The 57,671-nt window shown below is 46.3% G+C and carries 60 protein-coding genes and 2 pseudogenes (2 of these 62 running past the window's edge); 32 read left to right on the top strand and 30 right to left on the bottom strand.

The window, feature by feature from the left end; all coding sequences use genetic code 11:
- Positions 1-543: the 3' portion of an SIR2 family protein gene (locus C3432_RS12145; RefSeq protein ID WP_161954521.1), read on the top strand. It extends 2,184 nt beyond the left edge of the window; the window shows 543 of its 2,727 coding nt (coding positions 2,185-2,727); its start codon lies off the left edge, out of view; it ends in the stop codon at positions 541-543.
- A gap of 239 nt (positions 544-782) precedes the next feature.
- On the opposite strand, the gene C3432_RS12135 is transcribed toward C3432_RS12145, so the two are convergent.
- From C3432_RS12135 to C3432_RS12125, 3 genes are read right to left on the bottom strand one after another with little or no spacing between them, the layout of a single operon-like run.
- Complete coding sequence (locus C3432_RS12135; RefSeq protein WP_103776837.1) at positions 783-1,337, bottom strand: phage polarity suppression protein; 555 nt, start codon at positions 1,335-1,337, stop codon at positions 783-785.
- A 14-nt stretch (positions 1,338-1,351) separates the two neighbouring features.
- Positions 1,352-1,570: an ogr/Delta-like zinc finger family protein gene (locus tag C3432_RS12130; protein WP_103776836.1), complete on the bottom strand. Its 219-nt coding sequence runs from the start codon at positions 1,568-1,570 to the stop codon at positions 1,352-1,354.
- Positions 1,571-1,572: 2 nt separating this feature from the next.
- On the bottom strand, positions 1,573-2,316 hold the full coding sequence (locus C3432_RS12125) for a capsid protein (protein WP_103776835.1): 744 nt from the start codon (positions 2,314-2,316) through the stop codon (positions 1,573-1,575).
- A gap of 557 nt (positions 2,317-2,873) precedes the next feature.
- Here C3432_RS12125 and C3432_RS12120 point away from each other — a divergent pair.
- The 7 genes from C3432_RS12120 (at position 2,874) to C3432_RS12090 (ending at position 7,428) form a co-directional block, all read left to right on the top strand.
- Positions 2,874-3,140: a helix-turn-helix transcriptional regulator gene (locus tag C3432_RS12120; protein ID WP_103776834.1), complete on the top strand. Its 267-nt coding sequence runs from the start codon at positions 2,874-2,876 to the stop codon at positions 3,138-3,140.
- Positions 3,137-3,697, top strand: a complete 561-nt coding sequence (locus C3432_RS12115) for a host cell division inhibitor Icd-like protein (protein WP_103776833.1) — start codon at positions 3,137-3,139, stop codon at positions 3,695-3,697. Before C3432_RS12120 ends, C3432_RS12115 begins: the two co-directional genes overlap by 4 nt.
- Complete coding sequence (locus C3432_RS12110) at positions 3,690-3,989, top strand: Derepression protein (protein ID WP_103776832.1); 300 nt, start codon at positions 3,690-3,692, stop codon at positions 3,987-3,989. Before C3432_RS12115 ends, C3432_RS12110 begins: the two co-directional genes overlap by 8 nt.
- Positions 3,982-4,431: a hypothetical protein gene (locus C3432_RS12105; protein WP_103776831.1), complete on the top strand. Its 450-nt coding sequence runs from the start codon at positions 3,982-3,984 to the stop codon at positions 4,429-4,431. The genes C3432_RS12110 and C3432_RS12105 overlap by 8 nt, the downstream gene beginning before the upstream one ends.
- Positions 4,432-4,502: 71 nt before the next feature.
- Positions 4,503-4,763 carry a hypothetical protein gene (locus C3432_RS12100; protein ID WP_103776830.1) on the top strand — a complete coding sequence of 87 codons (261 nt, stop codon included), beginning with the start codon at positions 4,503-4,505 and terminating at the stop codon, positions 4,761-4,763.
- Positions 4,760-5,080 (top strand): DUF5375 domain-containing protein, encoded by a 321-nt coding sequence (locus tag C3432_RS12095; RefSeq protein ID WP_103776829.1) that lies wholly within the window; start codon positions 4,760-4,762, stop codon positions 5,078-5,080. Before C3432_RS12100 ends, C3432_RS12095 begins: the two co-directional genes overlap by 4 nt.
- A 14-nt stretch (positions 5,081-5,094) precedes the next feature.
- Positions 5,095-7,428 (top strand): primase-helicase zinc-binding domain-containing protein, encoded by a 2,334-nt coding sequence (locus C3432_RS12090; RefSeq protein ID WP_103776828.1) that lies wholly within the window; start codon positions 5,095-5,097, stop codon positions 7,426-7,428.
- Positions 7,429-7,817: 389 nt separating this feature from the next.
- Here C3432_RS12090 and C3432_RS12085 read toward each other — a convergent pair.
- A pseudogene (locus C3432_RS12085) lies at positions 7,818-7,967 on the bottom strand (tyrosine-type recombinase/integrase); the annotation flags it as partial.
- Between C3432_RS12085 and C3432_RS27975 the strand changes: the two are divergent.
- The 7 genes and pseudogenes from C3432_RS27975 (at position 7,949) to C3432_RS12055 (ending at position 15,229) form a co-directional block, all read left to right on the top strand.
- Positions 7,949-8,181, top strand: a pseudogene (locus tag C3432_RS27975) (hypothetical protein). The pseudogenes C3432_RS12085 and C3432_RS27975 overlap by 19 nt on opposite strands.
- A 221-nt stretch (positions 8,182-8,402) precedes the next feature.
- Positions 8,403-8,657 (top strand): YdgH/BhsA/McbA family protein, encoded by a 255-nt coding sequence (locus C3432_RS12080; RefSeq protein WP_103776827.1) that lies wholly within the window; start codon positions 8,403-8,405, stop codon positions 8,655-8,657.
- Positions 8,658-8,794: 137 nt separating this feature from the next.
- The gene (locus C3432_RS12075) at positions 8,795-9,388 is read left to right on the top strand and encodes a Slp family lipoprotein (protein ID WP_103776826.1); all 594 of its coding nucleotides are present in this window, start codon (positions 8,795-8,797) and stop codon (positions 9,386-9,388) included.
- Between the two features lie 530 nt (positions 9,389-9,918).
- Complete coding sequence (locus C3432_RS12070) at positions 9,919-10,449, top strand: LuxR family transcriptional regulator (protein ID WP_103776825.1); 531 nt, start codon at positions 9,919-9,921, stop codon at positions 10,447-10,449.
- A gap of 55 nt (positions 10,450-10,504) precedes the next feature.
- Positions 10,505-10,894 carry a fluoride efflux transporter CrcB gene (crcB, locus tag C3432_RS12065; protein WP_103776824.1) on the top strand — a complete coding sequence of 130 codons (390 nt, stop codon included), beginning with the start codon at positions 10,505-10,507 and terminating at the stop codon, positions 10,892-10,894.
- Between the two features lie 36 nt (positions 10,895-10,930).
- Positions 10,931-12,085, top strand: a complete 1,155-nt coding sequence (locus C3432_RS12060) for an efflux RND transporter periplasmic adaptor subunit (protein ID WP_103776823.1) — start codon at positions 10,931-10,933, stop codon at positions 12,083-12,085.
- A 24-nt stretch (positions 12,086-12,109) separates the two neighbouring features.
- Entirely contained in the window at positions 12,110-15,229 is a 3,120-nt protein-coding gene (locus C3432_RS12055; protein WP_103776822.1) for an efflux RND transporter permease subunit, read from the top strand.
- A 211-nt stretch (positions 15,230-15,440) separates the two neighbouring features.
- Here C3432_RS12055 and C3432_RS12050 read toward each other — a convergent pair whose 3' ends face one another.
- Complete coding sequence (locus tag C3432_RS12050; protein WP_103776821.1) at positions 15,441-16,010, bottom strand: HdeD family acid-resistance protein; 570 nt, start codon at positions 16,008-16,010, stop codon at positions 15,441-15,443.
- A 263-nt stretch (positions 16,011-16,273) separates the two neighbouring features.
- Between C3432_RS12050 and hdeA the strand changes: the two genes are divergently transcribed.
- The 12 genes from hdeA to C3432_RS11990 all read left to right on the top strand — a co-directional run bounded on the left by hdeA (position 16,274) and on the right by C3432_RS11990 (position 25,775).
- Positions 16,274-16,588 carry an acid-activated periplasmic chaperone HdeA gene (gene hdeA / locus C3432_RS12045; RefSeq protein ID WP_103776820.1) on the top strand — a complete coding sequence of 105 codons (315 nt, stop codon included), beginning with the start codon at positions 16,274-16,276 and terminating at the stop codon, positions 16,586-16,588.
- A 116-nt stretch (positions 16,589-16,704) separates the two neighbouring features.
- Complete coding sequence (gene hdeB / locus C3432_RS12040) at positions 16,705-16,998, top strand: acid-activated periplasmic chaperone HdeB (RefSeq protein WP_103776819.1); 294 nt, start codon at positions 16,705-16,707, stop codon at positions 16,996-16,998.
- A gap of 89 nt (positions 16,999-17,087) precedes the next feature.
- On the top strand, positions 17,088-18,347 hold the full coding sequence (locus C3432_RS12035; RefSeq protein ID WP_103776818.1) for an ammonium transporter: 1,260 nt from the start codon (positions 17,088-17,090) through the stop codon (positions 18,345-18,347).
- 3 nt (positions 18,348-18,350) lie between these two features.
- The gene (locus C3432_RS12030; protein ID WP_103776817.1) at positions 18,351-18,653 is read left to right on the top strand and encodes an urease subunit gamma; all 303 of its coding nucleotides are present in this window, start codon (positions 18,351-18,353) and stop codon (positions 18,651-18,653) included.
- Positions 18,654-18,671: 18 nt separating this feature from the next.
- Positions 18,672-19,094 carry an urease subunit beta gene (locus C3432_RS12025; protein WP_103776816.1) on the top strand — a complete coding sequence of 141 codons (423 nt, stop codon included), beginning with the start codon at positions 18,672-18,674 and terminating at the stop codon, positions 19,092-19,094.
- A gap of 9 nt (positions 19,095-19,103) precedes the next feature.
- Positions 19,104-20,822 (top strand): urease subunit alpha, encoded by a 1,719-nt coding sequence (locus C3432_RS12020; protein WP_103776815.1) that lies wholly within the window; start codon positions 19,104-19,106, stop codon positions 20,820-20,822.
- A gap of 13 nt (positions 20,823-20,835) precedes the next feature.
- Complete coding sequence (gene ureE, locus C3432_RS12015; RefSeq protein ID WP_103776814.1) at positions 20,836-21,399, top strand: urease accessory protein UreE; 564 nt, start codon at positions 20,836-20,838, stop codon at positions 21,397-21,399.
- On the top strand, positions 21,386-22,105 hold the full coding sequence (locus C3432_RS12010) for an urease accessory protein UreF (protein ID WP_258041610.1): 720 nt from the start codon (positions 21,386-21,388) through the stop codon (positions 22,103-22,105). The genes ureE and C3432_RS12010 overlap by 14 nt, the downstream gene beginning before the upstream one ends.
- A 12-nt stretch (positions 22,106-22,117) precedes the next feature.
- Complete coding sequence (gene ureG, locus C3432_RS12005) at positions 22,118-22,777, top strand: urease accessory protein UreG (protein ID WP_103776812.1); 660 nt, start codon at positions 22,118-22,120, stop codon at positions 22,775-22,777.
- Between the two features lies 1 nt (position 22,778).
- Positions 22,779-23,702, top strand: coding sequence for an urease accessory protein UreD (locus C3432_RS12000; RefSeq protein ID WP_258041605.1), 924 nt, complete (start codon positions 22,779-22,781; stop codon positions 23,700-23,702).
- 35 nt (positions 23,703-23,737) lie between these two features.
- Positions 23,738-24,727, top strand: coding sequence for an urea transporter (gene yut, locus C3432_RS11995; protein WP_103776810.1), 990 nt, complete (start codon positions 23,738-23,740; stop codon positions 24,725-24,727).
- A gap of 22 nt (positions 24,728-24,749) precedes the next feature.
- Entirely contained in the window at positions 24,750-25,775 is a 1,026-nt protein-coding gene (locus C3432_RS11990; protein ID WP_103776809.1) for a HoxN/HupN/NixA family nickel/cobalt transporter, read from the top strand.
- Positions 25,776-26,244: 469 nt separating this feature from the next.
- Here C3432_RS11990 and C3432_RS11985 read toward each other — a convergent pair whose 3' ends face one another.
- Entirely contained in the window at positions 26,245-26,775 is a 531-nt protein-coding gene (locus tag C3432_RS11985) for a helix-turn-helix domain-containing protein (protein ID WP_103776808.1), read from the bottom strand.
- Between the two features lie 112 nt (positions 26,776-26,887).
- On the opposite strand from C3432_RS11985, the gene C3432_RS11980 reads away from it, so the two are divergent.
- From C3432_RS11980 to arsC, 4 genes are all read left to right on the top strand, one after another.
- Positions 26,888-27,778, top strand: coding sequence for a cupin domain-containing protein (locus C3432_RS11980; protein WP_103776807.1), 891 nt, complete (start codon positions 26,888-26,890; stop codon positions 27,776-27,778).
- 823 nt (positions 27,779-28,601) lie between these two features.
- Complete coding sequence (gene arsR / locus C3432_RS11975) at positions 28,602-28,952, top strand: As(III)-sensing metalloregulatory transcriptional repressor ArsR (RefSeq protein WP_103776806.1); 351 nt, start codon at positions 28,602-28,604, stop codon at positions 28,950-28,952.
- A 118-nt stretch (positions 28,953-29,070) separates the two neighbouring features.
- Positions 29,071-30,360, top strand: a complete 1,290-nt coding sequence (gene arsB / locus C3432_RS11970) for an arsenite/antimonite:H(+) antiporter ArsB (protein ID WP_103776805.1) — start codon at positions 29,071-29,073, stop codon at positions 30,358-30,360.
- 12 nt (positions 30,361-30,372) lie between these two features.
- The gene (arsC, locus tag C3432_RS11965) at positions 30,373-30,798 is read left to right on the top strand and encodes a glutaredoxin-dependent arsenate reductase (protein WP_103776804.1); all 426 of its coding nucleotides are present in this window, start codon (positions 30,373-30,375) and stop codon (positions 30,796-30,798) included.
- A gap of 34 nt (positions 30,799-30,832) precedes the next feature.
- Here arsC and C3432_RS11960 read toward each other — a convergent pair whose 3' ends face one another.
- The 24 genes from C3432_RS11960 to C3432_RS11845 form a co-directional block, all read right to left on the bottom strand.
- Positions 30,833-31,369, bottom strand: a complete 537-nt coding sequence (locus C3432_RS11960) for a GNAT family N-acetyltransferase (RefSeq protein ID WP_103776803.1) — start codon at positions 31,367-31,369, stop codon at positions 30,833-30,835.
- A gap of 127 nt (positions 31,370-31,496) precedes the next feature.
- Entirely contained in the window at positions 31,497-32,033 is a 537-nt protein-coding gene (locus tag C3432_RS11955; protein ID WP_103776802.1) for a hypothetical protein, read from the bottom strand.
- Positions 32,034-32,050: 17 nt separating this feature from the next.
- Positions 32,051-34,501, bottom strand: coding sequence for a fimbrial biogenesis usher protein (locus tag C3432_RS11950; protein WP_103776801.1), 2,451 nt, complete (start codon positions 34,499-34,501; stop codon positions 32,051-32,053).
- Positions 34,502-35,248 (bottom strand): fimbria/pilus chaperone family protein, encoded by a 747-nt coding sequence (locus C3432_RS11945; RefSeq protein ID WP_258041603.1) that lies wholly within the window; start codon positions 35,246-35,248, stop codon positions 34,502-34,504.
- 135 nt (positions 35,249-35,383) lie between these two features.
- Positions 35,384-36,091 (bottom strand): DUF1120 domain-containing protein, encoded by a 708-nt coding sequence (locus C3432_RS11940; protein WP_103776800.1) that lies wholly within the window; start codon positions 36,089-36,091, stop codon positions 35,384-35,386.
- A gap of 763 nt (positions 36,092-36,854) precedes the next feature.
- Positions 36,855-37,394, bottom strand: a complete 540-nt coding sequence (locus C3432_RS11935; protein WP_103776799.1) for a hypothetical protein — start codon at positions 37,392-37,394, stop codon at positions 36,855-36,857.
- A gap of 147 nt (positions 37,395-37,541) precedes the next feature.
- Positions 37,542-38,024: a hypothetical protein gene (locus C3432_RS11930; protein ID WP_103776798.1), complete on the bottom strand. Its 483-nt coding sequence runs from the start codon at positions 38,022-38,024 to the stop codon at positions 37,542-37,544.
- 64 nt (positions 38,025-38,088) lie between these two features.
- Complete coding sequence (locus C3432_RS11925; protein WP_103776797.1) at positions 38,089-39,345, bottom strand: fimbrial protein; 1,257 nt, start codon at positions 39,343-39,345, stop codon at positions 38,089-38,091.
- Positions 39,342-40,064, bottom strand: a complete 723-nt coding sequence (locus C3432_RS11920) for a fimbrial biogenesis chaperone (protein WP_103776796.1) — start codon at positions 40,062-40,064, stop codon at positions 39,342-39,344. Before C3432_RS11920 ends, C3432_RS11925 begins: the two co-directional genes overlap by 4 nt.
- Positions 40,065-40,100: 36 nt before the next feature.
- Positions 40,101-42,671 (bottom strand): fimbria/pilus outer membrane usher protein, encoded by a 2,571-nt coding sequence (locus tag C3432_RS11915; RefSeq protein WP_103776795.1) that lies wholly within the window; start codon positions 42,669-42,671, stop codon positions 40,101-40,103.
- A 98-nt stretch (positions 42,672-42,769) separates the two neighbouring features.
- Positions 42,770-43,342 carry a fimbrial protein gene (locus tag C3432_RS11910; protein ID WP_181012907.1) on the bottom strand — a complete coding sequence of 191 codons (573 nt, stop codon included), beginning with the start codon at positions 43,340-43,342 and terminating at the stop codon, positions 42,770-42,772.
- A gap of 623 nt (positions 43,343-43,965) precedes the next feature.
- Positions 43,966-44,514 carry a hypothetical protein gene (locus C3432_RS11905; RefSeq protein ID WP_103776793.1) on the bottom strand — a complete coding sequence of 183 codons (549 nt, stop codon included), beginning with the start codon at positions 44,512-44,514 and terminating at the stop codon, positions 43,966-43,968.
- 192 nt (positions 44,515-44,706) lie between these two features.
- Complete coding sequence (locus C3432_RS11900; RefSeq protein WP_103776792.1) at positions 44,707-45,381, bottom strand: Crp/Fnr family transcriptional regulator; 675 nt, start codon at positions 45,379-45,381, stop codon at positions 44,707-44,709.
- Between the two features lie 24 nt (positions 45,382-45,405).
- Positions 45,406-45,879, bottom strand: a complete 474-nt coding sequence (locus C3432_RS11895) for a hypothetical protein (RefSeq protein ID WP_103776791.1) — start codon at positions 45,877-45,879, stop codon at positions 45,406-45,408.
- A complete protein-coding gene (locus C3432_RS11890; RefSeq protein ID WP_103776790.1) occupies positions 45,876-46,652 on the bottom strand; it encodes a winged helix-turn-helix domain-containing protein in 777 nt (258 codons plus the stop codon). The genes C3432_RS11895 and C3432_RS11890 overlap by 4 nt, the downstream gene beginning before the upstream one ends.
- A 69-nt stretch (positions 46,653-46,721) precedes the next feature.
- Positions 46,722-47,909, bottom strand: coding sequence for an HD-GYP domain-containing protein (locus C3432_RS11885; protein ID WP_103776789.1), 1,188 nt, complete (start codon positions 47,907-47,909; stop codon positions 46,722-46,724).
- Positions 47,910-47,978: 69 nt separating this feature from the next.
- Positions 47,979-49,157 (bottom strand): fimbrial protein, encoded by a 1,179-nt coding sequence (locus C3432_RS11880; RefSeq protein ID WP_103776788.1) that lies wholly within the window; start codon positions 49,155-49,157, stop codon positions 47,979-47,981.
- 29 nt (positions 49,158-49,186) lie between these two features.
- On the bottom strand, positions 49,187-51,691 hold the full coding sequence (locus tag C3432_RS11875; protein WP_103776787.1) for a fimbria/pilus outer membrane usher protein: 2,505 nt from the start codon (positions 51,689-51,691) through the stop codon (positions 49,187-49,189).
- Between the two features lie 33 nt (positions 51,692-51,724).
- The gene (locus C3432_RS11870; protein ID WP_103776786.1) at positions 51,725-52,432 is read right to left on the bottom strand and encodes a fimbrial biogenesis chaperone; all 708 of its coding nucleotides are present in this window, start codon (positions 52,430-52,432) and stop codon (positions 51,725-51,727) included.
- Positions 52,433-52,473: 41 nt separating this feature from the next.
- The gene (locus C3432_RS11865; protein WP_103776785.1) at positions 52,474-53,034 is read right to left on the bottom strand and encodes a fimbrial protein; all 561 of its coding nucleotides are present in this window, start codon (positions 53,032-53,034) and stop codon (positions 52,474-52,476) included.
- A gap of 735 nt (positions 53,035-53,769) precedes the next feature.
- A complete protein-coding gene (locus tag C3432_RS11860) occupies positions 53,770-54,234 on the bottom strand; it encodes a DUF302 domain-containing protein (RefSeq protein WP_103776784.1) in 465 nt (154 codons plus the stop codon).
- 147 nt (positions 54,235-54,381) lie between these two features.
- On the bottom strand, positions 54,382-55,611 hold the full coding sequence (locus C3432_RS11855) for an MFS transporter (RefSeq protein WP_103776783.1): 1,230 nt from the start codon (positions 55,609-55,611) through the stop codon (positions 54,382-54,384).
- A 13-nt stretch (positions 55,612-55,624) separates the two neighbouring features.
- Complete coding sequence (locus C3432_RS11850) at positions 55,625-56,002, bottom strand: RidA family protein (protein ID WP_103776782.1); 378 nt, start codon at positions 56,000-56,002, stop codon at positions 55,625-55,627.
- Between the two features lie 19 nt (positions 56,003-56,021).
- Positions 56,022-56,981: a sugar phosphate isomerase/epimerase family protein gene (locus tag C3432_RS11845; RefSeq protein WP_103776781.1), complete on the bottom strand. Its 960-nt coding sequence runs from the start codon at positions 56,979-56,981 to the stop codon at positions 56,022-56,024.
- Between the two features lie 185 nt (positions 56,982-57,166).
- Here C3432_RS11845 and C3432_RS11840 point away from each other — a divergent pair, with 185 nt between their 5' ends.
- On the top strand, positions 57,167-57,671 hold the 5' portion of the coding sequence (locus C3432_RS11840) for a helix-turn-helix transcriptional regulator (protein WP_103776780.1). 149 nt of this gene lie beyond the right edge of the window; only the first 505 of its 654 coding nucleotides appear in the window; the start codon lies at positions 57,167-57,169; its stop codon lies beyond the right edge, outside the window.

The raw sequence follows: 57,671 nt of genomic DNA, 5'->3' as shown, positions 1-57,671 counted from the left end.
GTAGAAAAAGTGGTTATATTGATAGTTGCTAAATTAGCTGAGGGGAGAATAAATGGCTCCGAAAGAATAGCGTTTATAACAAAAGGAGTTCAAAATATTTTCTTGGTCGCTAAAGAATTAAAAATAACGTATAAAGATAAAGATATGGCAAAAGCATTAGTGATGCAATTATCAAACATGAAAGATGATGATAAAGCTCGCTCTGTGGAAACTATTATATATGAGTTACATTTGATTGCTAACGCTCCAGTAAAAAATATACTTGTTGAATATGTCAAATCAATTCCATTATCAAAACTGAATCCTAATAAAAAATTACGGCTTGGATTATTTTTAATGGCATCTGGGATCGCACCGGCTGATTCATCACTTGCCAAAGATGCTGAAAATTCAATGGGACAATTTAGTAAGTATAAATATTCAACAGAAGCTCTTGCATATGAGGATGTTTTGAGGTTCTTGGTCGAGAAAAAAGGCATGAAAGATTATTTACCTGCTCTTAGTAAAATAGAGAGTATTACTAAGAAATTTGAGATCTCATAACAAGCATTAAAAAGAGAAAATTAAATTCTTTCTTAGTGCTAGCGCGCAATGCTCTCCCCGCCACGCCTGCCCGCTTAAAGGGTCGCTTTTAATGCAGGTGCATGACCCGTCTCAGGGCGCGCCAGTGCTGGCGCTGACGGGGGATTCAGTGCTGGTAAAACACATGCAAAACCACGCACCTTATGATGCATGGCTTTTTTACGGAAAAATGGCGAGATTTTCGGGAATTTTTGAGCGGCCTACTGTGCGGCCAGTTCCGCGCGTTTTCGGACGTAATTCTGGTTTTGTGCAGGCGTGAATTTTTCACGATTATCATCCCGCGAAGCCGCGTCAGGCCTGAATCCGATGGCCGTCAAAATGTCATTATCCTGTGCGGCATAATTAATTTTTTCACCATTGGCCAGCCAGACATTGAGTGCCTCACGCAGATAACCGACCGAGTGCTTCATGGCGCAATCCTGAACGGCGGGGTGTTGCCCGGAATAATTCATCAGCTCGGGTGCAAGGGCGGCGGCCAGCTCCGCGCCGTGTGCCTGCATAAAATCATTCAACCGGTTACGGATGCTGATGCGCTGCACCTCCTCATGCGACCGAATATAGCGACCGGCAGCCTGATTAATTTCCCATTTTTTCACCCCGATAATCTCACGCAGCCTTTGCAGGCTCTGCCCGTCACCGGCAAGCTGTTCGCGGTATGTCTGTTCGACCTGCGTCAGTTCTTCCCTGCGTTGCAGCCAGGTTGAATTGTTTGCCTGGCAGGCCTCAAAGGCTTTCTGTAGCGTCAATGTGGTCACGTTAATTTCTCCTGTTAAGCGCCAGCACGGTTAACGGTGGCTGCCTGTGCAGATTCGGTGGTGACCAGCTCTGTCGGCGGTGAACAGATAATCCCGTCAACAGATTCAAGCGTGCGGAAAGTTGCCGAGCATTCGATATTCACGCACTGGTGATAGCGCTGTTTGACGTTCTCAGACAGATAACGACTGGTGCGGGCGTGCGCGCTGGTTTTGCAGAACGGACAGTGAAACATACTTATACCCCCGCCTTAGTTCCGTCATGTTCAGCCAGCTTTTTGGCGAGCATGTTTCGCTTAAGTGGGCTGCGTAACAGTTCCATATCCACGCCGGTAATTTGCGGCCGCTGCATACCCGTCACGGATAAGACCGGCTCCTGTTTCATATCGAAGTGATACAGACTGCCCTGACGATTGAGGGCATCACGCAGCTCACCGATGGCCACAGATTGCGGTGCGCTTTCCCCGTTCATTTCCAGGGCTCGAATGCGCAGCAGGAAAGCGCGAATGAGCGCGACGGGAACAGCGTTGATAGCCTTAACCCATTCCGCCCCGGCGTAAGCGGTAAATGCTTCGCCATGTGCAGAGCGATATTTATTGCCGGTGGAGCAGGCATTCAGCATGGCACGACTCCGGTCAGTCTCCAGCTCCGCAATCAGGCCGGTGAATTCGTCGGCCAGCTCCCGACTGGCGATACGCTTGCTGTGCTCCGCTTTCATTTCAGGAGTGAGATTACCGCGCAGGGTACGGAAGCGGCTGCGCCAGTCCTGTTCCGCCTCTGCGCTCTCATTGAGAGCGGTCTGTCGCTCCTGCTTACAGCGTTCAATTGATGTATCAATCTCTTTCAGCTTTTCCATGCTGGCTGCATGGGCGTCTCTGGCCGCAGTGAATACGGTCAGTTTAGCGGTGATGTGCTTCTCGCTTTCCGCGTTCTGTTTAGCGGCAACGTTCTGCAGGGCAGAAATGATTGTTTCGGGTTTCATGTTCGGGCTCTCCGTATGTTCAACATGAAATGATTCTGCCCTTCTTCACACAACATCTCGATTCATTGCAGTTGTGGCAGCTCTGGCACAAACAGGACTTTTAAAAGCAGGCTGGCCAGAGAAAGGTCGCAGGAAAATCACTCTCTCTGTTTGTTTTTTTAACTATAACTATTCACTACTGTTCACTGTAAATAAAAATAGATTTAATACAGTAAGTTAAAGGGTGAACAGTTGAAAGTGAAGTGTTCACCGACTGTTCACTACTGTTCACTACCATTTCCCCTCAGTGCACTCGTCAGAAAAAAATCTAACTCTTTTAGTGTTTTATAAATCAAGAATTAACCTTTTTTGCTGGTTAATTTGATTTCATGAATGTCTCAGCGCGTCATGTGACAATTTAATTCTAATTTTTAAACTTGCTGTTGAAATAATGCTCAAAATGCCGCTGAGACAATCTGAGGCACTGTTGCAATGAGTGAAAATATTCACAAAATAGAGAGCTACCCGATTCCGGGCGGATAAGTTCGGATCTCTGTGGATATTAATGAGGTAGCGTTATGCACACGGCTTTACAAGTACCAACTTCCCTCTGTGGCGCACATTTAATGCCAGTTTCAGCCCCTGCTCAGGAGCGTTTTTTACGCCTCCCGGAAGTGATCCATCAGTGCGGCTTATCCCGTTCCACCCTCTACGATTTGATCGCCCGTGAAGCGTTCCCGGCACAGGTTAACCTCGGGGGAAAAAACGTCGCATGGCTCCAGTCCGAAGTGACTGCGTGGATGGTGGAGCGCATCGCCCACCGCAACCGGAAATGCGACGCATGAATCAGAGCCGCTTTCAAATAACCCCTTTTTCTGGCTTGCATGTGTTGTGTGTTTCCTGGTACAGTTTTCCCGCTGTCGCAAAATCGACAGTCGGAATTGGCGTTCCGTATAACTTCAAGGCGACACGACACGCGCCATGCGTGTTTTTTTACGTCGTTGCTCAGGCACAACCATTTCTCGAGCTGTGGTGTTTATACGTACACTATGGTTCCTGTCAGATAATGGTAGTCCGGGCGGGGCAGCCTTCGGGCTGGCCGGTTCCCTTGAAGGCCGGTTACGCCAACCCCGTTCGGGCTACCACCAGTGAAATTGGCGTTTCCGGTGGTAGTTTTTCAGACTACTTCAAGGAGTTTGCCCTTATGGCTACGACCCTCGCCCTGTCTCACCCCAAATTTATCTTTGTGTTTGCCGCCGTTCGTCGCGCAGACCGCAAGCCCCGTATCTGTATGCTCCGCACCGTTGCCGGTGATGAACAGACCGCCCGTCGTTCTCTTGTGCGTGCTTACGTGCTTTCCCTTGCCGCCCGTCTGCCGGTTGCGGAGGTGCGCCATGCATAATCAGTCTGCCCCTCAGACCGTCTCAGCCTGTCGTGACGGCCTCAGCGCCATCAGTGAGCACCTGAGCCTCGAATCGTTCCATAAACTCAATCGCGCCTGTGAAACCCTGCATTATTTCGGCACTGATTTAAGACGTCATGAAATTAACGGACTCAGCCAGCTTTATACCCCTCAAATCCTGAGTTACGTGCACGAAGATATCAGTCACGTTCTGGAAGAACTCAAGGCCAAAGGCCTGTGTCGGGATTTCGTTGCACCGGCCACGATAAGCGGAGGTGAGCACCATGTTTGACTTCCCTCAGCCGGGTGAAAAATACCGCTGTTCAGGCTTTCCTGACGTGGTGGTGTCGGGCGTGCTGGCCGACGGTATTCCGTGGGATATGCCGTACCGCTGTCCGGGGCAGGTCTGGAATCCCTACCGGCGCACCTACACCATCCTCATTCGTATTATCGCTAATGGTGGCATGGCAGAAATTCCGCTCAGTCGTTTTTTGCGGGACTTTACCTGTGAGCGGCCGGACGTATTTAAGCGCGACCCTGAAAACCGTCACGCTGTCTTACGTGAAATTGCCGCCGACCCGGAATTACAGCAATACCGGGCGCGAAATCTCGATATTTATCGAGGCGATATTACCCCGGTCAGACGTCCCGCGCCGGTGGTGAGAAAATGGCGGAATCATTTCGCAGCGGAAACAGAAATTAAACCGGATAACAGCTACCGCCATTATCTGTAATTAAAAACGACACCAAAAAATAAAATGTGCGTATCTGCGCAGGGATACGCACGTGCTCAGGAGACGGAATCATGCCTGTTAATAACCCGGCTTTAATACAAAATCAGCGCCTTGCCGCGTTCAGTCAGAGTGACCTCGAATGTCTGGAACACCTTCGGAATGTCGGCCAGTTTGTCGGCGATATGATGCAGGAACAGGAGAGTACGACCCTGTCTCGTGACCGGATGCACCAGACTCAGCTCGCCTCGGTCATTTACCTCATGACCGCACAGCTTGACGGTGTGGTCGACCGCTGCGGTCAGCGCTGGCTTACCCGGGAGGCTAAGGCATGAAACAGCCGCTCACACCCGTTCTTCGCGCCGCCCTGTATCGCCGGGCGGTCGCCTGTGCCTGGCTGAATTTGTGCGCCCGTCAGCACCGCTATCCGCAGCTCACCCTCGATGCGCTGGAAAATGCCATGGCCGCCGAGCTGGAGGGCTTTTATCTGCGCCAGCACGGCGAGGAAAAAGGCCGTCAGATTGCCTGTGCGCTGCTGGAGGATTTAATGGAAGCTGGTCCACTGAAAGCCGCGCCGTCACTGTCCTTTCTCGGGCTTGCCGTAATGGATGAACTTTGCGCCCGTCATATCGATACGCCGGTTGTGCACTGAGGGAGAAAATAACGATGAAAATGAACGTAACCGAAACCATAAAACAGGCGTGCGGCCACTGGCCGCGCATTCTCCCGGCGCTGGGCGTACCGGTCATCAAAAACCGGCATCAGGCGTGTCCGGTATGTGGCGGATCTGACCGCTTTCGTTTTGACGATAAAGAGGGGCGCGGGACGTGGTTTTGTAACCAGTGCGGCGCAGGTGACGGGCTTAAGCTGGTCGAAAAGGTGTTCGGCGTGTCGCCCTCCGAGGCCGCCGGGAAGGTGAACGCTCTGACCGGCAGCCTGCCGCCGGTTGCTGAGGACATTATTGCCGCCGCTGAGGCCGAAACTGATGCCAGCCGCAAAGCCGCTGCGGCGCTTGCCGTAAAGCTTCTAGAGAAAACCCGCCCGGCCACCGGCAACGCCTACCTGACCCGCAAGGGCTTTCCGGCGCTCGAATGCCTGACGCTGACTACCACACACAAGAGCGGCGGCGTGACGTACCGCGCCGGTGATTTAATCGTGCCGCTGCAGGACGATACCGGCGCGATGGTTAACGTTCAGCTCATTAATGCTGACGGCCTCAAACGCACCCTGAAAGGCGGAGCGGTAAAAAGGGCATGGCACCTTATCAACGGGAAAAAAGAGACCGGTAAACGCCTATGGATAGCGGAGGGCTATGCGACCGCACTCACCGTGCATCACCTGACAGGCGAAACCGTTATGGTGGCGCTCTCGTCCGTGAACCTCCTTTCTCTGGCGAGCCTTGCCCGTCAGAAACACCCGGCCTGTCAGATTGTCCTCGCTGCCGACCGCGACCTCAGCGGGAACGGCCAGACCAAAGCCGCAGCGGCGGCACAGGCCTGTGAGGGAGTGGTTGCCCTCCCGCCGGTATTCGGTGACTGGAATGATGCGTTTATCCAGCAGGGGGAAGACGCCACACGTAAGGCTATTTACAGTGCCATACGGCCACCCGCACAAAGCCCATTCGAAACCATGAGCGAGGCGGAATTTACCGCCATGAGTACCAGCGAAAAGGCGATGCGGGTGCATGAGCATTACGGCGAAGCGCTGGCCGTCGATGCGAATGGCCAGCTCCTGTCACGCTATGACGCCGGGACATGGAAAATCATCCCGCCGTCGGATTTTGCGCGCGACGTGGCCGGGCTGTTCCAGCGACTGCGCGCCCCGTTCTCGTCGGGAAGAATTGCCTCGGTGGTCGATACCCTGAAACTCATTATTCCCCAGCAGGCCGCCCCGGCGCGTCGTCTGATTGGTTTTCGCAACGGCGTACTCGATACCCTCACCGGCGTATTCAGTCCACACAGCAAATCGCACTGGCTGCGCACCCTGTGCGACGTGGACTTTACCCCGCCGGTGGAGGGAGAAACGCTGGAAACCCACGCGCCGAATTTCTGGCGCTGGCTCGACCGTGCGGCCAGTGGTAATTCGGCTAAACGTGACGTGATACTCGCTGCCCTGTTTATGGTGCTGGCGAACCGCTACGACTGGCAGCTCTTTCTCGAAGTCACCGGACCCGGTGGGAGCGGAAAAAGTATTCTGGCCGAAATCGCGACCCTGCTCGCCGGGGAAGATAACGCGACGTCAGCGACCATCGAAACGCTGGAATCACCCCGTGAGCGCGCGGCGCTGATTGGCTTCTCGCTGATACGCCTGCCTGACCAGGAGAAATGGAGCGGTGACGGCGCAGGGCTTAAGGCCATCACCGGCGGCGATGCCGTGTCAGTTGACCCGAAATACCGCGACGCCTATTCAGCCTATATCCCGGCGGTGATTCTGGCCGTGAACAATAACCCGATGCGCTTCACCGACCGCAGCGGCGGCGTGTCCCGTCGCCGTGTCATTATTCACTTCCCGGAGCAAATCGCCCCGGAGGAACGCGACCCGCAGCTAAGGGATAAAATCACACGCGAGCTGGCCGTCATTGTGCGCCAGCTCATGCAGCAGTTCAGCGACCCGATGACGGCGCGCACGTTGCTCCAGTCACAGCAGAACTCTGATGAAGCACTCAGCATCAAGCGCGATGCCGACCCGACGTTTGATTTTTGCGGCTATCTGGAGGCGCTGCCCGAGCCTGACGGGATGTATATGGGGAATGCGAATATTGTTCCGCGACAGCCGCGCCTGTATCTGTATCACGCCTATCTGGTCTATATGGAGGCGCATGGCTACAAAAACACGCTTAGCCTCACCATGTTCGGCAAAGGGCTTTCATCGATGCTGAAAGAGTACGGCCTGAATTACGGCAAAAGGCGAACGAATCAGGGTATGCAAACGAATCTCGCACTCAGGGACGAAAGCAACGCCGACTGGCTGCCTCGGTGCGACGAAACCCCAGCGATATAACCTACCCGGACCGGCATCAGCCGGTCTTTTTTTACCTGAAATCCCGGAAAGTGAACAGTAAAGTGTTCACTGTTCACTGACTATTCACCTTTTATCACATTGAAAATAAACACAAATAATGGCGAGTGAACAGTGTGAACAGTTTTCCGTAAAAAAAGTTTTTTTCGTTGTTTTTGCTTGTGCGAAAAATGAACGCTACCGCCAATGTGTATAGTGATGTGTATAGTTTAATTCTTCGATATTAAATTTTCTTTTAAAATCATCGTTATGAGTCTGTTTATTGGTTCCTATTATCGCACCATTAACCACGCGGGTTCACGCGATATTCATCAGCTCAGCAAAAGCGCCTTGTGCCATATTTGTGCCATTCCCCGCCAGGGATGAGTCGATTGCATGGCATGCCAGGTCAGATGATTCGGTGCCAGGTGCGCATATCTGCGAACCATTTCAATAGACTCCCATCCTCCCATTTCCTGCAATACAGAAATTGGTACTCCAGCCTGAACTAACCAATTTTCCCATCTATGCCTCAGGTTATGGCCCCCTGTTAACCTTCACGGGCAAGATGTCACGACGTCACCAGAGTTGGTTAACGGCGTTCTGCCGCTGGCGACCGAAACGGGGGAGTGGCTGAATTTCGCTCCTGCTGGTGTGAAACGTGTGCCTGAGAAGAAAAATGCAAGAGTCGGACGGCGGGTCGATACAAAAGCCGCTGGCCAATCGAAGAGTAGGTTAGTTCGTTGCAGTATTTAAACGTACAGTAGAATGAATATTCTGAGTCTATGCTAATTATTTACAATTCAACATTAAGATTATTATATTAAAATATAAACCGTAGAAAATAACATATAAATCAATAATCTAGCTTTCACATTAATCCTTCCTGATATAATTCATGTGTTTTCATATTGAATTAATTAATAAGTTATCTAACATGCTTAGTGTTCACCATCACTATATGAGAGAAGATGTTTATGAAAAAAATTGCTATTGCCGTATTGTTAGGTTCAGTATTCGGATTTTCAGCATATGCCTCAGAGCAAATCACGCCAGAGCAGGCCAGTAAATATTCAAAAATTGGAGAGATTAGTGTTACCGAAGATGGATTCACGATGACTGATGACGGGCTCAGCAAAAAAGTGGACGAAAAGGGTGGCAAGTATTATGTCATTACATCCGTTGAAGGACATTCTGAACATAAAACGATTAATGCTGACATTTATAATTAGATGTTATTGACAGCCGTCAATTCTAATTATTTTAAATCACCATAACTCCCTGATTCTCCCGAATAAAGAGAATTAAGTGATTTTATCATATCCAATGCATCAATAACCTCAGGTTTTAAGCATATTCAGGAGGTAACATGTCGAAGGTTTCTGCCTCTGACAGGACAAAGCTCATCGCTTTCATAGCGGTTACATTATTACTGTCAGGCTGCACAACAATCCCTCCATCAATTAAGGGGAACGGTCAGCCTGACTTACAAAAAGACTTTCTAAAAATTCAAAAGACCCCCAGTCTTTACGTAGGGCAGCAGGCCCGGCTTGGTGGCCTGGTTATTAATGTCATTAACCAGCCTAATGAAACTTTGCTGGAAATAGCCGTACTGCCACTTAATATTAACGCTCGGCCAGAAATTAGTGCCCAATACCAGGGGCGTTTACTGGCTAAAAGCTTAACATTTCTCGATCCGGTTAACTTCCGAAATCACTATGTCACATTACTTGGTAACCTGACAGGTAGTCGTTCTGGCCGGGTCGGCAATTCTGCTTACCCATTTATTACAATGAATGTTAGTGGCTATCAGGTATGGCAGGAAGAAACCCAAATCATGCCAGCACCTGGATTTGATTATGGCATTGGACCGGTTTGGCCCGCCGACTGGAATGGTATGATGTATCCCGGCTGGGGATGGTACGATCCACCTCTGCAAGTGGAAAAAACACTCTATCCTTAATCCCTCCAATAATATACCCCCGACACATACTCCTCTACTCAATGCCTGGATAATCTCCCTGTCCAGGCAGCGCATACTCTATTTTCCGGACATCTCATTGAACACAAAAAAAAGCTGGCGAGTCCGTCGCCAGCAAAAGTCTGAAATAGGAGTCTCGAATTTGTCACCGATTCAAGTGACATCCTTATACTAGTAACCAGGCAGATATTCTACAAGTTGACTTTATATAAAATAATCCTGGGTAATATAAAACAAAAACATCAGATTAATACTTAAATATCATATACTAAATCGGGATTCATCTTATACTAAAAAGAGAAGGTCTCGCGATTTTATGATATTGGGATTTTTACTTAGGATTATTATATAGCTTTACCTCTGGATAAATTATAAAAATAGATTATGTTTATGTCATTGGAAAAACTTATATGGAATAGCCGATCGCTGCATTTACCAGGAACCTCTCAACAATAAACTTGTATTAATTTAAAAATACTATAAATAGATATATTTACCAAAGGAGCATTGTTATGATTTTCATCATCACAAAGGATTCTTTCCTTTTCCAGGGGGTTACTCACTTACAGGAAAAGGAAAGCGTCATCAAAATTAATAAACTTTCAGACATTAATTTTAGTGAAATCGATCACGCTATAAAAATTGTTATCGACACGTATCACAACAGCATTATTGATGAAGTGACAGTCAAACTGCTTAACCATATCGATGTGGATCGGATCATTATCCTTGCGCCATTTCACATTAGCAAACTGAAAAGTAAATCGCCTTTGTTTTTCATTAACAGGAAAGAACAGTTCCTTAACTTGCTCTCAATCATTACAGATGAAAAAATTTCATATCAAAAACCTGATGTCGCGCTTTCGCATAACCAACTCAAACTCGTAAAGTCGATCATAAACCAACAAAAAATTAGTGATATAACGCACTCACTGAATATCTCAGAACAAACATTACGCATCCAGAAATTTAACATCATGCTTAAATTAAAACTCCGCAGAATCAGTGATATCGTCACTCTAAAGATATCACCTTATTTCTAATTACGCTGATTAATATAATATTAGTTTTAATCAAGCTTATAATGTGTGAGGTTTTATGCTCGCGTCATTAATTGCCGTTATTATTGGGGGCGGTATTGGCAGTGCTATGCGCTGGGGTATGTCTCAGCGATTCAATACGCTATTCCCTTTATTACCACCGGGTACACTCATCTCAAACATACTCGCTGGACTGATTATTGGTTTTGCCACGGCATTTTTTAATCGGCATTCATCATTTTCTCCTGCCGTAAAGCTGATGGTCACCACCGGGTTATGTGGCGGTTTATCGACTTTCTCCACCTTTTCAGAGGAAGTTTTCTCACACTTGCAAAACGAAGATTATCTTTGGGCCAGCACAGAAATTACCGTGCACGTTATTTTTTCCATACTAGCCGTTTATGTCGGCTTTTTAATTGCGTCGATTGTTACCAATTGGTGCAAATAAACTGCAAATTTTTGTGACGTAAATGAGAGGGATACTATGCAAATAAAAAGAAAATTCGCGGCAATTTTTCTGCTTAATCTTATTTTTACCTCTGGGTGTGATGACAGTAAGAAAGCAATACCCCACACCGCTCAACCTGAAGTTGGTGTGGTCACGCTGAAAGCGGAATCTGTAAATGTCACCAGCAAACTGCCTGGCAGGATTGTCCCGTTCGAAATTGCAGAGATTCGCCCACAGGTCGGCGGAATTATTCTTAGCCGCCTGTTTAAGGAAGGCAGCAAAGTGAATAAAGGTGAGTCACTGTACCTGATCGATCCCACACCTCTGCAAGCCGAACTGGATCGGGCGAAAGCGAATCTCGCGAAGATGCAATCAGCCGCAGACAACGCCCGTTTGATGTTCAACCGTTTTTCATCGCTGCTTAAATCACACTATGTTAGTCGGCAGGACTATGACACTGCCCAGGCCAATGTAAAAGAGGCGGAAGCCAACCTCCTGGTGGCAAAAGCCGCCGTAGAAAGTGCAAAAATCAACCTGAACTATGCCAGCGTCACCTCACCATTCAGTGGATTAAGCGGGAAATCAACGGTCACCCCTGGCGCGCTGGTTGTAGCCAATCAGGAGCAAGCGCTGGTCACGGTTCAACGTCTTGATCCTGTTTATGTTGACGTTACCCAGTCCGCTAATGAGTTTCTCCAGTTAAAAACGGATATGGAACAAGGGCTGATAGAACAAAACCAGGGGCAGGCTACGGCCTGGCTAGAGCTTGATAACGGTAAGCGGTATGCTCACGCAGGAAAATTGCAATTTTCCGACCTCACTGTTGATGAAACAACAGGTTCCGTTACGCTCAGAGCCATTTTCCCCAATCCTGATAACGCCCTGTTACCCGGTATGTATGTTACTGCCGTACTCAATGAAGGCACGCAACATCATGTGTTGTTAGTGCCACAAGAAGCCGTTACCCGCAATGACAGCGGTAAAGCAATAGCATTCATTCTTGATTCAGAAAATATTGCCCGGCAACGCGAAATTAATACCTCAAAAGCAATCGGCGATAAGTGGCTGGTTACATCGGGTTTACAGCCTGGCGACAGGGTGATTGTTTCTGGTCTACAAAAAATCCGGCCGGGTATTAAAGCTCATGCACTGTACACCCCCACCAAATCTTATGCCCCTTTACCTCAGTAAGGTCGGGTAACAGGAGTCTTTCCTATGGCTAATTTTTTCATTGAGCGCCCGGTGTTCGCCTGGGTACTTGCTATTATCATGATGATAAGCGGTGTGATTGCCATTACAAAGTTGCCCATCGCTCAATACCCAAATATTGCGCCACCCGCAATAACCATTACAGCAACATATCCAGGTGCCGATGCAGAGACAGTACAAAACTCGGTGACGCAGATTATTGAGCAGAATATGAACGGGCTGGATGGATTAATGTATATGTCTTCCACCAGCGATGCTTCCGGCAATGCCGTCATGACCCTCACGTTTGAATCGGGAACCAATCCGGATATTGCCCAGGTACAAGTTCAAAATAAGTTACAGCTGGCAATACCGTCATTGCCGCAGCAGGTACAACAGCAAGGTATAAGCGTCGATAAATCAAGCAGTAATATCTTACTTGTCGCTGCATTTATTTCTGAAGATAGTTCGCTTAGCCAGTACGATATTGCAGATTATGTCGCGTCAAACCTCAAGGACGCTCTTAGCCGAATCGAGGGGGTGGGTAGCGTTCAGCTCTTTGGGTCGCAGCATGCTATGCGTATTTGGCTTAACCCCGCAAAGCTCAACCAATTCCAGTTGGGACCTCAGGATGTCATTCAGAAAATAAAAATACAGAATAACCAGATTTCGGGAGGGCAATTAGGGGGAGCGCCGCAGGCTGAAAATCAGCAGCTTAACGCCTCTATTATCGTACAGACGCGACTGCAAAATACGCAGGAGTTCGGCAATATTCTGCTAAAAGTACAACAGGACGGGTCACAGGTTAGGTTGAAAGATGTTGCCCGCATTGAGCTGGGTGCGGAAAGTTACGGTACCGTCGCGAAATACAATGGGAAACCCGCAGCAGGGATTGCGATTAAGTTAGCAACCGGTGCTAATGCGCTGGAAACTGCAAAATTAGTCAAAGAAGAAATATCCCGGCTTTCCTCCTGGTTTCCTTCAGGTCTCAAAGCCGTCTACCCCTATGACACAACCCCCTTTATTCAGATATCTATACAAGAAGTGGTTAAAACACTGGTCGAAGCCATTGTTTTAGTTTTCATCGTTATGTATCTGTTCTTACAAAACTTTCGCGCAACACTCATTCCGACAATTGCGGTCCCGGTTGTAATATTAGGGACATTTGCCGTTCTTGCCATCGCCGGTTTTACCATCAACACGCTGACCATGTTTGGCCTTGTTCTCGCCATTGGTCTGCTTGTGGATGATGCCATTGTGGTTGTCGAAAACGTTGAGCGTGTGATTGCGCAAGAACACCTCTCCCCCAAAGAGGCGACGCATAAATCGATGTCGCAAATACAGGGAGCACTTGTGGGGATTGTATTAGTCCTCTCTGCAGTGTTCATCCCTATGGCATTATTAGGCGGTTCTACAGGAGAGATATACCGGCAATTCTCAGTAACTATCGTTGCGGCCATGGCGCTTTCTTTATTGACAGCATTGTCATTAACTCCCGCACTATGCGCGACCCTGATTAAACCAGTGCATAAAGACAACCCCCACTCGCCATATCGACTTTTGGTGATGTTTAACCGGGTTTTTGATCGCTTTACACAGCACTACAGCGACAGTACACGCAGGATCCTGCGAGTAACGTCGCGATATATGATTTTGTATTTGCTCATAATTATTGCCATGGTAGTGCTTTTTCTGCGGATCCCGACATCGTTTCTACCCGAAGAAGACCAGGGGGTTTTATTGACCATGGCCCAACTGCCACCGGGCGCCACGCTGGTCAAAACGAATGAAGTGCTCGCCGATGTAACTCACTACTATCTGACTCAGGAAAAAAGGAATGTGGAATCGGTCTTTACGGTCAGCGGTTTTGGCTTTAGCGGACAGGGCCAAAATAACGGTCTTGCCTTTGTAAGTCTGAAACCGTGGTCAGAGCGTACGGCGACTGAGGATGGCATTAAAGCCATTATCCAGCGTGCGGCTCAGGCTCTGGGTGCGATTAATCAGGCTATCATCTACCCCTTTAATTTACCCGCGGTGCCTGAACTCGGAACGGCCTCTGGTTTTGATCTGGAACTCATTGATAAAGCAAATCTTGGACATCAAAAGCTGACTCAGGCAAGAAATCAGCTCCTCGGAATGGCGCAACAAAATCCCGATCTGGTCATGGGAGTTCGACCCAATGGGCTGGAGGATACTCCTATGTTCCGGGTACATGTAAACACAGCAAAAGCTGAATCAATGGGGGTTGCCCTCAACGATATAAACCAGACGATCTCCACGGCTTTTGGTAGCAGCTACGTTAACGACTTTCTGGATGGCGGTCGGGTCAAAAAGGTCTTTGTACAGGCGGCAATGCCTTACCGTATGCTTCCGGGAAATATCAATAACTGGTATGTCCGTAATTCCTCAGGAGGCATGGTCCCGTTTAGCGCATTTGCATCAACAGAATGGACATACGGTTCACCGCGTCTCGAACGCTATAACGGTTCACCTTCAATGGAAATTCTCGGTGAACCCGCGCCGGGGAAAAGCACCGGAGATGCGATGACATTTATGGTTTCTCTCATAGAGAAATTGCCTGCCGGTATCGGGTATGACTGGACAGGAATGTCTTACCAGGAACGCTTATCCACCAGTCAGGCCCCCATGCTGTATCTTATTTCAATCATGGTCGTTTTTCTGTGTCTGGCTGCGCTGTATGAAAGCTGGTCAATTCCATTTGCAGTTATGCTGGTTGTTCCATTAGGAATTATCGGCGCATTGTTAGCCACCTGGCTACGGGGTTTGACCAACGATGTCTATTTTCAGGTAGGTCTGCTGACCACTATTGGGCTGTCAGCCAAAAATGCAATTCTGATTGTGGAATTTGCCGTTGAGATCATGCAAAAACAGGGGAAAAGCGATATTGAAGCTACCTCAGAAGCCGCACGGATGCGGCTGAGGCCAATCCTGATGACGTCCCTGGCTTTCATTCTGGGAGTGCTTCCGTTGGTTATGAGTCATGGTGCTGGATCGGGAGCACAAAACGCAGTAGGAACAGGCGTAATGGGGGGAATGATCGCGGCAACGGTTCTGGCGATTTATTTCGTGCCCGTATTCTTTATATTCGTTCATCGTTTGTTTTCTAATTTCTTAATAAGAAAGTAAACGAGGCGGTTTTTGAAATGGGATAAGCAACTGTTGACTATTACATTGATATCAGTTCAGACGGAAAATTTGAGAAAAAATTAGCTATAAATTCACAATGGCACTAACGTCTGTCACTCTTTTTATAACTGCCCGCTCCGCCTGGGCAGTTTTTTTACCTTAATGGCCCCGTTATCGGGGCCTGATGAGAATAACCTCCAGACATGCGGCGTTAAGGTTTACGAAACTGATTGGCAATATATGCGAAACTTATAGCGCTAAGCATAAGCTCAATCCCTGTCACCATGGATACCATATAAATAGATGCTTGGGGGGAAGCCGTGATAAAGCACCACGCAATAAAGAGATCAAGTATGCCGATAACGCCCTGTAACCATGCTTTTTTATCTTTACGAAGCTTAAAAAATGATGTCAGCCTGATAACCCCACCCAGGCAAAAAAGACATGCTAAAAATGTCGCAATGGCAAACACTCCCAGCTCAGGAGCGGTAATGAAAAAATATCCCATCAGGATATATGCGACACTGACGAGAACACCCGCAACGACCGACCAGAAGTTATGAGACCTGTTTTTAAACAGTCCAATCGTGAGGGCAATGCCGCTACACATCAAAATACCGCCAACAAGAATACTCAGTACCCCTCCGGAAACATAGGGAAAAAGAATAAAAAGTACGCCACCAGGAAACATCAGACATGCCAGAAACCTCAGAAACCGCCTCTGTTTTACCACCACATCATCATCAAGCTTAGATAAAATATCTCGTGTCACATTTAACATTAGTCTTCTCCATTTAGATAGAACGCGATTGGCATCATTAATCTATGCTAAATATCAGCAATAAATAACATTACTTTAATAAAATAGTCTGATAATTTCCTCTTAAACCTGGTGTAACCCTTTAAAATTAAAAGAAAATATAATGTATATAAAAAATTCCAATTCATTAAAAATATGACAATTAAGCCATTCCAGTATATATATTTATTGTCGCTATCAGACTTTCCACCTGTCGTTAATAATTGATACAAGAGGTATGTTAGATGAATAAAACATTAAGTATTATCGTTGGCACCCTGCTCATCATTCCAGCCCTGAGCCAGGCGGCAGAAAACCATAAACCCCTCAGCCAATGGACCTGCGAAGATTTTCTTGCCACTGATGCCACATTCCAGCCCACTGCTGTTGGTTTTGCTGAAGCATTAAATAAGAAGGACAAACCGGAGGATGCCGTACTGGATGTGCAGGGTGTTGAAACCGTTACCCCGGCAGTAGTTCAGGCATGCATGCAGGATAAAAAAGCCAATTTCAAGAAGAAAGCCGACAGTGAGTGGGAGAAAATCAAGAAGGATATGTAATTGAACAAAAACTGATAAATATTGCTATTACTAATATCACTGAAGCGAGAACTGTAATCTAACTGTTCTTGCTTCAGTAAATTAATTGTATCCAACCGTTCACGATGAGATTATATATGAAACGTGTTTTTATCACTATGGCAGCTTTACTCTCGCTATTAATGCTGAATACACAAATGGCGCATTCAGCAGATAACAGCCCAGATAAAATGACCTGCCAGGAATTTATCAACCTGAACCCCAAAGCTATGCTCCCCGTAGCATGGTGGATGCTAAATGAAGAAACTGTTTATAAAGGTGGAGACTCTGTCTCTTTGAATGAAACAGACCTTACCAGCATTCCGCAGGTTATTGAATATTGCAAACATAACCCTCAGTTGGAATTATATTCTTTCAGGACCAATAACTAGTTGTAAACATCTGAATTGTGCTTAGCCCTTCGTCTGTAGAAAGCTAAACCACATAATATTGATAACCTTAAGCAAGGGGCTCAGGGTATATGGGAATATTACCTGTACAGTTTCAAATGCTGGATGCGGCTAATACAGCATTTATGTTGTTATGTGCCAGTCTGGTAATGTTAATGACACCAGGACTTGCCTTTTTCTACGGTGGCTTAGTCCAGCGTAAAGGCATACTCACAATCATGTTTCAAAGTTTTGTCTCTATGAGCTGGGTAGCTATATTGTGGTTTTGTGTGGGATATTCTCTGGCCTTCGGCCCCAGCCTGAATGGTATAGTCGGCAATCCCTTTTATTACGCTTTTTTGCATAATATTAATGCGAATACGCTTTTTATCGGAAATCATGCGGGGATACCGGTTTTAGTACATTTTGTTTACCAAATGATGTTCGCCATTATTACCCCGGCTCTAATCACCGGAGCTTTTGTTGGTAGGGTAAATTTTAAGGCCTATCTCATTTTTATTACTCTTTGGACATTATTCGTCTACTGCCCGTTTGCGCACATGATCTGGAGTCCACAAGGTCTGATGGCTAAATGGGGCGTGGTGGATTTTGCCGGCGGTATTGTTGTTCATGCAACTGCGGGGTTTGCCGCGCTAGCTTCCGCATTGTACGTTGGAAGGCGGCTGATTAAACCTGATGGTAGCCATAACATACCCTATATTGCTCTTGGTGCTGGCTTACTTTGGTTTGGGTGGTATGGATTTAACGCTGGCTCTGAATTTCAGGTTAATACGATAACTGTCTCTGCTTTTGTAACGACCGACATCGCTGCGGCTTTTGCCGGTACAACATGGTTGTTAATTGAAAAAGCACATACCGGAAAACCCAAATTTGTTGGTTTCCTGACAGGAGCCATTGCTGGTCTTGCAACGATTACGCCTGCGGCAGGTTATATTTCAATACAATCAGCAGCATTAATTGGCATTATCGCGGGTGTGGTCTGCTATTACTGCGCATTGTTCGTGAAAAAATATGTTGATGATGCACTGGATGTTTTTGGTGTGCATGGGATGGGAGGCATTACCGGCTCTGTTTTGGTGGGCGTTTTTGCATCACAAGCATGGAACTATAAAGGACCTGCAGGTTTGCTCGAAGGTGGCGGGATGTTACCCGTTTTAAAACAACTTGCTGCCGTACTTATTACTAGTTTGTGGTCTTTTATCTTTACCCTTCTTATTTTGTGGATAATAAATAAGTTTACCCAGGTAAGAATTTTAACCAATGATGCTCGCCAGTCACCAGATTATTCAGCATTTGGCGAAAATGCCTATACCCCATCAGGAAGGGAGTGACATATGAAACTGAGTCCCAGAGAAATAGAGAAAATAATGATTTATTCTCTTGCCAGTGTTGCTCAAAGTCGCAAAGAAAAAGGGGTGAAACTGAATTATCCTGAGGCCGTCTCTATTATTGTTTCTACTGCCATGGAGAGCGCCCGGGAGGGAAACGATCTGGAGACCGTAATGAATCAGTCCCGAGATGTTCTTACAAAAGAAGATGTTATGGAAGGCGTCGCGGATCTTATTCCACAAATCCAGGTTGAAGCAGTTTTTACTGATGGTAGCAGACTGATTACCGTACACGACCCGATTCGCTAATGGCAGGAGAAACCGCGTATGTCTCAAGAAAAAACAAACATACCCTACGGTGGTTATGTTTTACAGACGTCTCCAATTTCATTTAATACCGATAAACCGGTAACCAAAGTTCGAGTCAGGAATACAGGCGATCGTCCGATTCAGGTAGGATCGCACTTCCATTTTTTTGAAGTAAATAAAGAACTCGAATTTAACAGAGCAGATGCTTTGGGAAAACGTTTAAATATCACCGCAACAACGGCAATTCGTTTTGAACCAGGTGATGAAATTGAGGTAGAACTTATCCCCTATAGCGGAGATAAAGATATTTTTGGCTTTAATAACCTTGTTGATATGACAGGCCTGCAGCTCGCCGAAGTCATTGAAGATCCAATAAAGCTGAAATCACTCATTGCTAATGCAAAACGTGCCGGTTTCAAAATGTCGAACAATCCTGACTAAGGTTCTTTTATGCCAACAATATCCAGAAGAGAATATGCCAGTCTTTTTGGTCCAACTACCGGTGATAAAATTCGGTTAGGCGAAACCGATTTGTATATTGAGATCGAAAACGATCTTCGCGGTTATGGCGATGAGGCAGTTTATGGTGGCGGTAAATCGTTACGTGATGGCATGGGCGCTAATAATCAGTGTACCCGCGACCAGGGCGTTCTCGATCTGGTCATCACAAATGTCACTATCGTCGATGCAAGACTTGGCGTGATTAAAGCAGATGTTGGAATTAAAGATGGCCGTATCTCTGGGATCGGTAAAAGTGGCAATCCTTCAATTATGTCCGGCATAACGCCAGGGATGACGGTTGGGATTAGCACCGATGCTATTTCAGGGGAACACCTGCTTCTGACAGCGGCAGGTATTGACTCACATATTCACTTAATCTCCCCTCAACAAGCTTATGCTGCATTATCTAACGGAATTACCACCTTCTTCGGTGGCGGCATAGGACCAACCGATGGAACGAATGGTACTACTGTAACCGCGGGTCCTAAAAATATGCGCGCGATGTTACGTGCCTGGGAAGGCATTCCAGTCAATATTGGACTGCTAGGCAAAGGAAATGCCTATGATAAAACGCCACTCGAAGAACAAATCATTGCAGGTGCCGTAGGGCTAAAGGTACATGAAGACTGGGGGGCTACGCCAAATGCGCTCCGACATGCGCTCCGCACCGCAGATGATATGGATATTCAGGTTTCGGTACACACTGACAGTCTTAATGAAGCGGGCTATGTCGAAAATACGATTGCCGCTTTTGAGGGACGAGCAATACATACCTTTCATACAGAAGGTGCAGGCGGTGGTCACGCCCCAGACATTATTAGAGTCGCCGGCCAGCCAAACGTGCTGCCTGGGTCCACGAATCCGACGTTACCTTTTGGTGTCAACAGCCAGGCCGAATTATTCGATATGATTATGGTATGTCATAACTTGAATCCCAACGTTGCCGCTGACGTATCGTTCGCCGAAAGTCGGGTTCGACCTGAAACTATTGCGGCAGAAAATGTTCTGCATGATATGGGCGTCATTTCCATGTTTTCCAGCGATTCTCAGGCAATGGGACGCGCAGGTGAAAACTGGTTGCGCCTGGTACAAACAGCCCATGCAATGAAAGTCGCCCGCGGGAAATTACCGGAAGACAGTCCGGGTAATGATAATTTTCGTGTTCTGCGCTATGTCGCCAAAATTACGATTAACCCTGCAATTACGCAAGGTGTTAGCCATATCCTGGGGTCTGTTGAGGTGGGTAAGATGGCTGACCTCGTGCTCTGGGAACCACAATTCTTTGGGGCCAAACCGAAACTCATTATTAAAGGGGGAATGATTAACTGGTCGCTAATGGGCGATCCTAATGCTTCTTTGCCCACTCCCCAACCGGTGTTTTATCGCCCCATGTTTGGTGCAATGGGCAAAACACTCCAGGATACATGCGTCACTTTCGTTTCTCAGGCGGCCCTTGATGATGATGTCAAAGAGAAGGCAGGGCTTGAGAGGCAGGTCATTGCGGTAAGCAACTGCCGTAACATTGGCAAGCGCGATCTCATCAGAAACAATGCTACACCTCACATTGAGGTGGACCCAGAGACATTCGCTGTGAGAGTCGATGGTGTGCACGCAACCTGTCAGCCAATTAAAACGGCAGTCATGAATCAAAAATATTTCTTTAGTTAAAAGGAAAATAGCGATGTATCTGATTGAAAAAATCCTGGGAAATATTAATTCGCGAACGGGTTTTGATTTTTCTGCTGAAGAACTGAAGCACGATATACTGGTGCTTGAGCAATGGGAAGCGCAAAAAAGTCGTTGCCGTAAAAAAAGCAAATTCGGCTACGATATTGGGCTGTCCCTCGATCGTCACCTCCGTCTTAATGATGGCGATATTCTTTTATATGACAAAAAAAATCGTTACTTACTCACTGTAAAAATCCATCTCCGGCGCGTTATGATTGTCGATCTCGGACTATTTGGTGTGGAAAGGATTACCGATCTTCTCGCCAGATCGTTTGAATTAGGACATGCCTTAGGAAATCAACACTGGAAAGCAGTAATAAAAGGCTACTGTGTTTATGTTCCTGTCGTTGTTGCCGATAAAATGATGTGTTCAGTCATGAAATCACATGGTTACTCTGAAGATGAATATTATTTCACCGAAGGTGAAAAAGTGATTCCACTCTTAACACCATCAGAATCCAGACTACTTTTTGGCGGTGTTGAGGAAGCACATACACATGTCCATGTCGATCGCTAACATGCCAGGAAAGAGTCCATCCATGATATTGAACATCGCACGAATATTACAGTTTGGAGATTCTGTTCTTCCTGTTGGGGCATTTACCTTTTCCTGTGGTGTTGAGTCTGCTATTTCATGTGGTATTGTTTATGATCGGCAGACTCTGAAACAGTATGTCTGTACCGCCTTATTACAGGCGGCAAAATGCGATGCCGTTGCACAAATACAAGCGATGCGTTCCTGTAATAATAATATGCCAGATGAACTTATCTTCATTGATCATGATGTTATCAGTAGAAAACTGACAGCAGAGTCGCGGCTAATGACCCAGAGAATGGGTAAAAAGTTAACAGAGCTTTCCTCTGCGATTTATCATGCTGAGATTTTTGACTGGTGGCTTGAACAGATTCGCCTTAGAAAGGTTGCGGGTACGTATCCTGTTTCTCATGCACTGCTCATGAACTATTTGAAAATCGATGAACAAGAAATGCTGGTTATGCATTTCTATGGTGTTGCTATGACGCTCCTGAGCGCAGCCCAAAGACTTATGCGCATTACTCATCTGGATAGTCAAAAAATATTGGCCGAAGTCAGCACACTATTTCCTGATTATTGTGCAATAGCGCTTAGCACCCGGCCTGAAGAAATGTCTTCTTTTTCACCTGTCATCGACATTCTGGCTGCAATTCATGTCGATGCCCATGTGCGTTTGTTTATGAGTTAACTGAGGTCTGCAATGAAGAAAATTACCCGGATTGGTATTGGTGGTCCCGTAGGTTCAGGGAAAACAGCAATTATTGAAGTTATTACTCCTGTTCTTATTCGCCGTGGATATAAGCCATTAATAGTAACAAATGATATTGTAACAACAGAGGATGCAAAACAGGTTAAAAGAACACTTAAAGGAATACTGGAAGAAGAAAAGATCATTGGTGTTGAAACTGGCGCATGTCCACATACCGCCGTTCGTGAAGATCCCAGTATGAATATTGCTGCGGTTGAGGAGATGGAAGAAAAATTTCCACATAGCGACTTAATTATGATTGAGAGCGGTGGCGACAACCTGACTCTGACATTCAGCCCCGCTCTTGCTGACTTTTATATTTATGTAATTGATGTTGCAGAAGGAGAAAAAATCCCTCGCAAGAACGGCCCGGGCCTGGTTCAGGCTGACATTCTGATCATCAATAAAATTGACCTGGCACCTTACGTAGGAGCCAGCCTGGATGTAATGGAATCTGATACCCGATATGTAAGAAATAATCGCCCATATATTTTAACTAACTGCAAAACAGGTGAGGGTATTGAGCAACTCGTCGACATGATTGAACGCAATTTTTTATTTGGTCATGCTATCCAGGGAAAAAGAGATGACTCACCTTCAGAAGTGGAATGACATGCTGGAAGAGACTCGAATGCTCTGGGATAAACGGATACCTTTGGCATATCGTCAGGAGCCTGAACAAATGCCCAGCGGTGCAGTTGGCAAGGATGGATTTTTACATCTGGGTTTCAGGTATGCCGGCGATAAAAGTATTCTTCATCAAATGGAAAAGCGAATACCTCTTTTTGCTCAAAAGGCGTTATACCATGATGAAGCATTGCCTGGTCTCCCCTGCGTTACCGTGATGTCTACTTCTGGATGCATATTACAAGGGGACAGAATCGCACTGTCAATTAATGTTGGTGAAAATGCTTATGCTTATGTCACTACACAATCAGCAACTAAAGTTCACTCGATGGAGCAGAACTATGGTGCGCAGGTTCAATTTATCACGCTTAATAACAACGCTTATCTCGAATATATGCCGGATCCTTTAATATTACATCGGCAGGCGAGATTCATTAATGATACAGTTATTGGGTATACAAGGAGTTCCACCCTTATTTACTCTGAAATTATTATATCTGGCCGTCGCTACCATCATGAAAATGAGCTTAACGGATTTGACTATTACTCTTCAACGGTATCTGCAAAGGATGAATCTGGACACGTTGTTTTTAAGGAGCAAATTCAACTAAGCCCTCAGGCATATTCTATGGCGGATATTGGCGTTATGGGTAATTATCAGATCCTGGGGACAGTGTTCATATTAACACCTCAAATGAATATTGCATCAATCATGGCAGCCTGCGATTCACATTACTGCGAAGAGTGTTGCTATGGTATATCAACACTGCCCGCTGAATCTGGTCTTATTTTTAAAATACTTGCTAATGATAGTGGGGTTGTTAAAAAACACATTCGTAAAATTTGGGCGCTGACCAGAAAAGTTGCACTGAATGCTGACCTGCCGCCTCCCTTTATCTGGAAGAAATAACACTCACGCTATCTTATTTATTCTGGCGACCGATGATGAACACACAATCCATTTCAGTATTATGGCAGAATTGTACTGATAAATATTACCTATGCAGAATTATTGATATTTCATTACGTGGATGTGCTCAGGTAATGTTTCAAAATAATCCCGTTACTGGGATATTATTTTTTATTGCGATATTTGTTGCAAGCTATAGTAACAATAATCCCTTAGCTGCGTGGGGTTGTGTTGTTGGCACATTACTGGCTTCTGTGACCGGAGGTATAACGCATGATTTAAAGGGGTGGTATGATGGTCTCTATAGCTATAATGGATGTCTGGTTGGTATCGCAATTCCCGTATTTATAACAGCAACACCCATGATGTGGTTATGTCTCGTCATTGGCAGTGTCGTATCTGTAATTGCTACAGTATGTATCGCAGATATATTAAAAACGTGGAAAGTTGCCGCATTAACAGCTCCATTCGTCCTGACGACCTGGATCATTCTGCTTGCCAGCTATGCTTTTCATAATATCTATGGTTCGGGTTTACCACCTCCTGAATTATCGCAACATTATATACCCTCTCCCCATGAGAGTTACACACTAGCTTTTTTCGTCAATGGTACAATGCATGGCATTTCGCAGGTCTTTTTATTTCCCGGATTCATGGCAAGTTTACTTTTTCTTGCTGGCCTCGCGGTGGAATCTGTCGTATGCGCCTGCTACGCCATTGTCGGTTCATTGGTCGCAACGCTAATTGCTTATTATCTGGGCGCTAACGCTCATGATATTGAGTCAGGACTTTATGCTTTCAGTGCCGTGCTGACATCCGTTGCACTGGGGACGGTATTTAATCATCCCTGCTGGCGGGTCTTTGTTTATACCATTTCAGGTGTCATCTTCACTGTTTTCATCCAGGCTGCGATGAATATTGTGTTAATGCCGTTTGGCATACCAACATTAACCATGCCATTTGTTGTTTCCTCATGGTTATTCCTTGTTCCAAATAAAGAATTCATGCCCGAACATCGTCATTAAAAAACTGAATAAGGTGGTTGTTATGAACATAACAAAATTCTTCACTCCGACCCAGACCCTGTTGTTGTGCTTAATTATCATTAATTTGCTTTCATGGTGTTGGGCTTTTATTGCGTTCAAAGATAATACCTTTCTTATGGGAATGGCTATACTGGCTTATAGTTTCGGTCTAAGACACGCGGTTGATGCTGATCATATTGTCGCCATTGACAATGTAACGCGGAAGCTGATGCAGCAAGGACAAAGGCCAATAGCTGTTGGCACTTTTTTTTCCTTAGGGCACTCCACAATCGTGGTGCTGGCATCAGTCGTTATTGCGATAACAGCAATGACTTATTCTGCGTCGCTGGAAAAATTCCGGGAAACTGGTGGGCTCATCGGTACCACGGTATCCACCCTGTTCCTGCTGGTATTTGCGTTTCTGAACTATACAATATTCTTGTCAATTTATAAGAAATTTCGCACCATTCATATTAAAGGTTCATTTTCGCAACGCGAGGTACAAGAGAATGTTAATCAAGGGATTTTATCCCGTTTATTCAGACGACTTTTTACGCTAATAAATAAAAGCCAACAAATGTATTGGGTTGGCCTGCTCTTTGGATTAGGATTTGATACTGCAACAGAGATTGGCGTTTTAAGCATAAGCGCAATTACTGCAACCAATGGTATGAATGTCTGGAGTACACTGGTATTCCCCGTTTTGTTTGCTTCCGCCATGGTTTTGGTAGACACACTTGATAATTATTTGATGACCGGCGTTTACGGTTGGGCGTTTTCAAAGCCACTAAAAAAACTTTATTATAATATGACAATTACCGGTATTTCTGCGTTCATTGCTATTTTTATTGGCAGCGTACAGGCTCTGGGATTACTGGGAGAAAAAATGAATTTATCAGGCTGGCTGTGGAATGGAATAGCAAATCTCAGTGATAATCTTGCTGATATGGGGTTTTGGATTATCGGTGTTTTCATCGTTTGTTGGCTGTGTTCAGTGGGTTATTACTGGTTTATGGGGTATGACAAACTTCCATCGACCGACTCCTGATCGCGGGGGAATCATCATTTCCAGCCAAAAATCTTCATTGCAGCCGGTACAGCACAGACTGTGCTGTACCGGCTGTCAGTAATAACCACATTTTAATAGTGTCTTTTTTGGGGGGGGAATTCACTGATATTCTTCAGATAATGTTCCCCTTTAAAAAAACCGTATAACTAAAGTGGTTTTTGTCCTGAAATTATCATGTTGATTTAGAATCATAAAATAATCAGCCCTGTCAGATTTCAATCTTTGATTTGTAATTAATAAACGTATTATATCGCAAAAAATAGTCACGCAACTTATTATCATTGCCGTTTTTATTTTAAGAATGGGACTAAAAAATATAATAAATAAACACATGTTTTTAAGACTGTGTTATACAATTATATGCACTTTAACAATCTAATCCTAACCCTGAAGAATGAGGAGCTACGCATGTTAATTTACAAACATCCCCAAATATGCAAATCAATATTCATTGCAAATAGCATGATATCTTATGCCGTACTAAGTCACTCATTTTCCTGAGTTTAAGCAGTAACATGATATTATACTTATGACAATAATATGTCTTAAGTGAAATTTTCATTTCCTCAGCAATTAAATTACTCGACTTTTGCTGCAGGATATAGGTTATAATTTGATGCTGCCTGTGAGAAAACGATAGTTCGGGAGCAATAGTATAATTTTCTTTGCAGTTCAGCAGATCAATAAAATTAACCAGCGATATGTTTCGATTAACAAAAATAACAGGGATATCACCAAAGCATCTTTTAATTCTAAACGGAGAAAATATAATGATTTTGGCGGGTTTAATTTTTTCAAGTTGATAAGCTATGCTGGTATGGAGGATATTATTGTTTAGCATATCGATTATCACCTTCGCATTACTCTCCTGTACAGCACTGAGATCTTCAACTCGTTGAATATGAATTATATTATCTTTATTTATAAGATAATGAATAGCCTGCAACAATATACTATCTTTAGTAAATACCAGAAACACTATCCTCTCCTGCAATGATTGCTTTGATTAACAAATCTTATAGTTACTCGGGTAAACTATCTATACAACATCGTTTCAAAATCAGCCATCTACTGACAATATTGGTGAATATATGAATACTTCAGGCTGGCTGCTCAAAGAAGGCGAGGCAAAAACATCCGTCTTCCACCTCGGCAGGTATTGCCACGAATGGAAAGCATCAACGTACTCTTACGGAGAATCAAGCTTCCATATCGTACTGGGAGGAGAATGCTGGTTAGATTTATTTAACCAACACCCACGCATAATGCTGGAGAAAGGAGATATTCTTTTCTTTTTTAATGATTTCCCTTTTTTCCTGACATCCTCGTCTGATACAAGCATTGATGATTTACCCCGCAAACAGATGCTTAAGATTGAAGGTTCATCTGATAATGCCACTGACCTGCTTTGTGGTTTTATAAAACCACAGTCTGTCGCCAGTCAGTTACTCTTTGCATTGCTCCCGGATGTTTTTTTAATTAAAAACAAAGACAGTGCCAGCAATAAAATACTAGCCCTGTTCGAATTACTGAAAATTGAGGTAAACGTATCCTCCGATGAAAATAATCCTATCATCAATCATCTGACTGATGCAATTTTGCATTATGTTGTCAGTGAATCACCCTCCTTATATGAAGTTGATTTTAATTTACTAAATGCAGCTAACGATGAACCTTTGGCAAAATTGATAATTGCTATAGTAGACAATCCCGATCATTCATGGTCACTGGATGATATGGCTCGCTTCACATATATGTCACGTTCGACATTTATTCGCCGGATGCTAAAAGTAACAGGCTACACACCGAATCTGGTATTAAGCAAACTAAGAATATATGTCGCCTTAAACCTGCTCAGTAGAGGTATTAAAACTGAAGATGTTTACAACCGTGTTGGCTATGAATCTATATCAGGATTTTATCACGCCTTTAAACGAGTGACAGGGACAGTTCCTGGTGATTATATGTCATTTTTTAAATAGTCGTTTGCTCATAGCCACGACGTAGAACACCTGTCGTGGCGCACTGAAACTGGCCATCTGAACAGAGGAGATATGTTCACCTCATAGCAACACCGGCGACTTCATGAAAAGAAGGCATTTCAGCGCTGAGTTCAAACGCGGATCCGCCTGGCGGGTTTTCGGTCAAAACGACAGCGCCGCTCAATTAGCGCAAGCCATGGATGTGTGGTTTTACTACAATGCCGTTGTATATAAACACCTTTGAGACAACAGTCCTTGTTACCTCGAATAATATTCAGGTATCCGACCGAACGTATTCTGATACTAATAGCGTAATCGCTCATAATTATATAACGAACTCAATAACTTTCCCCGATCAAATAACAATCGGACCGTTAACTGCAGGCCAGGTCACTCATTCCAATGAACTAATACAATATACTGTGAACAGAAACAATATACCGGTTCGGATAGCAGCGAACAACGTAACACAATCAACGAGCTTATATGTTAATAACCTACCGACAACACAGGTGCAATTGTACACGCTACCTCTCACGTTTGGCTTATATCTGTCTCCAACGGCTCAACCTGGTACCAAATCGGCTACCGTAACCGCCTCCTGGACATGTCCGTAAGCCGTGGCCGCTTAAAATGAAATAACATCCGGGTCCATGAACCCATCCGCCAAAAGGTGACGTCATGGGCCCATCGTCGTTAAGCTCATTTCACGCTGTAAATCTGACAAAGTGGAATTTATAGACATATACGCTTTAACAAATATGTATGTTGAGTTTATTGATTTAAAGAGTATCCTGATGCCAAAAGAACAGGGGGCATCATAATGGCACTCACTACCTTACAACTTTTCAAAAACCTGTCTGATGAAACCCGTCTGGGTATCGTGCTGCTGCTCAGGGAGATGGGAGAACTGTGCGTGTGCGATCTTTGCACCGCGCTGGGACAGTCACAGCCGAAGATCTCCCGTCATCTGGCAATGCTGCGGGAAAATGGTCTGTTGCTGGATCGCAAGCAGGGTAAGTGGGTTCATTACCGTTTATCTCCGCATATTCCTTCGTGGGCTGCTCAGGTGATTGAGCAAGCATGGTTAAGCCAGCAGGACGACGTACAGGCTATCGCCCGTAAGCTGGTATCGGCAAACTGCTCTGGTAACGGCAAGGATGTTTGCATCTGAAAATTTTACCTTAACATATATGATTTAACGAATGTAATGGGTTAAAGATGAACATGTTAGCGCTGGCGATTTAATTTTTTGCATATAAGGCGGCTCATTTGCCCTATCCGGAGGTTTTATGTTACTGGCAGGTGCTATTTTTGTCCTGACCATCGTTTTGGTTATCTGGCAGCCGAAAGGATTAGGGATCGGCTGGAGTGCGACCCTCGGCGCGGTACTGGCGTTGCTTTCTGGCGTTGTACACCCTGGCGATATCCCCGTGGTGTGGAATATCGTCTGGAATGCGACGGCAACGTTTATTGCCGTCATTATTATCAGCCTGCTTCTGGATGAATCCGGGTTTTTCGAATGGGCGGCGCTGCACGTTTCCCGTTGGGGCAACGGTCATGGCCGTTTGCTGTTTACCTGGATCGTTTTGCTCGGTGCCGCGGTAGCGGCGCTGTTCGCCAACGATGGCGCGGCGTTAATTCTGACACCGATAGTCATTGCCATTCTGCTGGCATTAGGTTTCAGCAAAGGCACCACATTAGCATTCGTTATGGCAGCCGGATTTATTGCTGATACGGCCAGCCTGCCGCTTATCGTGTCGAATCTGGTTAACATTGTTTCCGCAGACTTCTTCGGGCTGGGATTCACTGAGTATGCGTCGGTGATGGTGCCGGTCGATATCGCCGCCATTGTTGCCACGCTGGTCATGCTGCACCTGTTTTTTCGCAAAGATATCCCGTCAACTTACGATCTGGCCCTCCTGAAAACACCGACACAAGCGATTAAAGATCCCGCGACGTTCCGTACCGGCTGGATAGTTTTGCTTCTCCTGCTGGTAGGGTTTTTCGTCCTCGAACCTCTCGGTATTCCTGTCAGCGCCATTGCGGCGGTGGGGGCGGCGATCCTGTTTGCGGTCGCTAAGCGCGGTCATGCCATTAACACCGGCAAGGTGCTGCGTGGTGCGCCCTGGCAGATCGTCATCTTCTCGCTGGGGATGTATCTGGTGGTTTATGGTCTGCGCAACGCCGGGCTAACGGAATATCTTTCTGGCGTGCTGAACGTGCTGGCGGATAACGGACTCTGGGCCGCGACGCTGGGTACCGGATTCCTGACCGCATTCCTCTCTTCCATCATGAACAACATGCCAACCGTGCTGGTTGGCGCGCTGTCTATTGATGGCAGCGCCGCGTCAGGCGTTATCAAAGAAGCGATGATTTATGCCAATGTGATTGGCTGCGATCTGGGGCCGAAAATTACACCGATTGGCAGCCTGGCAACGCTGCTCTGGTTGCACGTACTCTCACAAAAGAATATGACGATCGCCTGGGGGGATTACTTCCGCACCGGGATTGTCATGACTCTGCCTGTGCTGTTTGTTACGCTGGCCGCGCTGGCGCTACGTCTCTCTTTCACTTTGTAATGAGATACTGATATGAGCAATATCACCATTTATCACAACCCGGCCTGCGGCACGTCGCGTAACACGCTGGAGATGATCCGCAACAGCGGTATTGAGCCGACCGTAATTCATTATCTTGAAACTCCACCTTCACGCGATGAACTGGTCAAACTCATTGCAGATATGGGGCTCTCAGTCCGGGCTTTACTGCGTAAAAACGTTGAGCCGTATGAAACGTCAGGGCTTGCCGAAGACCGCTTTACTGACGATCGGCTAATCGACTTTATGCTGCAATACCCGATCCTGATCAACCGTCCGATTGTGGTGACACCGCTGGGAACCCGCCTGTGTCGTCCTTCAGAAGTGGTGCTGGATATTCTCCCGGACGCACAAAAAGGCGCGTTCGCTAAAGAAGATGGCGAGAAAGTGGTTGATGATGGCGGTAAGCGACTGAAATAAACATGAAGGGGCAAAATGCCCCCTTATTCCTGCCTCAGAGCACGATATCTGAATCCGGGGGCAGCGTGCTGTTTCCTTCGCCCAGATTTCGTTGCAGCAGTACCGTGTCGAGCCAGCGACCATGCTTGAAGCCAATGTCTTTCAGCGTACCTGTTTTCGTGAATCCGAGTTGCTGATGAACTTTCAGCGAGCCTTGATTATTGCTGTCGCCGACGTTGGCAATCATCTGCCGGTAGCCGTGAGTGATAGCCCATGCAATGACATGGCACAGCAACGCTTTTCCCACGCCCTGACGCTGCGCAGCCGGGTCGATATAAATCGAATCTTCGAGGGTATGCCGGTAGGCGTAGCGTTCACGGTAGCGGGTGAGATAACAATAACCTATGACCTTTTCTTCCTGTAGCGCAACAACCCACGGCAACCCCTGACTACGGATCTTTCTCAGGCGCGCAAGCATCTCGCTGGTATCAGGGGGGACGGTTTCAAAGCTGGCGGTTCCGTGAATAACATGATGGGCATAGATCTCGCGTATGGCGGGGATGTGCTTTTCTTCTGCGTTAACGATGTTCATTGATCTGTTCCCGTTGGCATCTTGTTCAAGATTACTTGAAAAAGCCAGAGGGAAGGTAAACGTAAAAGCTTATGACCCGGCAAAAGGGGGAAGGTAAAGGTTAGCGGGGGATTTCCCCCCGCCGCCTTTACTGTTGAGCTTTCATACGTATCTGAGCGGACATTTCAGTCCGATCGCGAATTTTGCTATACGTTTCCAGCGCCGGGAATCCCAGTGATAATTCGAGGGTCAGCAGATGCTCATCGACAGATTGTCCGTTTTGCGCAAGCGAGGTGACTTGAGTTCCAGGCGTTAATATTGCGGGCGTTCCAATGGCGAGCCGCTGTTCGCCTGAATGCGGCGAACCGATCAGCACTTCCGTTCCCACTCGATTATATTTTGCCGATTTCAACGTTAGCTGCATCTTGCCTGCGTGACCAAAGCGAAAATCGACGCCATCTGACAGGCCGTCGAACAGGATGCTTATTGGCCGATTAGCGGGGCATCTGGCGATCACGGTCAGCTCCTGTGTAGTAAAGAGATCATCGCGTGTTGCTGAGTAAATCGGGTTACCTAACTGGATATCCGTAGGGGAGACTATCAGTTGACAGTCATTAGCCAGACTGTTTCTGGTCATCAGGCCTACTATCAGTATCAGAACAAGCCGACTGATTTTACCGTTCATCTTTTCTCTCCTGTTCTTTATGACTTACAGGTTGCATTGAGGGTTTCATAGGCGATATTTTGCCGGGGCTTCTCTGGTATCTGATAAAACAGACGACAGCGCGTGTTCTGCCAGTGAGCGAAAAGCGGGCGGACATCATCAAGATCGCTGATAAATACCGTTCCGGCATCCACCGCTGTTGTCACATAGCTTCCCTCTTCGGTTGTAATGGCACTTCCTTTAGGCAGCAGAAGACCCTCTTGCGTGTATATCTTCAGTAAGCCGTTACGCGTTTTCTGCAACGCGAATCGCGTGTGTGTCACCGCACCGTGTCCGGCAACGACCTGCTGTAATCCGTTGCTCACATCAATATTTTCTGGCAACCGTTCCGTATTCACGACGATTTTTCCTGTGCCATAGGGGGGCAGGCTGGGCACTACGGCCATACCTCGCCAGTCGGTCCATACTTTCCCTTTCGGCGTCGTGATTTCAACACCGCTGATGGCAGGGGACACCAATACGAGTCCGAATGTGTCATTCACTTTATGGGGGGAAAATGTCATCCCTCCCTGATGTACAAGGACGCCGCCGGAAAGGGTGCCAGAATAGGTCCGGGAATGGTTTTCAGCTATTGCCCCATAAAGCCCTGCCGTGGTGTAGTGCAGGTTTCCATTTACATCGCCAGACAGGGAGTTGTATTGCTGTTGGTGTAAATTGCGTTCCGCAGCCAGCGACCAGCTACCGTTATCAGTCAGATTATTGCCTGTGCGAACGCCTGCGACGGATGCCCCGTCACTGTCCCGGTAGTAACTGCTAATTTTTTGCCCGCCAAGTGGGAAATTAAGGTTAATAAATAAATTGTCACGGTCAGCGGTTTGGCAACGATAGGAAAATGAGCAGTTGCGTGTGCGGTGGCTTTGACGTTGCCAGTTCACCGAGACGTCGATGTTGCCTGATTTACGGTTCCAGCTCGCCATCATCCATCGGGTACTTGAATCACTGTTCCCCTCACGCGTCTGGCTACCAGAAAGCGACACATTACCCACAAAAGCGTGACGCCAGTTGATCCGCAAACCGGCACTGCTGCGGCTGTAAGGCGTCGTGGATGAAGAGACGGAATCACTGAGTTCCCGGTAACCTGGCGAATATAAAGTGACGTCAGTGCTCAAACTGATATTTTGTGGCGCCTCCCAGATTGCGGAAGCGCTGCTTTTGGCTCCTTGCTGATGGTGATTACGATCCTGGCTGAGTGCCCCGGCGATGCCCAGGGAGAGATCCTGCCATGGGCTGTATGCCAGCCCTGCCGCGCTTGCCGCATAGTCAGAAGCGGCAATAGCGCCATATTGCAGTAATACCTGTTGCGACATTACCCACCCATCGGAAAAACTGGCAACCCAGGGGCTGTCATAGCCGGCGCTGACGCTGTCTGAACGCATTCGGCCAAGCGCCAGGGACCACGTATCTGGTGCCTGTGGTATCCGAAGAGCGTAGGATGCGGCGGCAATGGTGGACTTGTCTTCCTGGCCCGAAGGCGTGGTCACGGTCAGTTGCAGGTCACTGCTGCTGTTCAACAGGGGTAAGTCTCTTAACGTGAAAGGCCCCGCCGGTACGAGCGTGGAATATATCAGGATCCCGTTCTGGTGTACTTCAACGCGTGACCGATCGGCCTGAGCAAAACCCTCAACCAATGCTCCGCTGCCCTTATCGCTCAGCGCGCTTTGCGGTAATAACTGAATTCCATCAATGGGCGCGCCCGATAAGAGTGAATTTGAAAAAGCAATCTGCCCGGCCTGCAATAGTTGTTTTCTGCTGACGAGCGTTTTTTGGGCATAAATATAAGCGCTATTAAAATGGCTGCCGCCATGTCCGTTGCGCAGACTCTGGGCGCCTCGCACCATCCAGTCTCCCGCATTGAAGCCATTTTGCATGCTCAGATAGCTGAAGTTAGAGTGGTTCCCATACGACTCGAATCGTGAGGTGTAGGCCGAATAGTTAAGTAAGGCCGCCGTCCCGCCGCGCTGGAAATGCTGCAGGCCATTCTCATTCAGTATCGCTTCCGGCGGTACGACCACCCCCACGGTCTGAATTTCAGGTTGCAAACTGATGCTGGCACCGGGCCATGCCAGAGTCAGCGGAGGGCAGGGCGCATCTGTCTGACTTTCCTGCATCCGTGAAGGCGGATTGATGGCTGCTGAACTGAAAAAATGGCTGTCAGCGCACAGTGTACCGTCACGCCCGAAAGTCACTTTCTTCAGACCCCGTGATTTACCGTTAACCTGAAGTTCTACTTCGTTAATGCCCGGTGAGAATCGCGCGCCTTGTGAAAAATAGGCAGCAGTACCGGGATCAATGCCCAACGCCTTCAGGCGGCTTTGGCTGAAGTTTGCCGGGGGGGTATCGGCAACGGCGGGAGCAAATGGCGCGATAAAAGTCAGTCCCAGAATGGTATTCAGTAGCCTGCGTTGGAATTGCTGAATTTGAGTAACCACTTATTTTCCTGCCAGGGTAGATATTTGCAGACCAACGTCAAATCCGTAGCGGCTGACAGGAGAAAACTCAACCTGCCGCTGATCGTTCAGACGCAGATTTGCAGGCACGGCTATCGTCAGGGTTTCATGCGGCAGGATGTAGCTCTTGCCAAGTGACAGTTCGCTGCCTGATGGCAAAAATTTTATCTGGGGCACCAGCCGCACGACTTGTTTGCTGGTGTTCGTCACTTTCAGGTTGTCGCCGCTCGCGGACCAGTTCAGGTCGGTCCACATATTTTGTTTAGGCCTGAGAGTCCCCGGGACAATAAGAACGGGTAAATCCTGGCGGATGCTAATAGCAACCACGCTGGTGGTGTCTTTTTTTTCTGTCACACCTTCAAAATACACGCGTTTTATATGTTCAACTTCAAGAGGGGTATTTGTGTTCAGCACAAAACGCACGCGTTGTGTCTGCCCCGGCTCCAGGCGAACGACGGGTTGGGTTACATAAAGCGCAGGTTCAGGATCGTCGGGCAGGTCGACAATTTTGGTATAAAGCAGTACCGGCACGTTTTCCGTATTCTTGACATTAATACTGCCCCCTTTCTGAGCTTCATTGATGATAACCGTCGTGGTTTCTGGCAAAACCCCCGACGCCAGAGAAAATAATGGCCATCCCCCGAGAATAGTCGCTAATAAGGAGGCCATGACCGATGTTCTTTTCTTCTTCAGGATTGAGGCAAAATGATTGTTTTTAGTAATACACATGTCATTCTCTAATAAAAGATTGATATTCAGAGGGGCGATGTCCTGAATGGGGAATTTGTCGCTTTGAAATACTCCAGATAACATCAGCGATCATCTGGAGTAAAATAATTTAATTTATGCGGTTGTCTTTATAGATTAAAGATACACTATTGCCAGCGTTGTATTGGTATCAAAGCTAACATCATCAGTAATTGTTTCTACATAATCAGGAATAATAGCGGCGGATACTTGAAATAAACCCTGCAGATTCTCAGTTGCCAGAGAGGTCAGTTCTCCTGTGTTCGCCCAGCTATACCTGCTAACACCATCTGCTTTGATATATGAAGCGTTATCCCCTTGATATGCCATTTTTTTCCAGGTCATTCCGCCGTCGTCCGAAAAAATACGGTCAATAGATTTGTTGTTATCGGCCTCAAAGCTCGATAAAAAAACATTGTGATATCCCATCAGTTCGCCATTGCCATCAATGAGAGGGATATAGCTTTCATCCTGTTTGCCCGTTTCCGTACCATCAGGCATACTAACTCCTATTGGAGATGTGCTGCCCGCACCAAGGTGATCGGCTGTTACCGTAAATGCCGTTTTCACTGGAGAATCACAAGCGATATTAAAAGGAACGGTTTTTATCCCCAGTTGATAACCTTTATGTTTTAAGCCGTTTTCTTTTAATGCTGAAACGGAAATAGTGCCAAAATTAGCGGCACCGGTGACGCTAATATTACAGGCTGCAGGGGTTAATGTGCCTTTAACATTGACTACAGCAGAGTTAGCTGCATGCAGTGTAAAAGAAGCCGGTGCGGTAAGGAAAACCAGCGAAATAATAGAAAACTTTAAGCCTTTCATAATAATTGTATACTCCGTGTTTTTGTAAAATTCCTGACAATCCAAAAATCAGGAAGTAAATATCAATTCTTCGGCATAAACCGTATGCCGACTGCAGATTATTGCCGTTTTATATATATAGGTGAGATCTCCTTTAATGTAAGTAGAAATAGAATGTAATTGAAAGTGATATATACCTACATCACTTTCAACGCTGCATAGCGGCAGGACTCAACAGGATTTCTTCAACACAGATAGACAGAAATCTTGTTGAGTTCTGATATGGACTGCCGTTCATTTTCGAGGTGAAACTCTAAACGGCGCAGGTGGAATCAACAACATGTATTGTAAATAATGTATTTTACAGATTGATGCTCTTTAATACATGTTATTGACAGATTATAATTCTTAAAAAGACGTTGTGAGAGGAATGTGGTTTCATCAGAAGATGATAAGCAGGAGAAAAATCACAGGGAACATGAGAAGGTTTGCCGCCTTTCAGTCAGCAACCGTGAAGAGACAGGGGAGTATTTAATCCGTTCACCACTCAGATAGCGGCGCAATGCGGTCAGCCAGTGAGACGAGGCCGGTGTACCCTGGAATGAACGACGGGGTAATGTCCGGGATTCACACGGCCTGCGTTGATCAAATCACGCCCGGATCGGGCATGATGAATACCCCTGCAACCCTCATGTGCCGGGAAATGGATTGCAAGAATTCTTTCTGGCAATAAAAGTTATCGCTATATTCTGAAATGAAATATATGGTTATTGGCCGTGATTTCTCATGGTAGTAATTGCAGTAAAATAATCAGTGTATACATTGTAAAAGCAGGATGGAATTTTAAAAAACCACTGTTGATGACAACTTCATTTTTTATTCGGTAGACACTTTTTTTACACATGTTAATTTCATCAGCAATGCCTTGAATGCTGTGCCCCTGGTTAAAAAGTTCCAGATTTCTCATATTTCGACTGTTGATGACAGGATGGCTTATTTCGGTTGCATTTTGCAGGCTCTTGATAATGTAACCGGATGGGTCTTTTTTAGATAAAAAACTGCGGTTCATCTTAAGAAAACGGAGCGGTAAATCAAATATATAGATAAAGTGACATTTTTTATTGATGTCACGATGCAGAAATGTAGTATCTGAAAAACTGTCAACATCGATAATAATAACATCACCTTTATTAATAAAAACAGTCTTTATAATATCTGTAATGCTTTTAAATAACACGGGGTAAACACACAATCCCCCCTCGCGTAAAACGGTAGTGAGTCCGAATGAAAAAAAATGGTCTCGGGAGATTATCATTACGCTCATAATATTTCCTTTTTTCTTTCATGCCTTTGTCCTTATTTTAGCGATAGGCATAAATATGCTGAGACAAATCCGCATTAATAACGTTTACTGTAACGATATGGGGGGAAGGGCTGAACCTTACTTTTTAATTGTAGTCTTCGCTTAAAATTATGCTCGCCATTTTTTAAAGGAATAGCTACAAGTAATAATGCCCGCCCCACTTAGTAATGAGAAAAATAATAATGTTGGCCATCGATTATCCTGCGGACTCTTTTCTTTACTTAATTTTGAAACACGATAGTTGCCGTTGCGATCGACAAATATTTCATACGTCCGTGCATATCGGGTACCACGTTTTTTGATGGCGCTGGCCTGAAGAGGGGTTATCTGATCGTCTTTCTCATACTTTTTATCTGCGGTACTGAATTTAGCATAGTAGCGGTTTACTTTTTTATAGGAGCGTCGGCCCGTTTTTTCTGAAACCTCCTTCATGGTAACCTCACCTGTCGTAACCAGCTTGTAAATACCAATGCTCTGGTAATTACGCCAGATGTTGTATGCCGTTGGGACAGCAAAAAGCAATCCTGCGGCAGTAAGAATACCGGAGATGATAACGATTTTGAACCACCCGGATTTACGATTATTACACATATATTACTCAAGCTCCTTTATTACAAATTTAAAAATGTCCTGTCTATCGATAAAAACTAAAATGTTAGTTATAAGTAACCGTCATGTTTAATTTTCCGGAAACGGGGCCAGTATAAGGGTTACCATTGCGAACGATATTGCCGGTTTGCAGGTAATTAGCGGTAAAATTTACTGAGCTACTGGAGTCATAAACAGGTGTTGATGAGGCATCTGTTTTCGCTGTACCGTGGCTACCCGTGTTGATCGTCGTGGTACCATCAATATTCACTCTGTTGCCGTTATAACGCAATTCGATCCCCAGATTATCAATTTTTCCCCCGTTACTATCATAAAGACTAATATTTCTCTCCGTTCCTGAGTTGGGACTGTTTCCTGCATCAGAAAATTTAAAATATACGTTCGATAATCTGCCTGAACATTTCAGCGATAACTTGATCGGAACATCATTTCCCCGAGCTATAGCTCCGGTATATTTATAGGTGTCGCCAACCCAGCGCCCCATGGGAATAGTGTAATCCGTCTGGTCCAGAATGCAGGATGGAGCGGCAACAGTTATTGATGAACCAGCAAACAAGTTTGTTGGAAGTGCGGGGCTAAGAATAGCTGTTGTTGTCCATGACATAGTGCTTGATGCTAAACTCAGTGCGCCATAACCAGAGATATTTCCTGTTTTTACTAACTCGGCTCTTATTGACAGCAGAGCTTCACCACCAAGTGAATATGAGTTGATAGCCGTTCTTTTAATTTGTACATTATTAGATAGCCTGGGGGGGCGTAGATACAAATACTCCACATCTTTATTGGCATATAGCGATCCTGATGCGGTGTTATATAAGTAAATCCATTGATAACGATTTCCGTTATAGCTGGTTAATACTGCTGAGTGTGCTTTTACGTAAAGTTTTATTCCCAGGCCAGAAATATTGGTGGGAAATATTCCATCGGTATGGCTGGAGCCAGATATCGCCATTTCCAATAACGCGGCATTGCCGTTAATAGTCTTCCCATTATAAACCATATCGCCTGTCGAATTCGCTATGCCGCTGCCGGTACATTTAACCCCTATATTCGGGAGAAAATTACTGTAATCCCATGAGAATAGAACCGTCCCTGTTGCAATACTGTTGTCAACAACCAGGGTCCTGGCAACCTGAAAGGGCCGGATATCCGGTATCTGATAGATACAGGTTCCCGCCGCTTTTCCGGCATTGGTTCCCGTATACCAGTTGTAGGGGTAGGAATATGTCGCAGCAGAAACTTCTGAAGTGACAATCGGAACAAACAATGCGCCGCACGCTAATAAGACAAGCCCGTTATTCATTGCAGAACCTCAACTTTGTATTCTGTGCCCGCTCCCCCCCAGTCATTTATCGCGCTCCAGGTGACGTTCACTTTGCTGGCTTTAATATGAGCGGGGAGTTGATAACGTTGAGAACCCATTGGCGGTACCATATTGTGCTTGTCATCCAGACGTACCGCTTTGCCGCTAATTGAGCCAGCGGCAAGCTCCCCAAAACTGATGTAATAAGGTGTTGGATTCGTCACTTTAAGCCAGGACGATGAGCCGTTTTTTTCCATACTCCAGGTGAGAGCCTGGGCCGCTTTAGTGGCGTCAGTTGAGTTTAACCCTTGGGGACGAACAAAAACCTTCAGGCGGCTGCGAATTGCCACAACAAGACGGTTATCGATATCTTTGGCTTTCGGGGGTATTTCCTGTAATGACAGCCAGAACACTGATTCCCGGTCCTGCGGGATTTCACTGTTTAAAACCACCAGGCGAAGCTTACCCTGTTTTTTACCTTCCAGTTTCATCACCGGAGGGGTCAGTACTAACGGGATATTGCTGTCTTTGCCATTAGTATCTTCCAGCCACGACTGCACCATATAGGTTTCGCTGCTGTCGTTGATGATTTCAACGGCCGTCTCTTTATCCTGCGCATAGACAACGACGCGCGTTAACTGCGGTCGTACTGCCGCATGCGCCATGCTGCACAGCGCCCCCGTTAAGAGTAAAAATGGAATGAATCGGTATTTGCTCATTTTTATCAAATCCTTTTAGTGGTGTAATCCCGTCATTTAATGACATGCAACAGCCTGTTTTTTGTGCCAGCTATCCGGGTTATTTGCCGTCTCAGGTGCCGCCGGTAGAATAAACTGGCACTGATGCGCTTTCCCTTTTCCCCATACCACAGTCAGGTACTGATCTGCGCGAGCATCCAGCCCGCTCAGGTAGGCAATACCGTTGTTCCCAACAATGCCGGCTTCTTCATCTTCCCCTTCAAGGTATACCATTGCTCCCAATGGAATCGCTTTCTGGCTTCGAATATCAATCAACGCTCTTCTGCCCACGCGGGTGGCGAATTTAAGATGTACGGCGGCGCCTTCACTGGGGACGACGCGACGGCTGGAGTCTTTGAGCTCAACGTTCCCGGCACTGGCGGTATCAAGATTAATGGTGTTGTAACGATAAGGTGTAAGCCAGGTGACAACCGCGTGGCCAAAGTAATCCGTTTTTGCATTATTGGTACCGGAAACGCCGATACCGGATGCGCCCTGCGTTTCAACAATGCCAATCGTTTTGCCAAGTGCCGGTGACAGAATGACGCCTCCGCTGTACATCGTTACGCCACCGCTCATGCCTGCGGAATACTGCTGATAGCCGTTACTGCGACCGACTCCCGCGCTGACGTTCGCCAGGCTACCGTTGTAACCAACAGAGCCGGATTGTGAATACTTGCCGTGAGCATCACGCTGAAGGTTCGCGGAATAATTGACTCTGTTGTCCAGAACGGTATCGGAGTAACCAAGGGACTGAGAATATTGATTGTTGTTGTCCCGGTTCAGGTTGTAACTCAGCGACCCCAGGTTTTGATCGGCGTGACCTAATGGCATGCTTACTGACAGATTCACCATGTTATTATCATTCGCGTTGTCCTGGGTTTTCGTCAGCGAGAGAGCGATACTCGCCCGACCAACGGTGGTTCCCACGCCACCGCTAATAGAATAGCTATTACTCTGCGATCCGTAGTATCGATCCTGACTCATCGAAAGATACAGGCTGCCAAATCCTTCCATATTCTGGTTAAGGGTCATTTCAAAACGGTTGCGTTTTCGGCGATCCCATTCACTGTCGCCCCGGCTATATCCATCGATATTCTGATATTGGCTTTTTGATATAAATTCCTGAAAATCGAGAAAATTCTTTGAGCGATATTGATAACCCAGTATTTGCAGTGAAGTCCCTGTGGAATCAAATTGTCTGGCAAACAGAAAACGCGCCGCTGACCCCTCGCTCTGGCGGTCATTATTCCAGGTGTCACGATGACGTGTGTGCGCAATTTCGGTAGAAAAAGCGCCGATGCTGCCGATGTTCCAGGCTATTCCACCCGATATGGACTGATAGTCCCTGGCGATTTGCAGAGAACTGTTTAACGTGTAATGTTCAAAGCCACGTTCCAGACTTGCCGTCGTAATCCAGGGCTCGTCCGTGGAGCGTCCCTGCGTTCGGTATTTGCCTGCCGCAGTGCTGTAGCGCGTAACGCCAGGCCGAATCATATTGGGCAGCGCGGTATAGGGCACATGAAATGATTGCACCTGACCATCAGACTCTTCTACCGTCACATCCAGGTCAGCACCGACCTGCGCACTGTAGAGATCGTCGATTGCGAAAGGACCGGGCGTTAAGGTCGTGCTATAAATAATGTTCGATCTTTGGCGTACTACCAGTCGTGCGTTCGTTCTGGCAACGCCGCGAATGACCGGAGCGTAACTAAACTGATTATCCATTAACATACGATCGTTGGTTGCCAATGACACACCGCTTAATGGCAGAGAACCCATCATATATCCTGACGTTTTCGTATAGATTTCTCCTGCCTGAAAGTTACTGCGTAAGGAAGCAAAATCGCGAGAAATATACATCCGGTCATGATTTGATTCCCATGACTTGCCAGGATTGCGATAAAATGTATCGACACTATAAAAACGCCATGCGCCCAATGAGCCAACACTGTTTAAATTAACGTAGGTGCTGTTCTGTGTAGTATCGTCTGTTTTCCAGCTGTTGCTTTTATATCCTTTGGTTTTTGAAGAGTAAAAATAGCCGCTATAACTTGTACGTAATGAAGTAATACCATGATCCCACTCTTTTTCGGGTATCATAGTAAAGTGCTGTGTTTCAAGGGCTTCTTGCGGGACGGTAATATGTAAAACCTGTTGAGCATCTTCATAATGCTGATGTGCTGCCGGGATTCGTTTGACGAGATCCTCACACTGCATTCCATCGCTATTGGTACTCTCTTCCTCCCAGCCTGAATAGAGATCAACTTTAATCCCGAATGATTTAAGCTGTTCCCGGGATAAGCAAGGAATGACGCTATTCCCTTCATCTTTTATAAAATGGATTTCCAGCTGCTCTGTTGCTCTGTCATTGATTGTGATATCTACGGTTTTTAAACCTGGCGTTATCGCGTTTTGATAGACAAAAACATCAGGCGTTGCTCCATTTTTATTCTTACGTAAAAATGCTTCCTCGAAATCACCCCCGGCTTTTAGCTGAAATGGAATTAACCCACAAAAGCATAAAAGACCAACAGGTGAAAACTTTTTTGTTACGCAGGTGTCGTGTTGCGACAATAAGAGAAGCATTGCGTCATTCCTTTACGTCATTGCTCTTTCGTGACTATCTTATCTGTATGGTATTCCAGTACCGACAGATAACAGTCTCAGGCAATAATGTCGATTAGTTAAAAGTAGGAAATAACGTAATCAGCAACACCTGTAACGGGGCCTGCGGTAACTGACGTGCTCAGAGACTTATAGGCAGCCAGGTAATTCAGGGTGACGTTGCCTGACGTGGCTGGTAACGTTTCGCCAGGATCGGCATTTGCGCCGCCGTTAAGGTCAATCTGCACGCCAGCCGGGGTCAGGATCGCGATACCAACATCTCCCGCACCGCTGACTGCGGTATTTCCCATGATGTAACTATCACCAGCGGCTGCTGTTGTTGTGGTGAACAGCGCTCTGACATTGTTCAGTTGCACGGTGGCTTCACATCCATTCAGTTCTATGCTGAAAGCGGTGTGACCTGTCAGGGTGCCGGCAGAGCCATTCAGCGTTTCACTGGCGACGTTCGGCAGTGTTACGGTGGCGGGTTGTGCCATGGTACCCCCAGTCGGTCCTGCGCCGACAATAGAAGTACATGCACTGGCAGTGACATTACCATTGAAAGTAATCGTACCATCAGCGGCATTTGCGGAGACAGATATCACCATTGCAGAAGATATTAATGCTGATAATAGCAGACGGTTGAATTTCATTTTAAACTCCATTTATAAGTAATAAAATAAAGAATTACCACCATAGTTTTAACGATAGCTGATACTTAGTTAACTATAGTTAATAAAGTGATAACTTTAATCCTTGATCCTGAAAGGATTTATTCCCATTTCATGATAAAATCGAAAGTATTGATCTTTTTGAGTCTGCGGACTTTACCTTTATTATGCTAAGATTATTCCTAATATAATAAATAAAAATTAACCAAGTCAAATATAAATGCCGAGAATAATCTGATTTTCCTTTTTTATGCAAACGTTCTTAATATCAATATGTTAATAAATGCATAAGTATTTTTAATCTATTGGTCGGTTTTACACACGATGGACGTCAAATAGGTTGCACTTGATATACAGTACTTTTTTTTGAAATTTGCTCATATCGGGAGGAGGTTCCGGTAACTTTTGCTGAAGTTACCGGCCGTCCGGGGAGGGGGACAGTCTGTGCAGGCGGCTATGGGTTATTAAAACCGGTTACAGCGAATAGCATGTTCGCAATCAACGTCGGGAGGATATTTTCGATCACATATGACCTGTACGACAACCGGAGCGATACCTCAGTCAGGAGGCCATTAGACAGGCCTCGTTGTGAGGAGCGAATCTGCTTACAGATGTGGGATCGGTCCATTATTCTGGAATATACCGGTATCAGGACGATGTTTCATGCAATCTATCTGCTGGAGCTCCTCAATGGTATATTCGCGGTACAAGAAGTACTGGATTTGGGTACCGTATCTGAGGTTCATTTTCTGAGCTACGGCTGATACTCGCTGATACACCGCTTTCGTTGAGCAGTGCAGAAGTTGGGATGTGGCAGTAATATTTTTTTGTCGGCGTAACGCACAGGCTAAGGAAATCTCGGTATGGGTAAGGTTACGTAGCTCCCGCAAATAATTAATTATGGTGAGCATATGATAGACGGTATATCTTCGGCCTTCTTTAATATACCGGATAAACTCCGTTACAGAGGAGGTTCTGGAGATACCCTCCAGTGAGGAGAGCACCTTTGATAACATCCCGCGGCCTTTTACAAAAATGATAGAATAGCTGTCGGTCAGTTCATTGCAAACACGATGTTTAATATCTTGCAAGCTGAAGAAAGATTCAATATCAATAATACATAAGTTCTCTTCGCGCAGGCTATCAATTTGCATTAGCCCTCCCGCAGACCGGGTAAAGAAAGTATCATCAGAGAATACGACAAACGACATTGGGCAAAACCTTATTCTTTGTTTTTAAATAAAATGAGCCTGGTGCTTTCCTCAAAGGGATACACTGGGCAATAAATGATTTGCTGTTTTTTTGAGATAAAACTAAGAAATTACACGAATATCTTAATTCAGACGCTATTTTTTGTCTGATATCATTAGCGTTATCTCTTTTTTATTTAGCATGGAAATAATCCCCTGATCCGTCAGACTATCCAGGGCTCGTGACAAAGTGGATATCGAAATGCCCAGAACCTGGGCCAGTTCTTTCTTACTGATCGGTAACTCAAGATTGTGATGCTCAAAGCCATACTCTTTATAAGTGCGAGACAACAGTTGCAGGAAATATTGAACCTTCTGTAAGGTATCACTTTTAGTCAATACTGAAATAAATTGCTGTTTTTCCTGCGCCGAACGTGACAGGATCCTGACAATAAAATCTGTAAATCCTGGCATCAGCTGGCTCATTTCGTAGAAATGATCGCTTCTCAGTACACAAACTTCTATTTCCGTTGCGGCCTGAATATCCTGCTGACAGTACCCGATGTGCAGCTCCTCCACGCCCATCACCTGTCCTGGTAAAACGATACCCATCAGCTGCCCGCGCGCATCGTAAACTTTAGCGGCCCCGCTGCGTAGGGCATACAGCGCGTCTATTTTCTCTCCCCGACGATAAATATATTCACCTCTGGCAATCTTCTTTTTTGTCTCCAGGTCGCGGATAAACAACGGATCTTTCTGCCTGAACAGATAGGCAGAGCACAGCTCTGCAAAGCCGCACTCTTCACAATTAACACAATTATTTTTTTTCATAGTGAATGTATAACACTATCCCTGTTATTGAATCACACAGTTCATTAAGGGCGATAAGGTATTTGCAATCGTAATATAGTTATTGTCTTTTTTGTCTAAGGAGATAACGTATTCCCCTTCCATCCCAAATATTTTTGTTGTCAGCAGGGCAATGTCTTCCGGCACATTATCGTGAGCCATGATATCTTTTGTTGTCGTATTCATGCGATACTGGTTGCCGCTGACGTTATGATAGGTAAATGTTATATAACGCGACAATCGATATTGACGCCCCTGATAGTCAATGTTGCCCGAAAGATTAAATACGCCCGTTTTGTTCTTGTTAAATTCAAACGTAATATTCCCTTTGAATAAGAGAGCGTTATCCGAAGCGTCAACATAGGTGGTATTAGCAAAGCAGCGTTCGTCAAAATAAACACCCGATCGCAGGCTTAGTTGCCATGTTAACAGACAAATCAACGCGACCGCTGTCAGCACTAAGGTTGTCATCAGCTTCATTTTAATTTCCAGTTAAAAGCGTAATGGTTCTCACAATAGACAATTTTTGCTGTTGCCTTATCTGTTGGACAATAAGAGTAGAAAAACCGACCATGGCTACCGTAAAGAACGCTGGGTTGAAAATAAACCATGATCTGCGCGGGTTTCCGGGCACACTTTTGCTCAAGTTCAGGCTGTAGCTGACGGATAATATTCATGACCTGAGGGTCAACTTCCTCCGATAAATCTTCATAGGCAGTAAATTTGCAGTTCCCGATTTCACCAATGCTGTATTCCGCCGCAAAACGCGGTGAGCCCTGTTTCTGGCTGAGTATCCACAGATTGGCCAGCAGCAAAAACGCGATAGCCGCGATCAGCCAGAGATTTTTTTTATCCTTCGTTGCCGCCTTACGCAGGGATACCGGAAGAGGTGTGGTACTCACCCTTTCCTCATCATTCTGCAGTTCGACGGCGATTTCCGGTGAGAAGTAAAAGCCCACCTTGGGTACGGCTACAATAATTTCCTCAATGAATATTAAGGACGTTAATGTTTTTCTGAGGATACTAATGTACTGGCTCAGCGATGAACTGGAACCCGGATGGCCCGCTTCCTCCCAGACTTTATCCAGAAGATAATCACGTTCAAGTACCCGGCCTGGCGACGCAATCAGCAACGAAAGAATACGGTTAGCGGTATTTGTTAGCCTTTTACTTTGCTCGTTTCCGGGTTCCTTGACCACAAGTTCCCCGCTCTCGCTATCGTAAGTGACTCTATTGGCTATCAAATATTTCATTCGCGTTTTCTTTCGGTAAATTTATAGAATATGCATTCTGCGCGGCTGCGATTTCGGCTTATGCCTGGCTTAGTACATCGCAACCAAAGGTCTGAGCGCTGCAATATTATGGCTTAGCAGGTCGACAATGTCCCGATCCAGACGAAAATTTGCCGCCTCATCCTCCAGAATAATCAATGCTTTTTCGCTGGACATCCCCTGACGATAGGGGCGGTTCTCGGTCATCGCGGTGAAAACATCAGCCACAGCAATAATACGCGAAGGGATATCCAGCGCAGCCGCACCCAGACGAAAAGGATAGCCGCTGCCGTCGAGGCGTTCATGATGTCTTGCCGCCCAGTGTACGATTTCACCCAGCTCCTCAATGGGATGTAGCATCTCCAGCGTCTTATAGCTGTGGCGTTTCATCTGCGCGTACTCGTCCGGCTCCAGCTTCCCCTGCTTCTCGAGGATTTCCAGTGGAATACATAGCTTGCCAATATCGTGCAGGTACCCCGCGATGCGGATTTTATCCTGGGTGTAGCGATCGCAGCCGTACAGCTCCGCAAGCTTCGCCGCCACGTGAGCCACGCTGGTACTGTGAGTCTGCGTAAAGCTGCTGTATTTATCGACGATATTCGAAATCAGCAGGCAGACCTCCAGAAAATCATGGTGATCCAGCACCACATCATTGAGCGGGCTGATAACGCGCAGCACCTGTTGTAATGCGGGCGAACTCAGGCGAAACCAGAAACCATCCTCATGGCTGGCATCCTGTAGCGCCTCGACCAGGCACGATGGCCATAGTGGGCTACTGGCCAGAAAACCGGAAACAATATTATGCCGCTGGGCCACATAGTCACCTTCAATCCCGCGCAGCCACAGCTCAAACTCATCGGCCAGATGCACCAGATGCCAGGTATTCAGCATTGTATTCTGCGTGTAACCCAAGGCATCCGCGTGGCGCGTTTCAAGAATTGCGGTCACCGGCTGTAAAAAACGTACGCCGGACATCATTGAGGCGCCAAGCCGTCCATGCTCTTCAATAAAGGCTTTGCCATGGGTGCCACTGAAGGGATGCACTTTGCTCAGCGCCCCGATATTGTGCAACATACCCGCAAGCCAGGCGTTATTGATGGCTGCACTGTCAAAACCGGCTCGATTCCCGAGATACCAGCAAATGAGACCCGTGCGTTGCAAATGATGCACCAGTTCAGGAGAAAGCGGGTGCATAATGCTGTGCAGAAGATCAAGCACGGTTTGGACAGATATTTTCATAAAATCCTTTAAGAGAATTAAATTAAAAACTTACTGTAGCCCGTCTGGGCCACAGTAAAATAGGGGATGTTAATCGTAGCCAAACATTATCTGCGCAGTCGCCACTACGCTACCGGTTGATAATGCTGAGGCGTTATAAACTTTGTAATAAGCATGAAGATAAATGTACTGCGTACTGCTAATATCATCATCTTTAGCGATATCTAATATTTGCGAGGCATGTTCCATATTACTGCTGCTGGATATTTGCACTTCATCGTAGTCACCCATAAACATCCGGCTACGAATGGCAATACCTACCCCTCCCGCCGTGGTTTCATCGTTGACCATTATCTGGTAGCTGGTATCCGAACTGACTAAATCATTGCTGGATAACCAGGCCTTAACATTGCGGGTAGACGTTTTAATTCCGGCCAGGTTGCCGCACTTCAGCGGGATCGTGAAATCGGCGCCATCCGCCTTTCCATTTTTTTTCAGGACGCTAAACGGAGCGGGGGGTAATTTCACGCTCATGTCCCGCGTCATATTGCAGGTTGTTTCTTTTGGCTCAAACTGAATCGTCAGCTTCTCATAAGCAATAAAATAATCGGTGTTCCAGCTTTTGCGTGCGGTTTCAGCCATCATATTTGACCAGGCGCGATAAGCATACGTTTTGCTGGAAAGGAACGGTGAGCTGGAGCCGCTTCCGGTACCGCTCATCACCGCGGGTATGACCGACAGTGCGCCGCTGGTTGTGGTTTTGGTATAGCTCTCCACTCCGACAGGCGGCGTCGACATTAATTCCGCCCGCAGCGTATATTGTGTCTGATACGACAGAGAGTGAATACCCACGATACCGCTGACAGTGACTTTGGTATCGCCACTAATGGTGGCCGTTAATTTGATCCAGTAGCTACTTTCACCATCCGCACTGTTGAAATTCAAATAAACAGGAGAACCGTTGAAACCGGTAAAATAATATAAGTGGTCTTGCGCCAGACCACCGATCCCGATATTCCCGTAAGTACAGGTCATACTACCCGACCAGCTGGTGGTATAGGAATATTCAACGACGTTCGAATTCACGAAAGCCGATGAAAGATTTAGCGACTTATCCGACTCTGCGACGCTGGTAAAAAGTATGCCGGAATTACGGCAGGTATCGCCTGTTACACCGCGAGACTGAGCCTGCGACTGTGCTTGCGCAGATAATATTGGGATTACGGTCAGTATTATGGCCGTAACCATAAGATAAAATAGTTTTTTCATGATTGATTCTGTTAGCTGAATAAACTGAGTTAGCGACAAATATTTTCAGCATGCTCTGCAGGCTGGGAAATAGTGCAGAATTTTTTAGTCTTGCCTTTGCTGATATTCACCTTCAGGCTGGCGGGAAGCGTCTCTGACTTAATAAAAATCTGACTTCCCTGTGCGACATAGCCGACTTCTTCATTCCCGGCACCGCTGACAACCGCGCCAAACGGCAACTGGCCCCCTTCAGCGGTTTGCACATCAAAAGTGAAGAGTCTGCGCGTGTCAGTTTTGTACTTCAGCCAGCTGATACTGCCTTCGTACGGCGCCACATTGAGTAAATTACCTTCAAGGTCGACGTCGCTGTTTTGGGTTCCATCCTGCTCCAGATGGAAATTATTCTGCCGGTACGGTGTCGCGCTGGTGATGAGAGCGATACCTTTGCTGTTGGTGTGTGCGGAGGTATCGCCGTTAACGACCGCGTTCACCACTCCCGGCGCTTCAATAATGACAAAATTGCGTCCGTTATGAGGAGACGCCAGCAGCCCACCCTTCCATGCCAGCAGATTGCCGCTGGCACCCAGGCTTAGCTGGCGATATTCACGGGCCAGCGTCGCGCCGCTGTTCATGCTGGTATAGTCATTTTTCCAGCTGGTGTAGAGATCGGCCGCCCGCGAGTCGTTGTCACTGTCGTGGCTCAGCATCAGGCTGTAGTCAACATCATGCATATTCCCGCTCATGCTGACGTCAGAAGAGGAATATTTGCCGTTCTGCACGCTGGCATGAGAAGACAGGCTGCCGCCGCTGCCGAATATCGACATCGGTATCGTGACAGAAAAATAGAGGTTGTTTTCCGTCTTACCGCGTGAACGCAACGCGCTCACCAGGTCGCCTTCATAATTGGTTTCATAGTCGTAATAGGACTGCGTGACCTCCGAGCGGCGCAGCGAAACCGAGTAGTTGACGCCGTGACTGGCATTGCTCCAGGTCAGGTTGTACTGACGGCTACTTTTCTGACCGCGCCAGTAATCGCGCCAGTAGGCTGAAAGTGACAGTCTTCCAAATTGTTCCCCCAGCGGCTGATTAATATTGGCGCTAAAGGCTTGTTTGCTGTTGATCGTTGAGGTGCCCGTTCCGCCGTAATCCTTAATATTGGATTTGGTCAGGATATAATCGCTAAAAGAAGCGTAATCCTGAGTACGGTAATAATACGAAGCCAGCGAAATATTGGTGCGGGTCGGGAAGTATTTACTCCAGGACAGCGCGTATTTTTCTCCGTGGCGACGGCTATCGCCAGGCAGACGATACTGCGACTCCTCCACGGAAGCCGAGAGTGACCCAGCGTAGGGGACGGAAACCGCTCCTCCCAGAAGCAGAGACTGATAATCCTGGCTCCAGATCCCGCCCGCTGACGCGGTGAGGTAGTTATTCACCCCGCGTGAATAGCTCACCTGGGCAAAATGGCTGCTATCGTCGACGTTGCGCATGTCCACCGCCCCGACGTTAATCTGATAGTCGCTGCTGCCGGGGCGCTGCATATCCGGGATCGAGGAGAATGGCACCACGAAGCGCTCAATGTTGCCTCCTGTGTTTTTTACCTCGACGGATAAATCGCTGCGTGAGCCGGTAGGCATCAGATCGCGGATGGCGAAGGGACCTGGCGGGACATTGATCTGGTGGATGATATGACCATCCTGGGAGATACTGACCACCGCTGAACTGGTTGCAACACCTTCGATCACCGGCATATAAACGTTTTCGCTGTCCGGTAACATCTGACGACTTTTATTCAGTGTTACCCCACGAAAACGAACCGTGTCAAAATAATCAGACGTCGTATAGCTCCGACCAATGCGCAGTACCGAATCGATCGCCGCAATTGGTTTTTCAACAAAACGCGTGGTATTGATCCAGCTACCTTTGTTCATTGCGCTGTAGCGCATCCACGATGAGCTATCGAGAAAATGCCAGCCATACAGGTTTAGTCCGCTGTTCAGCGATAAATACAGATTATCGCTGTCACTATAGCCATTCTGCAGACCGTGAAAATTGTAATAGTTGAAATTGTAATTGGTATACAGGCCATTAATTCCCTGATCCCATTTTTGCGGTGACACCCAGTTACGGCTGTACTCTTTTACGAAAGCCTGAGGTACTTCTAAATCCAGACGCAGTGTGCCGGGTATCAGGGCGCTTTTCCCTCCGTGTAGCAGGGTATTAACGTCGAGCTTTTCAGCGGTGCTTTTATTTACGATGTCATCCAGCCCCTGAATATCCAGCAGAGATACGTCGTCTTTATTAATAAGCAGAGTACCTTTATCGTCATTAGCGACGGAAAGATTAAATTTCCCGCGCCAGACGTTATTCACATAAACATCCAGATCATAAGCCCCCGGCGTCATAACCAGCCGAGAATTACTCCAGTCCATATCTGCTGAATTACCTACCAGCAGGCTGCTATTAAAATCCTCCGCCAGCGCGCCGTATGAAAATAGCGCGAGGCTGACAGAGTGAACCAGCAAGCTTATACGAAACAGAGAACTGTTTTTCATCAGAATTGAACCTGGAGTCATTTATCTGGGATATCAGTGGATAGTGCTGAATCTCTTTGCGCCGTAATCATCGAGCCAGGTAAGGCGATATTGCCCACCGGACTGAATTTTGCTGGACACCAGGGCGCAGCCAAACGGCGGAATAAACGCAGTCTCAGCCAGTAAATTATCTTTTCGGCTTTGCTTTAGCTCGCCACCCTGCCAGGTCACGACCTGAGGGATGGTCATGTAATATGGCGAATTATTCTTCAGGCAGGTGTGACCGCCAGAAGTCGAAACGGTAATTTTTTCCGCCACGCTGCTGTCGAGATCGCTCAGTACATCCGGACGATAGAACAGTTTTATGCGGTTGCGAATGGCCACCTGCAGGTAGCTATCACCACTGCCTTCAGGGACGGGAGGGACATCCAGAACGTTAAGCCAGAACACACTTTCGCGGTCTTTTGGCAGCGACTGGGTGTTCATCGCCGAGATTTTCAGAGCCTGTCCGGCGTGTCCGCTCATTTTTACGACCGGAGGCAGCAGAGAAAACGGCACTTTGACTTTCTCCGGCGCGGCGGAAGCATCGCCCTCGTCAATCCATGACTGCACCAGATGGGTTTGTTCGCTGTCGTTTACCAGTTGCACCGACACAAATTTGGCGCTGGCCGGATAAATAACACGCGTTTCGTTGATCACAACGCTTGCGCTGGCATTCATGGAAATGAACGTAGCCGCAAGAAAAAGTATCAGAGTTTTCATAATGTCGCAGAAGAGAGCCGGGGAGACCCCGGCTGAATGAGTTAGTCGTAGCTGAAGGAATAAGTTGCGTCAGTAACAACTTTACCGGTTGTTATGGCCGCGCCACCGTAGTTGTAGTAGTTGGCATACATGGTCAGCGTGACGCCATCTTCGGTGGCAGCGTCAGCGGAACTCAGGCCAGTATCGAAAGCGGTATCAAACGGTACGGCAGTGTTGCCATCTTTGGTGAGCGCGATACCGACACCCTCGGCGCCATTGTCGCTGTAGTTTTTCAGATACTTAGCGTCATCCGACAGGTTGCTGCTGCTGAAAGTGATTTTCAGGGTTTTAGCTTCGTCCGATGCCGCAGAGCAGTTTTTCAGATTCATGGTGAAGTCTTTGGCGTTGGTTTTAACAACACCGGCGGTGGTGCCCATATCACCTACAGCGATAGGGGAAAGGTTTACCGTGAAGTCTGAACCGTTATTGGTTACCACGTTACAGGTGGTGTCGGACACTGAACCGTTAAAGGTAATGGTGCCACCCGCTACGCCGGTTGATTCAGCTGCAAATGCAGAGCCGGAAACCATCAATGCCGCTACGATGAATGTTTTGTTAAACATTTGTGTATATCCCGTTTTCATAATCAAATTTATTTTTGTCAGTAGCGTGAAACTTTTTCCCTGCTCCCTGGTTCGCGCTACATCGTCCCTGGCACCTGAACAGATGTTGATGATTTATTTCACCTTCTCTGGAGTGGCGCATTCGGTTGCAGAACAACATTTCACGTCACACCTTAAGGTTGGAATATAAGACCATTTGTTGTTGTTTTGGTAAATGTAAATATCGATTAAATGAATTTTTTAAGATTAAAACACTGCTTTTAATGTTTTTTATAAATTTATATCATGAGCAAGGGGGTGAAGAGGCCTGCGTTAAGAAAGTAATTACTGGTTAGATGATGGGCAAAAGCTGCAAATGACGTTTTTGCAGAACAGCAGAAGAGGAGAATGAATAAATTAATTAACGAATTGTTATCAAAAATTCAATAAATTAAACACGTTAGATACAATAGCGGTGTCGATCCCAGGCTAAAGTGGACTTCCGGGCAGGGCAATCAACAGGGTACGGACATGATCAATACCTGTCTGACTGGATGATTGTGCCGCATTGCAGAGTGTCAGAACCGACCATGTGAAGGTAACAATGGATTATCGCCAATCGAACTGGAAAATCGATGATGGATAAACTCGAAAAAGGTGTTCAGTTTTAGTTGATCACGGCAAATCAGACAAAGAGCTGAACAGTGACTGGAGGGGGAGAACATCGCGGTTAATATGCTCTCCCCGGTTAGTCGCCTATGGCTGAATGCTTTTCTGAACGAGCTGCTCCAGTTTTTTAAGCATCTGTACTGAGGCCGCGTCAAGGCCATTACGCTGGAGTTCTTCTGCCGGATGGTAACTTACATGAACCTGTCCATCAGGTTGCTGGCTGATGAGTACCCGAAACGACAAATCCAGAGCGAGGTCAGGGTGAGCCAGCATCAAAGGGGTTCCCCCCTTCGGATTACCAAATACCAAAACCGTCGTTGGCGGCATGTTCAGGCCGACATCATGCGCTGCCTTTGCATGGTCAAACTCGCCAAATAACGTCAGTCCATTATCTGAAACCGCGTTGAGCAGGCGCTCTCTGGTATGTTGATAGTCAAACGCACTGTGAGATCTAATCATCGTATCTGCACCTTTTTCATCAGAGTGAACCTGGGGCACAAAGGTCAGTATTAACGCTGAGGTTAGAAAAAAAAGCTGCAAAATTTTCTTCATTCTCTTTCCCTGAAGGGTATTGGTGTTAACAAAAACTTAACAGGCACGATGGCAGAGTATCCTGACAGGTGCCTGATTTTTGTTTGTCAGCTTTAGCCCGGATGCAGTGAAAGTGAAGGCGAATACCAGTCGCATCTGCCAATGAGTTTAACGAGTGTTTCTCATTCTTCTGGTCAGTAGTGTCGCACAAACGAAGCCAAGCAGGCTGAAGGCGACCATGACAGAAAAGATGTAGTTATAACCCGTTATGCCCGCGAAATTATCCAGTAAGGAACCGTAGAGCGTATAGGCAAACATGGACGGCATATATCCAATGATACAACCGAAAGCCATCGCAGAACCGGCAAACTCTCTTGGTGTTCCAATTTCATCCATTGGCGCAAAGAAGATGGCTCGTTGTGAGAATATGATGGCGCCGAATCCCAGTGTTGCAGCCATGCCAAGATATACATTCATGGAGTCATGAGGTAGCTGGATGAAAAGCAACATTGCTATTGCTGAGATCAGAAAGGTCCATTTCAGGTATACAACAGGTGAATGGGCTATCTTATCAGCGAGGAATCCCCCTACCGGGCCACCCACCATTTTTAACCCATACTGATTGATTATCCCGTATGCACCGACCAGCGCGACGGGTAATGCATAGATATCTTTCAGGAATGGAATGAAGTATGTAAGCCCGCAATAGGCAGAGTAAACGAAGAAAATACAGAATGATGCCAGCCACAGGTTAGGGGACTTAATCACCTTTTTAATTCCCATGAACACCTGCTTATTGGCATCTGCTGTGTTGTCTGTACTGACTTTGTCATCACCATCCACGATAAAGTAGGTGATTATCCCGACAAGGATCGTGACCAGGGTGTAATAGACAAGACCTGCCTGCATCCCGGCTTTTCCCTCGCCGAACTGAACGAAGACAAACAGCGCGCCAGAGGCTATCACCACATCAACGACCCCCCTTCCTGCCTCCAGAAAACCAAACATACGTCCTTGTTCTTCTCTGGTTCCAAGCAGGCGGACTGCTTTTAGCAGAACAGGCCAGTAAACCACTTCGCCAAAAAATGCCATCGCCCCAAAGGCGATCAGATAGCCTGTGAATGGCGGAAGCGTCGTCAGGTAAGCGCCACATAATCCGACGCCAATTAAACCCACAGGCAGGAGGATTTTTTTAGAGAAACGATCGGCAATGTATAACGAACTAAATAACCCAATAGTCTGGATAATGGCGTAAACAGTAAAACCAAATCCAATTTGAGTATTCGTCAGCCCCCAGTCTGCCTGCATGGGAACGTAAAATACGTCCTTCATGCTGGACAGTTTGAAGATTGTGCCTCCTCCGAGTATAAGGAAGCAAAGCTTGATCCATTTATTCATATTTTTAATCCTGTTATTTGATAACAGCTATGGCTTCAACTTCAATCAGCACATCTTTCGGTAATCTGGCAACCTCAACGCATGAGCGGGCAGGGTACGTGCCGGAAGGAAAGAATTCGCTGTAGATGGTATTAAAGGTCTGGAAATTATTCAGATCGCTTATAAAACAGGTTGTTTTAATCACGTCAGTCATTTCGATTCCTGCCGCTTCAACTATTGCCCTGAGGTTACTCATAGCTTGCTTTGTTTGTTCTTCAATATTGAGGCCGCGCACTGAGCCATCTGCCGGACTGAAAGGGCAGCATCCGGATATAAATAAAAGGTTTCCTGCAATAATTGCCTGAGAGTACGGACCAATTGCTTCTGGTGCATGTTGTGTGCGAATAATCATGATATTCCTTTTTTAATATTTAGCAGTATTTTTGACGAAGAGCCTTCAGCGCCTTTACTGAAACCTGAACACACCGTTCCTGAGCTTCCATTAACTCATTGAGTAATTCTTGAGATATTTTTCCGGGGTAGTAATACTCAAGAGGGCTTATTTTCGTGATATCAAAAGGAGCCGGTTTGACAGCAAAAGTCCCCTTAAGATCTTTCTCTCCACCAGTACCGTTTGGTCGGGAAAAACGGGAGGCATAGGGAAAACACGTTTCAATATTGATGCGGGTAACGCCTGATTCATCGACCAGCGTTTTAAAGCAGGTTTCGATATCAATGCTGCCTTCTCCGACGGGCATTCCGCAAACAACCAGCTCTTCTCCATCTTGGGTAACGATATGATCCTTGAAATGCGTGCTGTAGGCGTAGGGAGCAAGCTTTCTGACTGTGTCAACTGGCTCTTCCCACGCCATCATGCCATTACCGATATCACAGTGTGCGCCCACCCATACTGAATTTACTGCCTTAACAATGTTGATAATCTCATCAGCCGTTTCGTCTTCATGATTTTCTATAGCCAGCCGAATACGGTGCTTTTTGAGTAATGGAACAAGAGACTTCAGTTGTTCAATGATTCCGGGATAGGCCAGAGGGTCATAATCTCCTCTGCGGAACATGTACGTTCTGATGACATCAGCGTTCAAAGCGGAAGCTATTTCTACCGCTTTATTAATAGCTTCAGGCGTTGTGAAGCGCGTATCAATCTCACAGTAAAGGCCATGTGCTTCTATGGCACCTCTGACTTTTGCCAGATATTCAGGGGTGTTACTGCTGAGCACTCCAAATTCCGGATGTAACCCTTCATCCGGAATGATATTGATTTCTACACCATCCAGTCCCAGTTCCCTCGTCTTTGAAATAAAGCCAAAAATATCCATGGCTCCCTGCTGAAAGAAAAGATGATACGACTCCGTTTCAAGACCAATTTTCATACGATACCTCCGTCACGTTAGATCCAGATTGTAGGGTGGATAGAGTCAAGGTAATGTGATCTGGGTATGAAAAATGATCACTAAGTAAAATAAAATATTACTCAGTGTGCTTGGTGTGTATCTGGTGGACGAATTCTTATGGTTGGTATAACATTATTCCTTATTTCATATCAGGGATAAGCTTTATGGAATCCATTGTTAATCATGAGTTTAGTGATGATGATCGGCAGTTGCTAACCTCATTTATTCCTTTCATTGACTGTTTGGGACAGTTTCTTGGCGAGTACTGTGAGATTGTGTTGCACAGCTTTGAGGATTTGCATCATTCAGTCATTCATATTGTGAATGGACATGTAACGGGAAGGGAGTTAGGGGCACCCGTAACTAACATCGCAATTGAGAAGCTTGCTGAATTTAACTCTACCGATAATATGTGGGATATCTATTTCAGTAATAAGGGGATCAGGCCGTTTAAGTCCTCATCCACGCTTATTGTGAATAAGAATAAAGCTCCTGTTGGCATGATATGTATGAATTTTTCACTTGATATGCCATTGAATGCCTTTGTGGATAATTTTGCAAAATCAAATAACTGCAAGAATGAAAACTTCACACAGGATATTAATAATCTGGTTCAGAGCCATCTTGAACCCGTTAAAAATATGATTTATGCCAATAAAAATATCCCCA

The sequence above is a fragment of the Citrobacter amalonaticus genome (assembly GCF_002918555.1).
Lineage (GTDB): Bacteria > Pseudomonadota > Gammaproteobacteria > Enterobacterales > Enterobacteriaceae > Citrobacter_C > Citrobacter_C amalonaticus_A.
The sequence above is the reverse complement of the archived record's forward strand: the minus strand, read 5'-3'. Positions and strand labels throughout refer to the sequence as shown.

What these genes read in the sequence shown, in the direction of transcription:
- C3432_RS12130 (WP_103776836.1), bottom strand. Translation starts at nt 1,570, where the DNA reads ATGTTTCACTGTCCGTTCTGCAAAACCAGCGCGCACGCCCGCACCAGT.
- C3432_RS12125 (WP_103776835.1), bottom strand. Translation starts at nt 2,316, where the DNA reads ATGAAACCCGAAACAATCATTTCTGCCCTGCAGAACGTTGCCGCTAAA.
- C3432_RS12120 (WP_103776834.1), top strand. Translation starts at nt 2,874, where the DNA reads ATGCACACGGCTTTACAAGTACCAACTTCCCTCTGTGGCGCACATTTA.
- C3432_RS12115 (WP_103776833.1), top strand. Translation starts at nt 3,137, where the DNA reads ATGAATCAGAGCCGCTTTCAAATAACCCCTTTTTCTGGCTTGCATGTG.
- C3432_RS12110 (WP_103776832.1), top strand. Translation starts at nt 3,690, where the DNA reads ATGCATAATCAGTCTGCCCCTCAGACCGTCTCAGCCTGTCGTGACGGC.
- C3432_RS12105 (WP_103776831.1), top strand. Translation starts at nt 3,982, where the DNA reads ATGTTTGACTTCCCTCAGCCGGGTGAAAAATACCGCTGTTCAGGCTTT.
- C3432_RS12100 (WP_103776830.1), top strand. Translation starts at nt 4,503, where the DNA reads ATGCCTGTTAATAACCCGGCTTTAATACAAAATCAGCGCCTTGCCGCG.
- C3432_RS12095 (WP_103776829.1), top strand. Translation starts at nt 4,760, where the DNA reads ATGAAACAGCCGCTCACACCCGTTCTTCGCGCCGCCCTGTATCGCCGG.
- C3432_RS12090 (WP_103776828.1), top strand. Translation starts at nt 5,095, where the DNA reads ATGAAAATGAACGTAACCGAAACCATAAAACAGGCGTGCGGCCACTGG.
- C3432_RS12080 (WP_103776827.1), top strand. Translation starts at nt 8,403, where the DNA reads ATGAAAAAAATTGCTATTGCCGTATTGTTAGGTTCAGTATTCGGATTT.
- C3432_RS12075 (WP_103776826.1), top strand. Translation starts at nt 8,795, where the DNA reads ATGTCGAAGGTTTCTGCCTCTGACAGGACAAAGCTCATCGCTTTCATA.
- C3432_RS12070 (WP_103776825.1), top strand. Translation starts at nt 9,919, where the DNA reads ATGATTTTCATCATCACAAAGGATTCTTTCCTTTTCCAGGGGGTTACT.
- crcB (WP_103776824.1), top strand. Translation starts at nt 10,505, where the DNA reads ATGCTCGCGTCATTAATTGCCGTTATTATTGGGGGCGGTATTGGCAGT.
- C3432_RS12060 (WP_103776823.1), top strand. Translation starts at nt 10,931, where the DNA reads ATGCAAATAAAAAGAAAATTCGCGGCAATTTTTCTGCTTAATCTTATT.
- C3432_RS12055 (WP_103776822.1), top strand. Translation starts at nt 12,110, where the DNA reads ATGGCTAATTTTTTCATTGAGCGCCCGGTGTTCGCCTGGGTACTTGCT.
- C3432_RS12050 (WP_103776821.1), bottom strand. Translation starts at nt 16,010, where the DNA reads ATGTTAAATGTGACACGAGATATTTTATCTAAGCTTGATGATGATGTG.
- hdeA (WP_103776820.1), top strand. Translation starts at nt 16,274, where the DNA reads ATGAATAAAACATTAAGTATTATCGTTGGCACCCTGCTCATCATTCCA.
- hdeB (WP_103776819.1), top strand. Translation starts at nt 16,705, where the DNA reads ATGAAACGTGTTTTTATCACTATGGCAGCTTTACTCTCGCTATTAATG.
- C3432_RS12035 (WP_103776818.1), top strand. Translation starts at nt 17,088, where the DNA reads ATGGGAATATTACCTGTACAGTTTCAAATGCTGGATGCGGCTAATACA.
- C3432_RS12030 (WP_103776817.1), top strand. Translation starts at nt 18,351, where the DNA reads ATGAAACTGAGTCCCAGAGAAATAGAGAAAATAATGATTTATTCTCTT.
- C3432_RS12025 (WP_103776816.1), top strand. Translation starts at nt 18,672, where the DNA reads ATGTCTCAAGAAAAAACAAACATACCCTACGGTGGTTATGTTTTACAG.
- C3432_RS12020 (WP_103776815.1), top strand. Translation starts at nt 19,104, where the DNA reads ATGCCAACAATATCCAGAAGAGAATATGCCAGTCTTTTTGGTCCAACT.
- ureE (WP_103776814.1), top strand. Translation starts at nt 20,836, where the DNA reads ATGTATCTGATTGAAAAAATCCTGGGAAATATTAATTCGCGAACGGGT.
- C3432_RS12010 (WP_258041610.1), top strand. Translation starts at nt 21,386, where the DNA reads ATGTCGATCGCTAACATGCCAGGAAAGAGTCCATCCATGATATTGAAC.
- ureG (WP_103776812.1), top strand. Translation starts at nt 22,118, where the DNA reads ATGAAGAAAATTACCCGGATTGGTATTGGTGGTCCCGTAGGTTCAGGG.
- C3432_RS12000 (WP_258041605.1), top strand. Translation starts at nt 22,779, where the DNA reads ATGCTGGAAGAGACTCGAATGCTCTGGGATAAACGGATACCTTTGGCA.
- yut (WP_103776810.1), top strand. Translation starts at nt 23,738, where the DNA reads ATGAACACACAATCCATTTCAGTATTATGGCAGAATTGTACTGATAAA.
- C3432_RS11990 (WP_103776809.1), top strand. Translation starts at nt 24,750, where the DNA reads ATGAACATAACAAAATTCTTCACTCCGACCCAGACCCTGTTGTTGTGC.
- C3432_RS11980 (WP_103776807.1), top strand. Translation starts at nt 26,888, where the DNA reads ATGAATACTTCAGGCTGGCTGCTCAAAGAAGGCGAGGCAAAAACATCC.
- arsR (WP_103776806.1), top strand. Translation starts at nt 28,602, where the DNA reads ATGGCACTCACTACCTTACAACTTTTCAAAAACCTGTCTGATGAAACC.
- arsB (WP_103776805.1), top strand. Translation starts at nt 29,071, where the DNA reads ATGTTACTGGCAGGTGCTATTTTTGTCCTGACCATCGTTTTGGTTATC.
- arsC (WP_103776804.1), top strand. Translation starts at nt 30,373, where the DNA reads ATGAGCAATATCACCATTTATCACAACCCGGCCTGCGGCACGTCGCGT.
- C3432_RS11960 (WP_103776803.1), bottom strand. Translation starts at nt 31,369, where the DNA reads ATGAACATCGTTAACGCAGAAGAAAAGCACATCCCCGCCATACGCGAG.
- C3432_RS11955 (WP_103776802.1), bottom strand. Translation starts at nt 32,033, where the DNA reads ATGAACGGTAAAATCAGTCGGCTTGTTCTGATACTGATAGTAGGCCTG.
- C3432_RS11945 (WP_258041603.1), bottom strand. Translation starts at nt 35,248, where the DNA reads ATGTGTATTACTAAAAACAATCATTTTGCCTCAATCCTGAAGAAGAAA.
- C3432_RS11940 (WP_103776800.1), bottom strand. Translation starts at nt 36,091, where the DNA reads ATGAAAGGCTTAAAGTTTTCTATTATTTCGCTGGTTTTCCTTACCGCA.
- C3432_RS11935 (WP_103776799.1), bottom strand. Translation starts at nt 37,394, where the DNA reads ATGAGCGTAATGATAATCTCCCGAGACCATTTTTTTTCATTCGGACTC.
- C3432_RS11930 (WP_103776798.1), bottom strand. Translation starts at nt 38,024, where the DNA reads ATGTGTAATAATCGTAAATCCGGGTGGTTCAAAATCGTTATCATCTCC.
- C3432_RS11925 (WP_103776797.1), bottom strand. Translation starts at nt 39,345, where the DNA reads ATGAATAACGGGCTTGTCTTATTAGCGTGCGGCGCATTGTTTGTTCCG.
- C3432_RS11920 (WP_103776796.1), bottom strand. Translation starts at nt 40,064, where the DNA reads ATGAGCAAATACCGATTCATTCCATTTTTACTCTTAACGGGGGCGCTG.
- C3432_RS11915 (WP_103776795.1), bottom strand. Translation starts at nt 42,671, where the DNA reads ATGCTTCTCTTATTGTCGCAACACGACACCTGCGTAACAAAAAAGTTT.
- C3432_RS11910 (WP_181012907.1), bottom strand. Translation starts at nt 43,342, where the DNA reads ATGAAATTCAACCGTCTGCTATTATCAGCATTAATATCTTCTGCAATG.
- C3432_RS11905 (WP_103776793.1), bottom strand. Translation starts at nt 44,514, where the DNA reads ATGCAAATTGATAGCCTGCGCGAAGAGAACTTATGTATTATTGATATT.
- C3432_RS11900 (WP_103776792.1), bottom strand. Translation starts at nt 45,381, where the DNA reads ATGAAAAAAAATAATTGTGTTAATTGTGAAGAGTGCGGCTTTGCAGAG.
- C3432_RS11895 (WP_103776791.1), bottom strand. Translation starts at nt 45,879, where the DNA reads ATGAAGCTGATGACAACCTTAGTGCTGACAGCGGTCGCGTTGATTTGT.
- C3432_RS11890 (WP_103776790.1), bottom strand. Translation starts at nt 46,652, where the DNA reads ATGAAATATTTGATAGCCAATAGAGTCACTTACGATAGCGAGAGCGGG.
- C3432_RS11885 (WP_103776789.1), bottom strand. Translation starts at nt 47,909, where the DNA reads ATGAAAATATCTGTCCAAACCGTGCTTGATCTTCTGCACAGCATTATG.
- C3432_RS11880 (WP_103776788.1), bottom strand. Translation starts at nt 49,157, where the DNA reads ATGAAAAAACTATTTTATCTTATGGTTACGGCCATAATACTGACCGTA.
- C3432_RS11875 (WP_103776787.1), bottom strand. Translation starts at nt 51,691, where the DNA reads ATGAAAAACAGTTCTCTGTTTCGTATAAGCTTGCTGGTTCACTCTGTC.
- C3432_RS11870 (WP_103776786.1), bottom strand. Translation starts at nt 52,432, where the DNA reads ATGAAAACTCTGATACTTTTTCTTGCGGCTACGTTCATTTCCATGAAT.
- C3432_RS11865 (WP_103776785.1), bottom strand. Translation starts at nt 53,034, where the DNA reads ATGTTTAACAAAACATTCATCGTAGCGGCATTGATGGTTTCCGGCTCT.
- C3432_RS11860 (WP_103776784.1), bottom strand. Translation starts at nt 54,234, where the DNA reads ATGAAGAAAATTTTGCAGCTTTTTTTTCTAACCTCAGCGTTAATACTG.
- C3432_RS11855 (WP_103776783.1), bottom strand. Translation starts at nt 55,611, where the DNA reads ATGAATAAATGGATCAAGCTTTGCTTCCTTATACTCGGAGGAGGCACA.
- C3432_RS11850 (WP_103776782.1), bottom strand. Translation starts at nt 56,002, where the DNA reads ATGATTATTCGCACACAACATGCACCAGAAGCAATTGGTCCGTACTCT.
- C3432_RS11845 (WP_103776781.1), bottom strand. Translation starts at nt 56,981, where the DNA reads ATGAAAATTGGTCTTGAAACGGAGTCGTATCATCTTTTCTTTCAGCAG.